53 protein-coding genes (2 of these 53 cut by a window edge) are annotated in these 57671 nt (G+C 49.9%); 29 read left to right on the plus strand and 24 right to left on the minus strand.

The genetic code is table 11. The features are described from left to right. The 5 genes from rbfA to ACY2RQ_RS14465 all read left to right on the plus strand — a co-directional run. Nucleotides 1-18, plus strand: the 3' portion of a protein-coding gene (gene rbfA, locus ACY2RQ_RS14445; protein ID WP_490113688.1) for a 30S ribosome-binding factor RbfA. The gene continues 369 nt to the left of window position 1, outside the view; 18 of the gene's 387 nt are visible here — the last part of the coding sequence; its start codon lies beyond the left edge, outside the window; the stop codon is at nt 16-18. Then, nucleotides 18-956 carry a tRNA pseudouridine(55) synthase TruB gene (gene truB, locus ACY2RQ_RS14450; protein ID WP_490113689.1) on the plus strand — a complete coding sequence of 313 codons (939 nt, stop codon included), beginning with the start codon at nt 18-20 and terminating at the stop codon, nt 954-956. Before rbfA ends, truB begins: the two co-directional genes overlap by 1 nt. 205 nt (nt 957-1161) lie before the next feature. Next, nucleotides 1162-1431 carry a 30S ribosomal protein S15 gene (rpsO, locus tag ACY2RQ_RS14455; RefSeq protein WP_490113690.1) on the plus strand — a complete coding sequence of 90 codons (270 nt, stop codon included), beginning with the start codon at nt 1162-1164 and terminating at the stop codon, nt 1429-1431. A gap of 502 nt (nt 1432-1933) precedes the next feature. After that, entirely contained in the window at nt 1934-4033 is a 2100-nt protein-coding gene (pnp, locus tag ACY2RQ_RS14460; protein WP_490113691.1) for a polyribonucleotide nucleotidyltransferase, read from the plus strand. Between the two features lie 104 nt (nt 4034-4137). Continuing rightward, nucleotides 4138-5226: an SGNH/GDSL hydrolase family protein gene (locus tag ACY2RQ_RS14465; protein WP_490113692.1), complete on the plus strand. Its 1089-nt coding sequence runs from the start codon at nt 4138-4140 to the stop codon at nt 5224-5226. 51 nt (nt 5227-5277) lie between these two features. On the opposite strand, the gene rpoD is transcribed toward ACY2RQ_RS14465, so the two are convergent. From rpoD to rpsU, 4 genes are all read right to left on the minus strand, one after another. Next, the gene (gene rpoD, locus ACY2RQ_RS14470) at nt 5278-7104 is read right to left on the minus strand and encodes an RNA polymerase sigma factor RpoD (RefSeq protein WP_490113693.1); all 1827 of its coding nucleotides are present in this window, start codon (nt 7102-7104) and stop codon (nt 5278-5280) included. 258 nt (nt 7105-7362) lie between these two features. After that, the gene (gene dnaG / locus ACY2RQ_RS14475; RefSeq protein WP_490113694.1) at nt 7363-9288 is read right to left on the minus strand and encodes a DNA primase; all 1926 of its coding nucleotides are present in this window, start codon (nt 9286-9288) and stop codon (nt 7363-7365) included. A gap of 182 nt (nt 9289-9470) precedes the next feature. Then, nucleotides 9471-9923: a GatB/YqeY domain-containing protein gene (locus tag ACY2RQ_RS14480; RefSeq protein WP_490113695.1), complete on the minus strand. Its 453-nt coding sequence runs from the start codon at nt 9921-9923 to the stop codon at nt 9471-9473. Nucleotides 9924-10024: 101 nt separating this feature from the next. Continuing rightward, entirely contained in the window at nt 10025-10240 is a 216-nt protein-coding gene (gene rpsU, locus ACY2RQ_RS14485; RefSeq protein ID WP_087105766.1) for a 30S ribosomal protein S21, read from the minus strand. 493 nt (nt 10241-10733) lie between these two features. Here rpsU and tsaD point away from each other — a divergent pair, with 493 nt between their 5' ends. From tsaD to ACY2RQ_RS14500, 3 genes are read left to right on the plus strand one after another with little or no spacing between them, the layout of a single operon-like run. Continuing rightward, nucleotides 10734-11756 carry a tRNA (adenosine(37)-N6)-threonylcarbamoyltransferase complex transferase subunit TsaD gene (gene tsaD, locus ACY2RQ_RS14490; protein ID WP_490113696.1) on the plus strand — a complete coding sequence of 341 codons (1023 nt, stop codon included), beginning with the start codon at nt 10734-10736 and terminating at the stop codon, nt 11754-11756. Between the two features lie 52 nt (nt 11757-11808). Next, the gene (gene folB, locus ACY2RQ_RS14495) at nt 11809-12180 is read left to right on the plus strand and encodes a dihydroneopterin aldolase (RefSeq protein WP_490113697.1); all 372 of its coding nucleotides are present in this window, start codon (nt 11809-11811) and stop codon (nt 12178-12180) included. Beyond that, a complete protein-coding gene (locus ACY2RQ_RS14500) occupies nt 12177-12662 on the plus strand; it encodes a 2-amino-4-hydroxy-6-hydroxymethyldihydropteridine diphosphokinase (RefSeq protein ID WP_490113698.1) in 486 nt (161 codons plus the stop codon). Before folB ends, ACY2RQ_RS14500 begins: the two co-directional genes overlap by 4 nt. A gap of 37 nt (nt 12663-12699) precedes the next feature. Here the strand turns inward: ACY2RQ_RS14500 and ACY2RQ_RS14505 are convergent, their stop codons facing one another. The 3 genes from ACY2RQ_RS14505 to ACY2RQ_RS14515 form a co-directional block, all read right to left on the minus strand. Next, nucleotides 12700-13815: a tRNA nucleotidyltransferase/poly(A) polymerase-related protein gene (locus ACY2RQ_RS14505; RefSeq protein WP_490113699.1), complete on the minus strand. Its 1116-nt coding sequence runs from the start codon at nt 13813-13815 to the stop codon at nt 12700-12702. A 112-nt stretch (nt 13816-13927) separates the two neighbouring features. Then, entirely contained in the window at nt 13928-15631 is a 1704-nt protein-coding gene (gene pilB, locus ACY2RQ_RS14510; protein ID WP_490113700.1) for a type IV-A pilus assembly ATPase PilB, read from the minus strand. A gap of 78 nt (nt 15632-15709) precedes the next feature. Next, nucleotides 15710-16147, minus strand: a complete 438-nt coding sequence (locus ACY2RQ_RS14515; RefSeq protein ID WP_490113701.1) for a hypothetical protein — start codon at nt 16145-16147, stop codon at nt 15710-15712. A 240-nt stretch (nt 16148-16387) separates the two neighbouring features. On the opposite strand from ACY2RQ_RS14515, the gene ACY2RQ_RS14520 reads away from it, so the two are divergent. From ACY2RQ_RS14520 to ACY2RQ_RS14530, 3 genes are all read left to right on the plus strand, one after another. Then, nucleotides 16388-16834, plus strand: a complete 447-nt coding sequence (locus tag ACY2RQ_RS14520; protein WP_490113702.1) for a pilin — start codon at nt 16388-16390, stop codon at nt 16832-16834. 287 nt (nt 16835-17121) lie between these two features. Beyond that, nucleotides 17122-18717 carry an O-antigen ligase family protein gene (locus tag ACY2RQ_RS14525; protein ID WP_490113703.1) on the plus strand — a complete coding sequence of 532 codons (1596 nt, stop codon included), beginning with the start codon at nt 17122-17124 and terminating at the stop codon, nt 18715-18717. Between the two features lie 50 nt (nt 18718-18767). Next, a complete protein-coding gene (locus ACY2RQ_RS14530) occupies nt 18768-19214 on the plus strand; it encodes a pilin (RefSeq protein WP_490113704.1) in 447 nt (148 codons plus the stop codon). Here ACY2RQ_RS14530 and ACY2RQ_RS14535 read toward each other — a convergent pair. The 5 genes from ACY2RQ_RS14535 to ACY2RQ_RS14555 form a co-directional block, all read right to left on the minus strand. Next, nucleotides 19211-20887: a helix-hairpin-helix domain-containing protein gene (locus ACY2RQ_RS14535; RefSeq protein ID WP_490113705.1), complete on the minus strand. Its 1677-nt coding sequence runs from the start codon at nt 20885-20887 to the stop codon at nt 19211-19213. The genes ACY2RQ_RS14530 and ACY2RQ_RS14535 overlap by 4 nt on opposite strands. A gap of 83 nt (nt 20888-20970) precedes the next feature. Next, nucleotides 20971-21990: a UDP-glucose 4-epimerase GalE gene (galE, locus tag ACY2RQ_RS14540; RefSeq protein WP_490113706.1), complete on the minus strand. Its 1020-nt coding sequence runs from the start codon at nt 21988-21990 to the stop codon at nt 20971-20973. A 42-nt stretch (nt 21991-22032) separates the two neighbouring features. After that, nucleotides 22033-22887: a carboxylating nicotinate-nucleotide diphosphorylase gene (nadC, locus tag ACY2RQ_RS14545; protein WP_490113707.1), complete on the minus strand. Its 855-nt coding sequence runs from the start codon at nt 22885-22887 to the stop codon at nt 22033-22035. A gap of 40 nt (nt 22888-22927) precedes the next feature. After that, nucleotides 22928-24961, minus strand: coding sequence for an ATP-binding protein (locus ACY2RQ_RS14550; RefSeq protein ID WP_490113708.1), 2034 nt, complete (start codon nt 24959-24961; stop codon nt 22928-22930). Nucleotides 24962-25090: 129 nt separating this feature from the next. Next, nucleotides 25091-26014 carry a ketopantoate reductase family protein gene (locus tag ACY2RQ_RS14555; protein WP_490113709.1) on the minus strand — a complete coding sequence of 308 codons (924 nt, stop codon included), beginning with the start codon at nt 26012-26014 and terminating at the stop codon, nt 25091-25093. Nucleotides 26015-26209: 195 nt separating this feature from the next. Between ACY2RQ_RS14555 and ACY2RQ_RS14560 the strand changes: the two genes are divergently transcribed. From ACY2RQ_RS14560 to ACY2RQ_RS14570, 3 genes are all read left to right on the plus strand, one after another. Then, nucleotides 26210-26419, plus strand: coding sequence for a dodecin (locus tag ACY2RQ_RS14560; RefSeq protein ID WP_490113710.1), 210 nt, complete (start codon nt 26210-26212; stop codon nt 26417-26419). Nucleotides 26420-26507: 88 nt separating this feature from the next. Beyond that, nucleotides 26508-26990: a YajQ family cyclic di-GMP-binding protein gene (locus tag ACY2RQ_RS14565; RefSeq protein ID WP_490113711.1), complete on the plus strand. Its 483-nt coding sequence runs from the start codon at nt 26508-26510 to the stop codon at nt 26988-26990. Nucleotides 26991-27119: 129 nt separating this feature from the next. Further along, nucleotides 27120-28667, plus strand: a complete 1548-nt coding sequence (locus tag ACY2RQ_RS14570) for an AmpG family muropeptide MFS transporter (RefSeq protein WP_490113712.1) — start codon at nt 27120-27122, stop codon at nt 28665-28667. Here the strand turns inward: ACY2RQ_RS14570 and ACY2RQ_RS14575 are convergent. Next, entirely contained in the window at nt 28646-28960 is a 315-nt protein-coding gene (locus ACY2RQ_RS14575) for an MGMT family protein (RefSeq protein WP_490113713.1), read from the minus strand. The two genes, ACY2RQ_RS14570 and ACY2RQ_RS14575, sit on opposite strands and share 22 nt — an antisense overlap. A 219-nt stretch (nt 28961-29179) precedes the next feature. Here ACY2RQ_RS14575 and ACY2RQ_RS14580 point away from each other — a divergent pair, with 219 nt between their 5' ends. Next, nucleotides 29180-30160: a DUF481 domain-containing protein gene (locus ACY2RQ_RS14580; RefSeq protein WP_490113766.1), complete on the plus strand. Its 981-nt coding sequence runs from the start codon at nt 29180-29182 to the stop codon at nt 30158-30160. Nucleotides 30161-30217: 57 nt separating this feature from the next. Here ACY2RQ_RS14580 and ACY2RQ_RS14585 read toward each other — a convergent pair whose 3' ends face one another. Next, nucleotides 30218-31138 carry a Dyp-type peroxidase gene (locus ACY2RQ_RS14585; protein WP_490113714.1) on the minus strand — a complete coding sequence of 307 codons (921 nt, stop codon included), beginning with the start codon at nt 31136-31138 and terminating at the stop codon, nt 30218-30220. A gap of 175 nt (nt 31139-31313) precedes the next feature. On the opposite strand from ACY2RQ_RS14585, the gene ACY2RQ_RS14590 reads away from it, so the two are divergent. Continuing rightward, entirely contained in the window at nt 31314-32456 is a 1143-nt protein-coding gene (locus ACY2RQ_RS14590) for an acyl-CoA dehydrogenase family protein (protein ID WP_490113715.1), read from the plus strand. 37 nt (nt 32457-32493) lie between these two features. On the opposite strand, the gene ACY2RQ_RS14595 is transcribed toward ACY2RQ_RS14590, so the two are convergent. Further along, entirely contained in the window at nt 32494-33510 is a 1017-nt protein-coding gene (locus ACY2RQ_RS14595) for an AraC family transcriptional regulator (RefSeq protein ID WP_490113716.1), read from the minus strand. A 342-nt stretch (nt 33511-33852) separates the two neighbouring features. Between ACY2RQ_RS14595 and ACY2RQ_RS14600 the strand changes: the two genes are divergently transcribed. Beyond that, nucleotides 33853-34170 (plus strand): hypothetical protein, encoded by a 318-nt coding sequence (locus ACY2RQ_RS14600; protein WP_490113717.1) that lies wholly within the window; start codon nt 33853-33855, stop codon nt 34168-34170. 88 nt (nt 34171-34258) lie between these two features. Here the strand turns inward: ACY2RQ_RS14600 and ACY2RQ_RS14605 are convergent, their stop codons facing one another. After that, complete coding sequence (locus tag ACY2RQ_RS14605) at nt 34259-35452, minus strand: class I SAM-dependent rRNA methyltransferase (RefSeq protein ID WP_490113718.1); 1194 nt, start codon at nt 35450-35452, stop codon at nt 34259-34261. Between the two features lie 212 nt (nt 35453-35664). Between ACY2RQ_RS14605 and ACY2RQ_RS14610 the strand changes: the two genes are divergently transcribed. Both ACY2RQ_RS14610 and ACY2RQ_RS14615 read left to right on the plus strand, forming a co-directional pair. Then, a complete protein-coding gene (locus tag ACY2RQ_RS14610) occupies nt 35665-36261 on the plus strand; it encodes a hypothetical protein (RefSeq protein ID WP_490113719.1) in 597 nt (198 codons plus the stop codon). Between the two features lie 61 nt (nt 36262-36322). Beyond that, complete coding sequence (locus ACY2RQ_RS14615) at nt 36323-36838, plus strand: glycine cleavage system transcriptional repressor (protein WP_490113720.1); 516 nt, start codon at nt 36323-36325, stop codon at nt 36836-36838. A gap of 6 nt (nt 36839-36844) precedes the next feature. On the opposite strand, the gene ACY2RQ_RS14620 is transcribed toward ACY2RQ_RS14615, so the two are convergent. Further along, nucleotides 36845-37174: a hypothetical protein gene (locus tag ACY2RQ_RS14620; protein WP_490113721.1), complete on the minus strand. Its 330-nt coding sequence runs from the start codon at nt 37172-37174 to the stop codon at nt 36845-36847. 246 nt (nt 37175-37420) lie between these two features. On the opposite strand from ACY2RQ_RS14620, the gene ACY2RQ_RS14625 reads away from it, so the two are divergent. Together ACY2RQ_RS14625 and ACY2RQ_RS14630 are read left to right on the plus strand one after the other, a co-directional pair. Then, nucleotides 37421-39148, plus strand: coding sequence for an AMP-binding protein (locus ACY2RQ_RS14625; protein WP_490113722.1), 1728 nt, complete (start codon nt 37421-37423; stop codon nt 39146-39148). Nucleotides 39149-39344: 196 nt separating this feature from the next. Beyond that, entirely contained in the window at nt 39345-39719 is a 375-nt protein-coding gene (locus tag ACY2RQ_RS14630; RefSeq protein ID WP_490113723.1) for a glutaredoxin family protein, read from the plus strand. Between the two features lie 63 nt (nt 39720-39782). Here ACY2RQ_RS14630 and hldE read toward each other — a convergent pair whose 3' ends face one another. Continuing rightward, nucleotides 39783-41222 (minus strand): bifunctional D-glycero-beta-D-manno-heptose-7-phosphate kinase/D-glycero-beta-D-manno-heptose 1-phosphate adenylyltransferase HldE, encoded by a 1440-nt coding sequence (gene hldE / locus ACY2RQ_RS14635; protein ID WP_490113724.1) that lies wholly within the window; start codon nt 41220-41222, stop codon nt 39783-39785. Then, nucleotides 41219-43093, minus strand: coding sequence for a lipid A export permease/ATP-binding protein MsbA (gene msbA, locus ACY2RQ_RS14640; RefSeq protein WP_490113725.1), 1875 nt, complete (start codon nt 43091-43093; stop codon nt 41219-41221). The genes hldE and msbA overlap by 4 nt, the downstream gene beginning before the upstream one ends. Before the next feature lie 514 nt (nt 43094-43607). On the opposite strand from msbA, the gene ACY2RQ_RS14645 reads away from it, so the two are divergent. The 4 genes from ACY2RQ_RS14645 (at nt 43608) to ACY2RQ_RS14660 (ending at nt 48310) form a co-directional block, all read left to right on the plus strand. Continuing rightward, nucleotides 43608-44261, plus strand: coding sequence for a BUD32 family EKC/KEOPS complex subunit (locus ACY2RQ_RS14645; protein ID WP_490113726.1), 654 nt, complete (start codon nt 43608-43610; stop codon nt 44259-44261). A gap of 31 nt (nt 44262-44292) precedes the next feature. After that, entirely contained in the window at nt 44293-46116 is a 1824-nt protein-coding gene (gene typA, locus ACY2RQ_RS14650; protein ID WP_490113727.1) for a translational GTPase TypA, read from the plus strand. A gap of 208 nt (nt 46117-46324) precedes the next feature. After that, nucleotides 46325-47056: an isochorismatase family protein gene (locus ACY2RQ_RS14655; protein WP_490113728.1), complete on the plus strand. Its 732-nt coding sequence runs from the start codon at nt 46325-46327 to the stop codon at nt 47054-47056. Nucleotides 47057-47278: 222 nt separating this feature from the next. Next, nucleotides 47279-48310, plus strand: a complete 1032-nt coding sequence (locus ACY2RQ_RS14660) for an NAD(P)-binding domain-containing protein (RefSeq protein WP_490113729.1) — start codon at nt 47279-47281, stop codon at nt 48308-48310. Between the two features lie 86 nt (nt 48311-48396). Here ACY2RQ_RS14660 and ACY2RQ_RS14665 read toward each other — a convergent pair whose 3' ends face one another. From ACY2RQ_RS14665 to ACY2RQ_RS14675, 3 genes are all read right to left on the minus strand, one after another. After that, nucleotides 48397-49275: a TauD/TfdA dioxygenase family protein gene (locus ACY2RQ_RS14665; protein ID WP_490113730.1), complete on the minus strand. Its 879-nt coding sequence runs from the start codon at nt 49273-49275 to the stop codon at nt 48397-48399. A gap of 200 nt (nt 49276-49475) precedes the next feature. Then, nucleotides 49476-50024 (minus strand): hypothetical protein, encoded by a 549-nt coding sequence (locus ACY2RQ_RS14670; RefSeq protein ID WP_490113731.1) that lies wholly within the window; start codon nt 50022-50024, stop codon nt 49476-49478. Between the two features lie 25 nt (nt 50025-50049). Further along, nucleotides 50050-51516, minus strand: a complete 1467-nt coding sequence (locus tag ACY2RQ_RS14675; RefSeq protein ID WP_490113732.1) for an AMP-binding protein — start codon at nt 51514-51516, stop codon at nt 50050-50052. Between the two features lie 223 nt (nt 51517-51739). On the opposite strand from ACY2RQ_RS14675, the gene ACY2RQ_RS14680 reads away from it, so the two are divergent. From ACY2RQ_RS14680 to ACY2RQ_RS14695, 4 genes are all read left to right on the plus strand, one after another. Continuing rightward, a complete protein-coding gene (locus tag ACY2RQ_RS14680) occupies nt 51740-52360 on the plus strand; it encodes a DUF6931 family protein (protein ID WP_490113733.1) in 621 nt (206 codons plus the stop codon). 118 nt (nt 52361-52478) lie between these two features. Next, nucleotides 52479-52775, plus strand: coding sequence for a PAAR domain-containing protein (locus tag ACY2RQ_RS14685; protein WP_490113734.1), 297 nt, complete (start codon nt 52479-52481; stop codon nt 52773-52775). A gap of 23 nt (nt 52776-52798) precedes the next feature. After that, nucleotides 52799-53305 carry a type VI secretion system lipoprotein TssJ gene (tssJ, locus tag ACY2RQ_RS14690; RefSeq protein ID WP_490113735.1) on the plus strand — a complete coding sequence of 169 codons (507 nt, stop codon included), beginning with the start codon at nt 52799-52801 and terminating at the stop codon, nt 53303-53305. Nucleotides 53306-53362: 57 nt separating this feature from the next. Further along, the gene (locus ACY2RQ_RS14695) at nt 53363-53671 is read left to right on the plus strand and encodes a hypothetical protein (RefSeq protein WP_490113736.1); all 309 of its coding nucleotides are present in this window, start codon (nt 53363-53365) and stop codon (nt 53669-53671) included. A gap of 116 nt (nt 53672-53787) precedes the next feature. Here the strand turns inward: ACY2RQ_RS14695 and ACY2RQ_RS14700 are convergent, their stop codons facing one another. Then, entirely contained in the window at nt 53788-57198 is a 3411-nt protein-coding gene (locus ACY2RQ_RS14700; RefSeq protein ID WP_490113737.1) for an ImcF-related family protein, read from the minus strand. Continuing rightward, nucleotides 57167-57671, minus strand: partial view of a DotU family type IV/VI secretion system protein gene (locus ACY2RQ_RS14705; protein ID WP_490113738.1) — the 3' portion only. Its footprint extends 353 nt past the window's final position; 505 of the gene's 858 nt are visible here — the last part of the coding sequence; its start codon lies off the right edge, out of view; the stop codon is at nt 57167-57169. The genes ACY2RQ_RS14700 and ACY2RQ_RS14705 overlap by 32 nt, the downstream gene beginning before the upstream one ends.

Below are 57671 nucleotides of genomic sequence, written 5' to 3' on the forward strand. Positions count from 1 at the left end.
CAGGAGGATAAAGAGTAATGTCCCGGCGCAGACGTTTCCGTGGCCGTGCGGTCAACGGTATTGTTGTCATCGACAAACCTCTCGGCGCTTCGTCCAACGAAGTGCTGCAGCAGGTTAAGCGCCTGTACGGTGCTGCCAAGGCTGGTCATACCGGCAGCCTTGATCCCCTGGCGACCGGTGTGCTGCCTGTGTGCCTGGGTGAGGCCACCAAGCTGTCCCAGTATCTCCTGGACTCAGATAAAAGCTATCGCACTGTGGCCAGGCTGGGTGTGCGTACCAACACCGGTGACACGGAAGGTGAAATTGTTTCCGAGCGTCCGGTTGCTCTGACTGAGGCTGACCTTGAGCCGGTTCTGTCCCGCTTCCGGGGGCCGATCGAGCAGGTGCCTTCCATGTACTCTGCCATCAAGCATAACGGCAAGCCGCTGTACCAGTATGCCCGCGAAGGCATTGAGGTGGAGCGCAAATCCCGCAAGGTGAGCATCTACCGTTTGACTCTGCTGGAGTTTCGGGGTGATGAGATGGTGCTGGAAGTGGACTGCAGCAAGGGCACCTATATCCGCACACTGGTGGAAGATATCGGTGAAATGCTGGGTTGTGGAGCCCATGTTGGTGAGCTGCGCCGCCTGAAGGCCGGCCCCTATGAAGAGGCTCAGTCCTACACCATCGAAAAGCTGGAAGAAGTCCGTGAGGGTGGCGGCCATGCGGCTCTGGACTCTCTTCTGCTGGAACAGGACTCTGCTGTCAGTCACTGGCCGGCGGTTATGCTGGGTGAGGCAAGCAGCTTCTACCTGACCCAGGGACAACCGGTTCAGGTATCCCGTGCACCGACTTCGGGTTTTGTGCGGATTTACCGCCAGGTCGAAGGTGCTCCCAATATCTTTGTGGGTATTGGTGAAATTCAGGATGATGGCCTGGTGGCACCGCGGCGCCTGGTGGCGAATGCGGCCTCCTGAGGCTGGGATCTGGTTATATCCCGATACAATTCCCGGATGATTAATCGGGAATATGGGGTTAGAATACCTGGCTGCTGTGGAATAAGGGCTTTTGGGGTGTTTACCCTGTGGTACTCTGTTTCATGGCAGCAGGTGAAATCAGGGTGGCTGTTAATATGCGCGGCCATTCCAGAGAATCATGCATATTATTGACTGGAGTTGAGAAATGTCTCTGACTGCCGAGCGTAAAGCTGAGATCGTTGCCAAGTATGGTCGTGGTGAGAACGATACTGGTTCTCCCGAAGTTCAGGTTGCTCTGCTGACCGTTAACATTGAAGGCCTGCAGTCCCACTTCAAGGATCACATCCATGACCACCACTCCCGTCGTGGCCTGATCCGTATGGTAAACCAGCGTCGTAGCCTGCTGGACTACCTGAAGAAGAAGGACGTAGAGCGCTATCGTGTTTTGATTGCCAGCCTGGGCCTGCGTCGCTAATACACTGGTTTATAAGAGACTGGTTTGGTTTCATTTTGCCGTATATTGCGGCGAAGTGGGCACTGTCCGGGAGGGTAACTTCCCGGCCTGTCTGTACCTCTTGGATGTGTATCTTTTAGGTGTATACCCAGTGGCCGCAGATTAATAACACCGCTTCCGGAAACTCAGGGGGTTGTAGCTCCCGGGGTTAGAAGGTAGCGGTGTTTTATTATGAATATATTTTATAGAATGGTGTGTTTTACAGGCGAAGACCTATGTTTAAAGCCTGTTGTTTGAAAGGTAAAGTGTGAACGAAAAGACAAGTCATGGGGGCCTCGCCTTTCATGGATTGAGCTTTTCATGAACTGACTGATCACGGACTGATAAGCCCGGGTGCAATCCCGAGGATAGTAATTGCTTGTGTTATTAATGTTGGTAAGCAGGCTGTGTTCTGGATTGCATCCCTGTAAAAGACAGTTGCGTTCATCGGTCAGGTTCGATTGATTGTTGAAAGGAAATAATCGTGAATCCTGTAACCAAAACGTTTGAAATCGGTGGCCAGCAGGTCACCCTCGAAACTGGCCGTATGGCTCGTCAGGCTGATGGTGCCGTTCTGGCAACCATGGGTGACCTGGCTGTTCTCGCGACTGTTGTAGGCGCTCACTCTGCCCGTGAAGGTCAGGACTTCTTCCCCTTGTCTGTGCACTATCAGGAAAAAACTTACGCGGCCGGTAAAATCCCCGGCGGTTTCCTGAAGCGTGAAGGTCGCCCGAGCGAGAAAGAAACCCTGACTTCCCGTCTGATTGACCGCCCTATTCGTCCCCTGTTCCCGAAAGGTTACATGAACGAAGTTCAGGTTATCATCACTGTTCTCTCTACCGATAAAAAGCATGACCCGGATATGCTGGGCATGCTGGCGACTTCTGCGGCGCTGGCTATCTCTGGTATTCCCTTTGCCGGTCCTATCGGTGCTGCCCGTGTAGGCTTCAACGAAGAGAAAGGCGGTTACCTGCTGAACCCCAGCTATGAAGAGCTGAAAGAATCTGAGCTGGACATGGTTGTTGCCGGTACTGACAGCGCTGTTCTGATGGTTGAGTCTGAAGCTAAAGAGCTGACTGAAGACGAAATGCTGGGCGCTGTTCTTTTTGCACATGATGGCTATCAGGCTGCCATTGCTGCGATCAAGGAATTTGCTGCTGAAACTGGCAAGCCTGTTCGTGAGTGGGCTGCTGAAGAAGTGAATGCTGAGCTGTTGGGTAATCTGCAGATGTCCTTCGGTGGCAAGATTGCAGATGCTTACAAGGCGCATGACAAAATTGCCCGTAACAATGCTCTGGCTGAGCTGCGTAACGAAGCTGTTGAGTTGATGGCCAAAGAAGATGGCCCTTCAGCAAAAGAAATCTCCAGCCTGTTTGGTAAGCTGGAAAAATCCCACGTGCGTGAATCCATTATCAATGGCAACCCGCGTATTGATGGACGTGACACCAAGACTGTTCGTCCTCTTCATATTGAAGTTGGCGTGCTGCCCAAGACCCACGGTTCCGCCCTGTTTACCCGTGGCGAAACCCAGGCGCTGGTGACCACGACTCTGGGTACTGCCCGTGACGCGCAGCTGATTGACAGCCTGGAAGGCGAAAGCCGTGATGCCTTTATGCTGCATTATAACTTCCCTCCCTTCTCTGTAGGTGAGTGTGGTCGTATGGGTGGTGTTGGCCGTCGTGAAATCGGTCATGGTCGTCTGGCTCGCCGCAGTGTGTCTGCCCTGCTTCCGAATGATGAAGAATTCCCGTACACGCTGCGTGTTGTTTCCGAGATTACAGAATCCAATGGTTCCAGCTCCATGGCTTCCGTATGCGGTACCTCCCTGGCACTGATGGATGCCGGTGTGCCCATTAAGGCGCCTGTTGCTGGTATCGCCATGGGTCTGATCAAGGAGGGCGATCGCTTTGCTGTTCTGACTGATATTCTGGGTGATGAAGATCACCTGGGTGATATGGACTTTAAAGTAGCCGGTACTTCCGAGGGTGTAACCGCCCTGCAGATGGATATCAAGATTCAGGGTATCACCGAAGAGATCATGGAAATTGCCCTGGGGCAGGCCATGAACGCACGGATGACCATCCTGGAACAGATGAACCAGGTTATTGCGATGCCTCGTACTGAGCTGAATGAAAACGCTCCGATGACCATGTCCCTGAAGATTCACACGGACAAGATCCGCGATGTTATCGGTAAGGGGGGGGCGACTATTCGATCCCTGTGTGAAGAGACTGGCTGTTCTATTGATATCAGCGACGATGGCGTTGTTAAAATTTACGGTGAGAACAAAGACGTCTGCCAGAATGCTTATGACAAGGTTTACGGCATCACTGCCGAAGCTGAGGTGGGCAAGATCTATGAGGGTACAGTTGCCCGTATTGTTGAGTTTGGTGCGTTCGTTAGCATTCTGCCCGGTCGTGATGGCCTGGTTCATATCTCCCAGATCGCTGAAGAGCGTGTAAGTGATGTGAATGACTATCTGAAGGAAGGTCAGAAGGTTAAGGTTGTTGTAATGGACGTAGATAATCGTGGTCGTATAAAGCTCAGTATTAAAGAGCTGGCGAATATGCAGGATCAAGCCTGATTCTGGTTAGAATAAAGGCGGCGCAAGCCGCCTTTCTTTTTCTCTGTTGCACTTTCTTTGACTCCTTCTAATTTTAGTTCTCCTCTCGTGTGAGTGGTGAACCTATGCGTTGTGTCTGCTTCCTTTGTGTTCTTTGTATATGGTCTTTGGGGGCTCTGGCACTGCCCTCCGGCATTGTTATATTTGGGGACAGTCTGACCGATCAGGGGAATAATTACTGGATTGCTGGCGATGGGCGCACTGGTGCAGGAAAGGGAGCTCCAATCACTAATCGACCGGCGGGTCCGACGGTTAAATCGAGTGGCAAGGTCTGGTTTGAATACCTGTCGGAAGGTTTGTTTGAGGAGTCCTCCGTACCGTCGAGTTCAGACTATGGACAGAGTGCCTGTATAAATGGTGCCTGGGCCAGTGCTGAAACCGGCTCAGATTATCTGGATGATCTTGCAGGTGTACCGTTTCCTGTGGCTGATGCCTGCAGTGCTCCAGGCGTTAATGGTGGATTCTCCTGTGTTCCCGGTGTGATAAAGCAGATTGAACTGTTTCTGGAAAGTCATAAGGAGCCGTTGGATCAAACACTCTTTATCCTGTTCGGAGGTGGTAATGATGTGATTGATAATATACGTCGGTTGCTGCAGTGGCCGGAGGAGGAACTTGATAAGCTTTATCAATGGATAAAGCAGGATAAACTGAGGGCGGGTTCTGTTCAGGCTGAACATGGAAAGGGGTTTCATCAGAAATTCTCAAAGCCTGTGAGCAATACGGTAAAAGCGGCTGAGTTATTGTTGGGGCGAGGGGTTTCGGGGGATAAAATTATTATCATAAACCTTCCTGATATTTCCTCGACGCCAATAGGGCATAAGATTACCGGTGGGCATGTCATGCTGATAAAGCTGCTTAAGTGGTTTTGTGCAGGGTATAACTATTACCTGAACTTGCGCTTGAAACTTGCGGGAATGTCGGAGGTGCGTATTCTGGATGCTGCTGCCTGGCAGGATGATGTGCTGGCCCATAAAGAGATAAATGGTATTCGCTATGGTGCAGAGCGGGACTGTGTCACTGATGGGGCGCAGGAAGCTTGTGAAGGGTATTTCTTCTTTAATAGTAAGCATATGACGACCGGGTTGGGTCATAAGCTTCTCGGGGAGTGGATGATAAAAGAAATAAAAGGGATGTCGTATTCTGAGGGACGGTAAGCAGACACAGGAAAGACGCCCAGAGGCGTCTTTCTATGCTGAAAAAGAGGCTTACTGCTCGTCCAGGAAGCTTCTCAGGTGATCGGAACGGGTCGGATGACGCAGCTTGCGCAGTGCCTTGGCTTCGATTTGACGAATACGTTCCCGGGTTACATCGAACTGCTTGCCGACTTCTTCCAGGGTGTGGTCGGTATTCATGTCGATACCGAAACGCATACGCAGAACCTTGGCTTCCCGTGCGGTCAGGCCGCCCAGTACGCTGCGGGTTGCTTCACGCAGGCCTTCCGAGGTCGCGGAATCCACTGGTGAGTGAATAGCGGTATCCTCGATAAAATCGCCCAGATGGGAATCTTCATCATCACCAATGGGGGTTTCCATGGAGATGGGTTCTTTGGCGATTTTCAGTACCTTGCGAATTTTGTCTTCCGGCATTTCCATCCGTTCTGCAAGTTCTTCCGGAGTAGGCTCACGGCCCATTTCCTGAAGCATCTGGCGGGAAATCCGGTTCAGTTTGTTGATCGTTTCGATCATATGTACCGGAATACGGATGGTGCGTGCCTGGTCAGCGATGGAGCGGGTGATCGCCTGACGAATCCACCAGGTGGCGTAGGTGGAGAACTTGTAGCCACGACGGTACTCAAACTTGTCCACAGCCTTCATCAAACCGATGTTGCCTTCCTGAATCAGATCCAGGAACTGCAGGCCGCGGTTGGTGTATTTTTTGGCAATGGAGATAACCAGACGCAGGTTGGCCTCAACCATTTCTTTCTTGGCGCGGCGGGCTCTGGCTTCACCAATGGACATCTGCCGGTTGATGTCCTTGATATCGGACAGTGGCAGGCCAATATCGGTCTCAACAGCTTTGAGCTTACGCTGGGCACGGAGAATCTCAATGCGCTGGGCTTCGAGTCCTGGTGCGTGGTTTGGGTTGCTGGCGCAGAGCTTGTTCAGCCATTCCAGATCGGTTTCACATCCGGGGAAGTTGGCAAGGAAAGTTTTGCGGGGCAGCTTGGCACCACGTACGCAGAGGTGCATAACTGCACGCTCGTTGGAGCGAATTTGATCCAGAGAGTTGCGCACCCGGAAGATCATCAGGTCGGTGATCCGGGGAATCAACTTTATAGCAACAAACAGCTCTGCGGAAGCTGCCAGGGCAGCTTTGGCTTCAGGGCTCTTGCGACCATATTCTTTAATGGCTTTCAGGGCAGCTTCGTGGGCTTCAAAGAGTTCGCCGAAACGAATGCGGGCTTCTTCTGGATCGGGGCCGGTGTTCTCTTCTTCTTCGTCATCGTCATCGTCGTCTTCCTCTACCTCTTCGGAGATATTGCCTTCGGCGGCAGGAGGAGCAACTTCGGGCTCTGGGTCAATGTAACCGCTGAACAGGTCGCTCAGGCGGCCTTCTTCTTCAACGATGCGGTAGTAGTCGCTCAGAACCAGTTCAAGGGTGCCCGGAAAGTGTGCCAGGGCGGTAAGAACTTCACGCTGGCCTTCTTCTATGCGCTTGGCGATCTGAATTTCGCCTTCACGGGTCAGCAATTCAACGGTACCCATTTCGCGCATGTACATGCGCACCGGATCGGTTGTACGTCCGGCTTCCTGCTCTACAGCAGCCAGTGCGGCAGCCGCTTCTTCCGCTGCGTCCTCGTCGGCGCTTTGGCTTTCTTCGTCACCCAGAAGAAGTGCGTCGCTGTCGGGAGCAGATTCAAAAACCTGGATACCCATATCGTTGATCATGCGAATAATGTCTTCGACCTGCTCCGGATCGGATATATCGTCCGGCAGGTGGTCGTTGACCTCCGCATAGGTCAGGTAGCCCTGTTCCTTACCTCGGCTGATGAGTTCTTTCAGTCGGGATTGTTGTTGAGAATTTGCGGACATATCAACCCTTTAACAGCGAGACCCTTTCACCACTTTCACAACGAAATGGAAATGTTCCCGACGCTTTTGACAGTAAGCAGACAATTATAGCGTACTGGCCTTGTCAGATGCTATATGCCGAGTAAGGCTGCGTGCCGATTTTTTAGCGGGCAGGCAACCTGTAGTGAGATTTTCTTGATTTCCTGTGTCCTTGCTTCAGACACTTATTGCCGAACGAGGCGTAGGAGAACTGTTTTTTTTGAGCGGTCTTCCTGAATTTCAAGGAAGTGTATCAGTTTTTGTATCACTTTCCTGTTCCCTTGTCTGTTGTTTTTGTTTTCTGGCCAGCCAGCCCTGACTGCCACGGGATGTGGCCTGTTGTAAACGATCTCGGTCGTTTAACTTGTCGGGTTTATCTGTTGTGTTGTCTCCCAAGTGCTTAAGACATTGTTCCAGAACATGCTCGGCATTGGCAACGGGCATATCGGTTTTTATCAGCTCTTTCAGGCGTTCCCCCAGTCGTGTGCCATACCAGCTGCCAAGAATGCCATAGGAGCTTTTGGTCGGGTTACGGTGCAGAGATTCCGCCAGATCCGCAAGAAAGCGGGCGTCCTGGTCTGCATCCTTGATATTCAGCTCGGATGGTTTGATCAGTCGGGCCAGTTCTGGCTGGGCCAGCAGCAGACGCAGAGCACGCTGAGCCGGGCGCAGTTTTACCTGGGGGACGGCGATAGGTAGCTGTTTTTTCTGGTTGCTGTATCTGTTCTTTTGAAAGCCACCCTGGAAATTGTCCTGCCATTGAGAGGGCGACTGACCCTGTCGCTGATATTGCTGTTGATGTTGATAAGTGTTGTACGTCTGATAGGCGACGGGCTGCTCCTGGGGTTGAGCGGGTGCTGAGCTGGACTCGATAATGGAAGACACTTCATCGGTATTCAGGTCGCTGAGGTCGCCAAGCTTTTTCAGCATTAGCCGTTTGAAGGAGGATTCGGCCAGTCTGTTGATATAAGGCGTGACTTTATGCACCAGCCGGGCTTTGCCATCCAGGGTGCTGGTGTCTATTTCCTGCTCAAAATGTTTGAAGAAATAGTCGGCAAAGGGCAGCGTCTGTTGTTTGTCTTTTAACCGGTTGCGAAAGGCTTCTGCCCCTTCTGTGCGAACAAGGGAATCCGGGTCTTCGCCCTGAGGTAGAAAAAGAAAGCGCATCTGTCGACCGTCGTCCATTACTGTCAGGGCATTTTCGAGGGCTCGCCAGGCGGCCTGACGACCTGCGTTGTCTCCGTCAAAGCAGAAGGTAACCTGGCTGGTGTGGCGAAACAGCTGATTCAGATGTTCAGGTGTGGTTGCCGTACCCAGGGTGGCGACAGCATTGGTTATTCCCTGTTGGGCAAGGGCAATAACGTCCATATAGCCTTCAACAACCAGAACCTGCTCAAGACTGCGGTTGGCCTGGCGGGCTTCGTAAAGGCCGTAAAGCTCCCGGCTTTTATGGAAAATCGGGGTTTCCGGGGAGTTGAGATATTTGGGTTTGTCATCCCCCAGTACTCTGCCGCCAAATGCGATAACCCGACCCCGCTGATCCCGGATGGGGAAAATAATTCGGTTGCGGAAGCGGTCGTAGGTGGATTTACGTTCTTCGTTTTCTACAACAAGGCCTGCATCCTGAAGCAGTCTCTGGCGTTCGGGGGTGCTGCCCAGAGCCTCAATCAGATTATCCCAGCCGGGAGGCGCATAACCCAGTTTGAAGCTGGTGATGGTGCTTTCGTTAAGGCCCCGCCGGTGGAGGTAGTCAGCTGCGTCGGGAGCGTTCGGGTGATTCTTAAGTTGTTCTGTGTACCAGTCAGTGGCTTTGGTCAGCAGTTTGTAGAGCGTATCGTAACGCTCCCTTTTCTGCATGGTGCCTTTTTCCCGGGGGACTTCCATGCCTGCCCGCCGGGCCAGCATTTCCACGGCTTCGGGAAAGTCGACATGGTCGTGGTCCATGACAAAGCCAACGGCATTGCCGCTGGCTCCGCAGCCAAAGCAGTAATAGAACTGTTTATCCTGGTTGGCAGTGAAAGAGGGAGACTTTTCCTTATGGAATGGACATAGGGCCTGGTGGTTACGGCCGGCTTTTTTCAGGGTGATACGTTCTCCGACCACATCGATAATATCGGTGCGTGCCAGCAGGTCATCAATAAAACTCTGGGGAATCAGTCCGGCCATCTTTTATGGGTGCTGTAATAACTTGCTGTAATAACCTGCTGTAATAACAACGGTGCGACAGGCTGTCGGAGTGCTGGAGCTGTATTTTCCAGGGGCGCAGCGCATTTCTTTGTGAAGGTATCACAGAAGAAAGGGAAGTGTCTTTGTTTTTGAGGATTGGGCTGTTGGGGTAGTGTCGGGAATCAGCTCAGGCGTGATTTTAGCAATTTGCTGACAGCACCCATATCAGCGCGACCCTGAACCTGGGGCTTAACCAAAGCCATAACCTTGCCCATATCTTTCATGGAGCTGGCACCGGATTCGCTCACCGCTGAGTCAATCAGTTGGGTGATTTCGTCTTCGGTCAGGGGTTGGGGGAGAAACCCTTGCAGAACGCTGATCTCGAATTCTTCCTTTGCAGCAAGTTCAGGACGTTCTGCCTGGGTATATTGGGATGCAGATTCTCTGCGCTGCTTGATCATCCTGTCAAACAGTGCCAAACCCCTTGCATCATCTACCTCTGTGCGCTCATCCACCTCGACCCGCTTGAATTCGGCCATAGCCATACGAATAACAGACAAGCGTTCCTTGTCCTTTTTGCGCATGGCCTCTTTCATGGCCTCTTTGAGGCTGGTCTTCAGGCTGTCGGCTGGCATGGCCATCCCTGATGTTTGCTGAGGTTTTCAATGGGGTCACCAGCTAGACTGGTGACCCGGGTTATAGGCAGTGAGAGAATGTTATGTTCCCGGGCGCTGAATTAATACAGACGCTCGCGACGACGCTGCTCGCGCTGTAATTTCTTCAGGTGGCGCTTGACTGCTGCTGCTGCCTGACGCTTGCGAACTGTAGTCGGCTTCTCATAGTGTTCACGACGGCGAACTTCAGAGAGAATACCGGCTTTTTCACAGCTGCGCTTAAAGCGACGCAGGGCAATATCAAAGGGTTCGTTTTCTTTAACTTTGACAGCAGGCATGCGGGCCTCACCTTCCTTATATATCAGTAGTTTAAAAGTAGTCGAAGATCGACTCGCAAAGTACCCGACAGGATAGAAGGGTATCCGCAAAGGCGCGAATTTTAGAGGTCTGGGGCGGGTGGGTCAATAGCCTGCTGTCAAGCCAGGTTGCCAATTCCCCTTAAAGGGTTTCCCCCATTGGTAATATTACGCTCGAAAAATAAGTCCTTTGGCCTGTTTATATCGCTGCTGCGAGTTGTTTTGCCATATTGGTGAAAAATCCCCCGACACTTTGGCAGAAACCCGTGGGCCGAGGTAACCCGTCGGTTATATTTTCTTCTGGTGTATTTGTTTCCTTTGGCTGTCGCCTCGGGGGGAGGACTGTGTGTTGCTGCTTTTTTGAGGTCTGGCCCTGTTACCATGGGCTGACAATAAATCCCTCGGTATACACCGACCCTGCGGCGCTATATTATTTCTGCCCGAGATTTTCGTCTATTGAACAGAGATCCAGACCATGAAGGTTCTTGGCATAGAAACCTCCTGTGATGAAACCGGTATTGCCTTATATGACAGCGAAGAGGGCCTTCTGGCAGACGCGCTCTACAGCCAGATAGATATGCACAATGATTATGGTGGCGTGGTGCCGGAGCTGGCGTCCCGCGATCATGTTCGCCGGGTTCTGCCACTGGTTAATGAGGTAATGGACCGCGCCGGTTGCACCAGAGAGGATGTTGATGCTATCGCCTACACCCGTGGGCCTGGTCTTATTGGTGCCTTGATGGTTGGTTCGGCCATTGCCAAATCCATCGCCTGGGCCTGGAATATTCCGGTTATGGGGGTTCACCATATGGAAGGTCACCTTCTGGCTCCCATGCTGGAAGATAATCCTCCCTCTTTTCCCTTTGTGGCTCTGCTGGTGTCTGGTGGCCATACTCAGCTGGTGGCAGTTGACGGGCTTGGGAAATACACATTACTGGGTGAATCCTTGGATGATGCTGCAGGGGAAGCTTTTGACAAGGCGGCCATGATGCTGGGTATGGATTATCCCGGTGGCCCACGTATTGCTGCTCTGGCGGAACAAGGGGAAAGCGGGCGCTTTAAATTCCCCCGGCCCATGACTGATCGACCGGGTCTTGATTTCAGCTTCAGTGGCCTGAAAACCTATACCCTGAACACTGTTGCTGCCCACGGTGGCAAAGAGTGTGATGACCAGACCCGGGCGGATATTGCCCTGGCCTTTGAAACGGCAGTGGTGGAAACCCTGTCTATTAAATGCCGAAGAGCCCTGCAGCAGACAGGTATGAAACAGTTAGTTATTGCCGGCGGGGTAAGCGCCAATCGTCGTTTACGGGAAAGGCTGGATGTCATGGTCAGTAAAGAGGGTGCTTCGTTATACTATGCCCGTCCTGCATTCTGTACAGATAATGGGGCCATGATTGCGTATGCTGGCTGCCAGCGTCTGCTGGCCGGGCAGACGGATATGCCGGGCATTCGTCCTTTGCCCCGGTGGCCATTGTCTGAATTGCAGGCTGTCTGAGCCTCGGTGAAAGCTGCGGGCTGACTGGAAGTTGCTCTTTGAGAGGTTAGAAATGGATAAGGTTCTGATTAAAGATCTGTACGTGGAAACAGTGATAGGTTTTTACCACTGGGAACATGAAGAACCGCAGCCTCTGGTGATTGACCTGGAGCTTGGAACAGATTTCACCGATGCGTTCAGCAGTGATGATCTGAAAGATGCACTGGACTACGCCTCAATCAGCAAGCGGGTAAAAAGCTTCTGCCAGCAGAGCCGCGTCCATTTGCTGGAGCGACTGGCAGGAGCGGTGATTACGGTTGTTCTTTCCGAGTTTCCGGTCACAGATGTGAAGCTGAGAATACGTAAGCCCCATGCTCTGCGTGATGGGGTTGCAGGAGTAGAGAGTTATCGCACCCGTGAGCAGATGGGGATTCCCCGTCCATGACCTATCGATATTTTTTGGGCCTGGGCAGTAACGATAAGGCTGAACAACGCTTTCCTGTCATGATTGAGGCATTGCTCCAGCATTTTGGGGATATCTGTCTGAGTCCGGTATGTCGTACAGAAGCTGTGGGCGTAGACAGTTCTGATTATTTGAATGCAGTTGCCAGTGTCGAGAGTGAACTGGCCCCCCCGGTTTTTCGCCAGCAATGCAAAGCTATTGAGATCAGCCTGGGGAGGGTACGACCTTCCAGTAATTGCGCGGCTGATATAGATATTCTGGCCAGTTGGGAGCAGCCAGAACCCACCAGGGCAAAGGATTTTATTCAGGAACCCTATTTTCAGTCCCAGGCTGATCAGGTGCTGGAATCCCTTGGGTTGCAAAGGGACAGTGGCCCGTTTAGAACTGAAGATATTCTGGTTCCGATTCGCCTTGAGGATGGCCGTGAGGTTGGAGAAAGCACCATTGTGTTAAAATCGGCCTGATGCTCGGCTACGTGGGTATTTGTTTTCACTGTTTGTCTCAGTTCTTCTGCAAAGCGTTCAACCGGGCGCTTTGAATGGCTTCTGCCAGCTCTTTTCCTTTTAATTCCTGATTCACAATATCCCGAATATTAATTTTGTTGCACTGTCCCAGATCGGATGTTAACTGACTGGAAAGTTGCGATGCATATCCCGATGCCTGGCTGATAATATCGCAGGCAGTGATAATGCTGTGGAACCGTTCAGGGCGACGGAATCCATCAGCTTGCTGAAGAATTTTTAAGCGAGTCTGCGGCAAAACGGGTTGTTGTTCCAGCCATGTGGGTAGAAGCTTGCTGCTAAGTTCTGCAATATCCCGGAACTGAACCGGTGCCTTCATACGTTTGCACAGTTTTTTGACCTGCTCATGATTGCCAGGAGATAAACTGCATACAGCGCTGGCAAAGCGCACGGTTAAATCGGTTTGTTGACTGGCGAGAGTCAGGGCTTTTGCGGAAATGATATTTTCAGAGGAGAAGTGTTCAGCAATTTCGGGCATGATGACATCCAGTGCCCCGGCTATGGACAGTTCCCGAAAATAAGTTACCGGAGACGTGCTTTCCAGAGCCCGAACAGTTTCCTGCCAGACCCTTTCCGCAATCAGCCATGCGGCTTCTCCTTCCTGAACCATGTCAGCCATTAACTTTTGGGTTGACTCTGCAACAGTAAAACCCTGTTCAGAAAAGCGAGCGGCGAAGCGGGCGACTCTTAATATGCGTAAAGGGTCTTCCCGGAAAGCAGGGGAAACATGGCGTAGAAGGCGCTTTTCTATATCCTGCTGGCCATGAAACGGATCTATCAGTTGTCCCCGCTCATCCTTGGCAATGGCATTAATGGTGAGGTCACGGCGCAGAAGATCATCTTCAACGGTTATATCTGGGGAGGTATGAAAGGTAAAGCCAGCATAGCCATGACCGGATTTTCTTTCGGTACGGGCCAGGGCGTACTCTTCCCGGGTTTTGGGGTGCAGAAATACCGGAAAGTCCTGACCGACAGGGCGATAGCCTTTTTTGAGCATATCTTCAGGGGTGGCACCGGTGACAACCCAGTCCCGGTCTTTCACCGGTAAATTCAGCAGTTCATCCCGTACGGCACCACCAACAAGGTAGACTTTCATAAACAGGCTCAAAGGTATTAAAGACAGATAGGGTTAAGTCTATCAGGAGAGAAAATATCTTAGGAAATGGTAATGGAGTGCACCTCTGTTGGAAGTGCACTCTATGGCGTATTTAATCGAGAGTTACCCGGTTCACTTCCTCAAGGCTGGTGACACCTTGTAGAGCTTTTAAAAGACCGGACTGGCGCAGATTTTTAAAGCCCTCTTTGGCGGCCTGGTCAGCAATCTGAATAGAATTCCCTTCTTCCATAATAATCCGCTGCAGACCGGGGGTAATTTCCACAACTTCATAAATACCTACCCGGCCTTTATAACCTTTGTTGCACTTATCGCAGCCTTTGGGTTCATGGCCGTAAATCACAGCGCTTTCGGCCTGCTCTTCTGTAAACCCCTGTTCAAGGAGCGCTTCAATTGGAATATTGAGCTTCTTTTTACAGTTGGAACAAAGCCGGCGGGCCAGACGCTGGGCGATAATCAGGTTAACTGAAGTGGCAAGGTTGAAGGAGGCCACACCCATATTCAGCATACGGGTCAGGGTTTCTGCGGCACTGTTGGTATGCAGGGTAGACATCACCATATGGCCGGTCTGTGCGGCCTTGATGGCGATATTTGCGGTTTCCAGATCTCGGATCTCACCCACCATGATGATATCCGGGTCCTGACGGAGGAATGCCCGCAGAGCCTGGGAAAAATCCATGCCCTGTTTGGGGTTTACGTTCACCTGATTGATACCTTCAAGGTTGATTTCCACAGGGTCTTCCGCTGTGGAAATATTTCTCTCAATGGTGTTCAGGATATTAAGACCGGTATAAAGGGAAACGGTTTTACCGGAACCGGTTGGCCCGGTGACCAGGATCATGCCCTGGGGTTGCTCCAGGGCTTTCAGGTACATCTGCTTCTGATGATCTTCATAGCCAAGGGCATCAATACCCATCTTGGCGCTGGAGGGATCAAGAATACGAAGTACAATTTTTTCACCCCAGAGAGTTGGCAGGGTGTTAACCCGGAAGTCGATAGCCTTGGTTTTGGACAGCTTCATTTTAATCCGGCCATCCTGGGGCTTACGTCTTTCGGAGATGTCCATAGACGACATGATCTTCAAACGGGATGATATTTTGGGAGCCAGGCCAATAGGGGGCTGGGCGGCAACCTGCATCACACCATCAATCCGAAAGCGAACCCTGTAGGATTTTTCATAGGGCTCGAAGTGCAGATCCGAAGCCCCCAGCTTGATGGCCGAGAGAAGCATTTTGTTGACAAACTTAACAACGGGGGCATCATCAGCGTCGCTGGAGACTTCGTCATCGCCATCCTCATCAACAGGCTCTACATCAAGACCATCCAGTTCTTCGTCGTCAAGATCCCCAAGGTTCTGATCTGCGGCATCCAGAAGTTTATCGATAGCTTTGGTTAGCTTGTTTTCTTCAACCAGAATGGTCTCGATATTGAGTCCACTGTTAAAGCGAACCTCATCTATGGATTTTTCATTGGTTGGATCTGAAACACCTACAAACAGGCGGTTTCCCCGCTTGAACAGAGGGAAGCAGCGGTGCTGGCGAATCAGTTTTTCTTTAATGGCTGTTTTGGGGACATGTTCAAAATCGAGGGTATCAATATCAAACAGTGGAATGCCAAACAGTTCAGAGTTGGTTTTGGCAATGGCGTAACTGTCAACCAGCGCGTTTTCAACAATATAAGTAATAAACGGTGTTTTTTCGCTTTTTGCTGTTTTTACAGCATCTTCCGCGGCCTGTTGGTCTAACAGGCCATCGGCAACCAGTTTTCTTGCCAGCCCGGGCAGGGGGATCTCAGCCATGTTGTTGTGTTTTCCGGGTTGATTTTTGAGAAATCATACATTCAAGGAACTGTAATGGCTATGCGGGAATGCTTTAGGTCATTGGACCTCTTCAAGTAGCATACTGTGCTGCTTCAGTTTGGGATTGATCACCCCTTCTACCCGGAGAAGCTGCATGACCTGACCGTTCTGATAGTTACCCTGGTAGTAAAGGTCTATGGGAAGATGCCCTGAAGAGAAAAAACGCTTTAGGTCGATTGTCCAGTTAATCAGTGTATGTGTCTGGTAAGGACCGAGCTGGTCAGAGGCCAGTTCCCGGTAATAGCCTGAGTAATCTTGTAGAACAGTCATTTGAGGGGTCATCAGGGTGAATGGTACCTGCTGATTTTCAGTGACAGACCGCATTGCCAGAACTGCAAGGCTTTCATGGGAGTCTTTGATCTTCCCAAGGCCGTACAAGGCTGTCAGGGTTGAGATAAGGCTATAAAGACCGAAGCGGGTGATAGAAATTGTCAGTTTGTTTCTTATCAGGCGCATTATTTTGTGTCGGTAATGGGCATTACTTAAATCTCGTTCTTGATAGTGAATAGCTGAAATAACTAATCAGAATTAAATATTTATTTTTTACTTCGTTATGGGTGACCTTCTCTTTATTTAACTAGTTAAAGAAATATCGAAAACAGGCGAAAGACGTTTTAGAAATGAACCGGCTTTCTGGCCTGGCCTTTGCCGGTTATTAAGGTGAGTCTGGCAACATCGTATTTCAGGGAGAGAACGATGAGAGTAACTCAAGGAAGAAAGCAACAGGGTTTCACCCTGATCGAACTGATGATTGTTGTAGCAATCATTGGAATCCTGGCAGCGGTGGCAATTCCTGCCTATCAGGATTACACCAAGCGGGCCCATGTTTCGGAAGGGTTGAATCTGGCGGCGGGGGTTAAGGCTGCGGTAGCTGAATATTACTCATCCGAAGGTGTATTTCCTTCCACTAATTCATTAGCTGGAGTGGCTGCTTCTATCAGTGGGAACTCTGTAACAAGTGTTAACATAGGTGCGGGTGGAGTTATCACTATTACCTATAATGAAAAAGTTGAAACTGGAGATACGTTGATTTTAGAGCCTTCGGCAAGTGATGGAGCTATTCAGTGGTGGTGTAAAGATTCCCAAACAACAACAGATGGAACACTTGATCAAAAATATAGGCCTGCAAACTGTCGTGGTTGATAATTATGCCTGGTTTTTTTTTGTTAAACAGGGATTGTATTAATCCCTGTTTTTTATTTTTCTTACAAAGCGTCACCCTTCTTTTTTGGAAAACCTTTCCCCCATTAATCCAACTTTCAGCAGCTGTTCTGCTGCTTGCCGCAACAGGAAGATGCATTAAGACCTTCAGAGAATACGATGGTATTGGTATTGCCTGCGGTTGTGTTTTACTTTTCATTTATGGGCATATTCTTTATTCCGTTGAATCCAGCGCGGTGAGTAATGGTTTATTGCTGGCTTCCGGACCCTTGCTTTATCTTTTATTAAAAGGCAGCCGCCTGGTAAGAGGAGGCTGGCAGGCTACACAAACGCTTACTGTTTCTTTAATTGTTGTGTCCGCTCTATGGGCTGTTGTGCAGTATCTGGATGATTTTGAACGGGTAGCTGGTTCCGTTATTGATGCCAATGTATTTACGGCTGTGGCTTATATCGGCAGCTTTTTATTGCTTAGTCGCCCTGCTGCAGGTGTGTTTATCTGGATTGTGCAGTTCCTTTTGCTGTTTGCTTTGTTCGCAACATTTTCCCGTAGCGGTATTGGTGCCTGGTGGCTGGGGTTGATGGGTTTTGGGTTTATTGCCTGGCGACTGAAAGGTTTTTCTCGGCGGCGGTTGGTAATTTATGGATTTGTTTCTTTAGTCGCTTATCTGGCAGTAAAAGGTGTTCCTTTGCTGGCGGGATATGAGCCTGTTACCCGGGATTTTCATGACCTGAAAAACCTCAACCAGCGCTGGCCTATGTGGTTATCCACCTGGGAGTTAATTAAACAGTCCCCCTGGCTGGGCAGTGGTTTTGGTTCTTTTCAATTGCTTTATCCATCAGTAAGAAGTGAATTTTCCAGCGCAGGGTTAGTGGCCCATAATGATTATCTTCAGCTTCTTCAGGAAGGTGGGCTGGCTATTTTTATTCCTTTTTTTGCCTGGCTGGGGTTACATCTTTACTGGTTGTTCCGAGTGTTGTTAAAACATGGAAAAGGTGAGCGGCGTCGTATTGAGCTGGCTTCACTGTTGATTATTAACCTGGCGCTGTTCGCCCATGCCATCCTGAACTTTATTTTTTACAGCTTTTACCTGAACTGTGTTGCCTGGTTGCTGTTTGCCCGCATCTGCTGGCTGGCAGCTCGATGCCGGTTAATAAAGATGCCCCGCAGAGTTCACTATGGCCGCAGCCTGTCGGCCCTGTTCGGTGTCATTTTACTGCTTGTGTGTGGACGCCTGATCGTAATAGAAAGCGCAAATGCCATTTACAGCAGTTATGAAAATAAACCCGCTGTTTTCACTATGGTGGCCAATAATGATGATGTTTTGCAATGGTTTTTGAGGGTTGATCCGGCCAGTGCTCCGGCTTCTGAGGTTTATATCCGTAAATTACTCTATATGCTGCCTCTGCTGCCGGAAGCCCAGAGAAAAGTTGCTTTTGATGCAGCCTGGGAGCAGGTGTCTCTGGTTCAAAGAGAGCGCCCCCTGTTGCCTGTATTCCATACTTTGGCCGGGGATCTGCTTGCGAAAGGATATCGGTTGAAAATAGGCGGTGTGCCAGATGCTGCCAGGTATCACTGGCAATATGCCTTGCAGGTGAACCCAGGTTATATAACGGCATATTTACGTCTTGCCAAAGATATGGAGGAGAAAGAGGGGGCAGATGTGGCCCTGGCCTATCTGATGGGAAAACAACTGAGGTGGCTGAATATTACTTCCTGGCCAAGGGCAGAACCCTACTGGCAGGAAGTTGTCCGGCTGGCCGATAAAACCGGTGCTGATTATGGTGATAAAATCCGGTTATTGATAAAAAACAGCCGAAACAAGGTTGAAAACCTTTCTCCTCTGCGTCGTTACTATAAAGGTTAACCGGGCAAGGTCGATGATTCCGCCATAGGAATGTTTCAGGAGAGCGTCTGATGGTTGGCCGGGGTTATACCTTGATTGAGGTGATGATTGTTGTTGGGTTGATTGGTATTCTTGCCGCTATGGCTATCCCCGTTTATAAGAGCTATACAACACGGGCAAAGGTTACTGAAATCCTTGCTATTGCTACGGAAGTTAAAACTTCAGTCTCTAACTGTATTCAATCCCGTGGAAATCTCACAGATTGCAGCTCTGCAAATGCTGATGTCGATGAGGCGGCCGTTGCGGGAAGAAGCAATTATATAACCCAAATCAGGGTTGAACAGGGCGTTATTGGTATTCGCCCTGACTGGGGTGAGCTTGGTGATTCCTCCGTTGATGGCTTTATACTTTTCCGGCCGGCTTTGGCGGGGAGTACCACCTGGACCTGCCAGTATATGGATGTTCTGCCATCAATTATTGAGTATCTGCCAGCAAGCTGCAGAAACCTCTCGCCTTAACCTGGCTCTTCTGTTGCAGGAGCCAGCTCTTTAATGACCTGTCTGACCTCTTGCAGTTGCAGATATTGATATATGGCTTGAGCTTCTCTTTCTGAGACGTTTAACCAGTTCCTGATCTGGTTCATATCAGCTTTTAAAATATTTCTCCAGCTACCAGCTTTTTCTGCAAGCCGTTCTGAACGTTTGCGCCCTACCTCCGGTATTCCCAAAGCCCGCACTCCTTTTTGCAGGGGTAATGCTGACCTGTTGAATCCCTGTATTGTTCTCTCTGTACTATATGAAACAGGGAGATGGAATATATCTGCCAGCTGTTGTATATGACCCTTTGCAATTAATCCCTCAAACTCTGGCTGGCTAAAATCAGACAGGTTCAGTCCGGAAAAACCTGTGAGCCATTTTAACCGGGATATAAACTGTTCCCGGCATAAAGGCGATATGGTCAGGCAGGTGAAGCCATTGTATCGGTCGGGATCGGGAAGCTTTGGAATTGTTCGAGAGTCTGGCTTAAAAACCACTTTGTTCAGCACAGGTATTGCAGACCCTTTCAGACTAAGGCTGATACTGTCTCCGATAGCGATATCCAGTGTTGTAAAGTATGCAATGGGGCCTGCGCTTACACTGCTGACATTAATGCCCTGCAGTTGAACAGGATTAATATCCAGTAGAATTGTTATCTGGCCAGTACGGCCAATTGTCCAGCGAATATTGGACACTTGGGTTACTATTGTTTTCGGTGGAAACTTCCAGGCCAGTGCCCAGTAAGGTGTTCCGTCAAGATGACCCATGCGTTTTCGTATGGCGCTGTTGTTGATTTTAAGAACGATGCCATCCAGGGAATGATGGCCTTGATTGTGCGTTTTTTCGTATCTGGTTCTTAACTGGCTGATCTCATCAAGGCTTTTGACTGTATGGGAATAACGGTCGGTATTGCTGAAACCCCACTGTTGTAGTTTCTGCAGGTCTGCTGTCAGGGAGCCAAGGGGGCTGTTGGCCCAGTACCATGGAAAGAACTGTAACTGTGCCAGTTCATGAATGGGTGGCTCTTTGCGATTGAGCAGTCCCGCGACATAGTGTCTTGGCGATGTGCTCTGTTCTGTATAGGGATTCCCGGGTAAAGCGTAAATCTCTCCGTGAATAACGATTTCCTGAAGTACACCGGGAAGAGTTTCAGGGATGGATGGAATGGCCGGTATAAACGGCAAAAGATTTTGGCCGGTTCCTGTTCTCCATTGCCCCCGGGTAAGAGCCTGCACAATTTTGCCTTTGCGATAAACCAGTTCCAGCGCGATACCGTCGATCTTGGGTTGAACAATAACTGTACTTCCAAGCCTTCTGGCATTGTTTAGAAATTCACTGACATCATTTTCATTTCTGGCCTTTTTCAAACTGCCCATTGGAAAACGATGGTGGTTATCCAGTGGTGGTGTTTCTACCGGATTTTTTACCCCAAGGCAGCGGTTTAATTCCCGCTGGCGAAGTACCAGGGCATCATACTCTTCATCTAAAATGGCTGGTGTACCTGCCTCGTAGAGGCGGTTGTATTTCTGGATACTTTCAAGCAGGGACTGGTGCTCCTGTTGAAGCTGCTCCCGGGGGGCGTCAGGGCATTTGGACCATACGGGGAAACTGAATAGAAAGAGGGTCAGTAAGATCAGATGAAAGGCTGTTCGCATAACGGGTATTTCCTGTCATAGGTCTGTGAAGACTTATCGGCAGGAAATATCCATCCGGCAGAGCTTTGCTTGGAAGAGAACGGTTAGCTCTGGTAGCCCCTGGGGTTTGCAGATTGCCAGCGCCAAGTGTCTGTCATCATATCTTCAAGTCCTTTCTCTGCCTGCCAGCCAAGCTCTTTCCGGGCCTTGGCAGGGTCAGCCCAGCAGGAGGCAATATCGCCAGGACGGCGATCAACAAGCTTATAGGGAACCTTCTGACCGGAAGCGGCTTCAAAGGCCGCGATCATCTGCAGAACGCTCTGCCCGTTACCGACTCCCAGGTTCCAGGCATCCAGGCCACAGTTCTCAGTGAGCTTATTGATGGCGCAGACATGCCCCTTGGCCAGATCTATCACATGGATATAGTCACGAACGCCAGTGCCATCAGGAGTATCATAATTACTGCCATAGACGGAAAGTTGCTCCCGAATGCCAATCGCGACCTGACTGATGTAGGGCATAAGATTGTTGGGAATATCATTGGGATCTTCGCCAATCAGGCCGGATGTATGGGCACCCACCGGGTTGAAATAGCGCAGCAGGGCGATATTCCAGCGGTTATCTGAGGTATACAGATCCCCAAGAATTTCCTCAATCATCAGTTTGGAGCGGCCATAGGGATTGGTGGCTGAAAGAGGAAAGTCTTCCCGAATAGGCAGGCTGGCAGGGTCACCATAAACCGTGGCAGAGGAACTGAAGACGATATTAAATACCCCATGAGCAGCCATTTCCTGACAGAGGATGACTGTGCCACTGACATTATTATCGTAATAATCAAGGGGAATGGAACAGGATTCCCCCACAGCCTTCAGGCCGGCAAAATGAATAACCGCTTCAAACTGATATTGAGAGAACAGTTTTCTCAGGGTTTCTCTGTCCCGAATATCTCCTTCAATAAAGATCGTACTGTGTCCGGTAATTTTTTCGACCCTGCGCAGGGCTTCGGGTGAGCTGTTGCTCAGGTTATCCAGTACCACAACATCGAAACCGCTTTCCAGCAGCTCCACGCAGGTATGACTGCCGATATACCCGGCACCACCGGTGACCAGAATGGTTCTTTTCATAATGCAGGTTCCCTGAAATTCTATCCGTGTTCAGACAAAAGTTCACATGCGAACAATGCGCATGGACAGGTCAATGGCCCGACAGTCTTTTGTCAGAGCTCCTATGGAGATGAAGTCTACGCCGGTTTCGGCGATAGGTCTCAGTGTTTCTGAAGTGATGCCCCCGGAAGCTTCCAGTTTGGCCTTGCCATTATTGATGGCAACAGCCTGTCTCATATCATCCAGGGTAAAATTGTCGATCATTATGATATCGGCACCACAGCCCAGGGCATATTGGAGTTCATCCAGGGACTCAACCTCCACTTCCACGGGCTTGTCAGGAGCCAGTTTACGGGCTTCCTGAACGGCTTCAGGAATACCGCCGCAGGCCGCGATATGGTTCTCTTTGATAAGAAAGGCATCGTACAGGCCAATACGATGGTTGTGGCAGCCGCCGGTTCTAACGGCATATTTCTGTGCCTGTCGAAGACCCGGAATGGTTTTTCGGGTGTCCAGAAGTTGTACACCTGTACCTTCTACCATTTGGGCATACCTGTTACAGAGGGTTGCGGTACCGGACAGCAGTTGCAGAAAGTTCAGTGCCGCCCGTTCACCGGTGAGCAGGCTTCTTGCCGGGCCTGTAAGGGTATAAATAGTTGTGTCTGCAAAGACTCTGGCACCTTCTTCCACATGCCAGTTCACAGTGATATTCGGGTCAACCCGTCGGAAAACTTCATCAACCCAGGGGCGACCACAGACCACGAAGTCCTCACGGGTAATGACCCGGGCCTCGCCGATACGGTCTGAGGGAATCAGCTGGGCGGTTATGTCCCCTGAGCCTATATCTTCCGTCAGCGCCTGTCGGACATTTTCTACGACGATGTGTTCAAGTTCAGGCTGCTGCCAGGTAGCCGTCATGGTGAGGTCTCTGTGCGAATTTGACGAAGGCGGAATTATATCAGGGCGGAGTCTGTTCGGGAGCACCGGAAGTCAGGGAAATAATAGAATCTTCCGAGAGCTTCAGGATGATGGTAAATAGAGTGCCGACTCCGGGTGTAGATGTCACTGTAATCGCGCCATGGTGATTATTGGTGATAATAAAGTAGGAGACCGAGAGGCCAAGGCCAGTGCCGGATCCAATATCTTTGGTCGTGTAGAAGGGTTCAAATATACGGCGGCGAATATCTTCCGGCATACCTGTACCATTGTCTTCTACGGTAATAATTGCTTTATCGTCTTCTTTATGAGCGCGAATGGTAATCTGTCCCTGCCACTGTTCTTCTTTCCTGTTATTAATCGCCTGGGCACCATTCTTGAGAAGGTTCAGCAAGACCTGCTGGATTTCATTGGCAATACACGGAACAGGTGGCAGGTCCGGATCAATATCCTGGTGAATGGCAATACGTTTAAAATCAAAACCCTGCTTGAGGTTGAAGTCTGAAGCGGCGATTTCCAGGGTCTGGGATATAAGGTCACCCATGGGTGTTGGCGTAAGAATACGGCTTTCCCGACGGCTGAACTGCAGCATATTGGATACAATATGGGAGGCTCGAACCCCGGCGCTGTGGATATTATCGAGAAATTTATTGATATCCCGTTTGGCCAGATAGGCGTCGATGGTTTCAAGATCCAGGCCTAAATCTCTGGCTGTGGTGATATTGGCGGGAATATCATGGGATACTCGTCGTTTAATATTCTGGATGCTCTGCAGAATCGCTCCCAGAGGATTATTAATCTCGTGGGCCATGCCCGCTGCCAGGCCACCAACAGACATCATCTTCTCAGTTTGAACCATCATCTCCTCAAGCTGGAGGCGGCGGCTGATATCATCCAGACGGATAACCGCTCCGTGCTGGTCAACATCGGTCAGCGGATAGATCATCATATCCATATACTTTTCACCACCGGGAAGAGTCAGTAACAGTTTCTCCAGCTGGACAGCCGATTCGCTGTCCAGAGCTTCCTGAACCTGGTCAAGGCTTGAGACAAGAAACGGCATCACTTCCCCCAGATAGACGCCCATGGCCTGATCATGGTCAATACCAGTGAGAACAGTGGCTTCCCGGTTCCACTGGGCGACGGTCAGCTCTTCATCAACCGCAACCAGGGCCGAGGGCATGGAATCCACAATACTGTTGAGGTGGTGCTGCAGGCGGGTCAGCTGGCGCTCGGTTTCTTTACGGCTGCGGATTTCCTGTTCCAGCTGCTTGTTACTCATGTGGGTTTCGATGGCCAGTGCCTGAGCTTTCAGGCTGGCCTGCTCGGCCTTGTCCCGGGCGGATGTCAGCAGCTGGTCCCGGGCCTCAATACGGCTGAGCATGGTGTTGAAGGTCTGGGCGAGAATACCTATCTCATCGTGGTAGAACTTCTGGGCTCGAGCCCCGTAGTTCTCTTCAATGGATACGGTATTGGCGATACGGATAAGGTGCAGAACAGGTAGAGTAATAAAGCGGCGAATCATTCCGGCGGCCAGGCTGCTGAACAGCAGGATAAATACCAGAATAATAATTACAGAAATGGTCATGCCGGCATAAAAGTCAATAGGAAGGGACGGGTCTGCCTGGATAAAAATAGTGATGGTTTTCCCTGGTTCGGCAGTTATCTTTTTCAGGTAATCCGTTTCCCGAATAATTTTCTCCGGTGCCTGTGGTGGTAGAGGGGTATCCCCATGGTGAGCGAATCCTGTGTACAGAGCACCATCGGGGTTATATATGCCAATAGCGCTGATCTGCGAGTAGTCACTTGCGACATGCAGGATGTTTTCGGCTTCTTCCCTGTTGCTCATCAGGGTGTTCAGCACTGTAGGTTCTGAAAGAATTCGTGAGACAGCCTGAACATTCGCAGGTACAAAGTTATTTCGGGAAACCAGGTAAGCGGAAATAATCAGAACGGAACTGGAAACAATGGCTACCCCAAGCACGACACTGAGCATAACCATAATCAGTTTCCTGCTGATAGGCAGGCGGGATAAATAATCCTGGAATCCGTTCATGGGGTTCTCTTTGCCGCACTCTCTTTGCCGCATTTTGCCGCACTCTCCGAAGAGTCAGCGTGGTTGAAGTGCTGAACTGATGCAAGGGAACACCCAGATTACAACGGCTGTGCTTTGGGGAAAAGCCGGTCAGGTAATTCCTTTGTCGTGTAGTTGCTGCATCAGGTGCCTGTGGCCTTCAGCGGGAATACCATGATGCTGAGCCCGTTGCAGCAGATAGCCATTAATCCATGGCAGCTCCGTAGGGCGGTTCTGGCGTACATCCTGAAGAGTGGAGGAAAAATTTTCGCTGGTTACGGCAAGAACGTGTTTAACCGTTTCCAGTAAACGAGTTGTTTGACAGTACCCGTCTGCGGTGAGTATTTCCTCGGTCTCTCCGCACAGTTGTTCCAGAAATTCCTGGTATTGCGATTGCAGCAGTTTTCCGTTTGGACAGTTATAAAGGGCTGTCAGGCCGTTAATGGCAGAATTCACCGCCAGTTTTTCCTGCAGTTTCTGAGTAATCGTATCTGTATAGCTGACTGTTATGCCCTGCAGAGTTAGCAGTTCGGTTACTGGGGAGTTATGGAATGCCTCCTGGGCTGCCAGATTCATAGGGCCAAGCCATGTGTGCCCGTGGCCTGCCCGGTGAACCTTAAAATGATCTTCCATCCAGGCACCATCGGTTGTTGAACCGGCGAAAACCCGGTGTTGGAAGAAGTGTTCAGTAATTTGCTGCTGGCTGCCCATGCCATTCTGGAGCAGCACAATAGTGCATTGTGGAGCGAGTTTGTTTTTGATCGCTTTGAGTGCATTCAGGGCATCACGGGCTTTGGTTGTGACAATAATGTTTTCAATTGTACCGGCAGATCTTGTGCAGCTTATATTTACAGGAATCTCTTTTGTCAGGTCGTTCTCTGTATAGGTGATGGTGTTTCTTTGGGGGCCGGTCAACCGATTCGGGCGCAGCACTATTGTGCAGAGAATATTATTCAGTGTGAGCTGGCTGGCCCACAGGCAACCTATTGCTCCGGCTCCAAGAATATGCCAGTGGGGAAAAACTGCAGGTAACACTGTCACTCCGGGTTTTGCCAGTGGGGAACACAGGTTACCCGTTGAAGCCGGCAGTTCCAATAATGTCAATGAAAGTGGTGTGCTGAAAAGCTGACTTGAGGCGCTTGAGTTGGAAGGGTGAATTTTCTCCGTCTACCCTGAGAACCATGCGCGGATGTTAAGTTTAGAAAGTACCTGCGTAGTGGAGGTTGGCTTGTGAGTTCTCATGTGTACAAAAAAATTGAACTGGTTGGCAGTTCAACTGTTAGTAGTGATGACGCTGTCCAGAATGCGATAACCAGAGCCTCAGAAACGGTTAATCATCTGGAGTGGTTTGAGGTGGTGGAGCAACGAGGACACATTATTGATGGCAAAGTGGGCCACTATCAAGTGACTGTGAGTGTCGGATTTCGCCTGCATGATTGATTTATGAAAGGCTGTGCCGGTTAATGATATCCGTTAGAATCGTTGGTATTCATAAATGGATAAAATGGAACTTTCCGGAGACTGAACCATGCCTTCATTTGATATAGTATCCGAAGTTGATATGCACGAACTGACCAACGCTGTTGATCAGGCTCAGCGGGAAATCAGTACCCGCTATGACTTCCGTGGTGTTGACGCAAACTTTGAGCATAAGGATGAAGCCATTCTGATGACCGCAGATGCGGATTTCCAGCTGCGCCAGCTGGTGGAAATGCTCCAGGGCAAGATGGTTAAGCGGGGTATTGATATTAAGTGCATGGAGGTCAAAGACCATTATGCCTCCGGTAAACAGGTGAAACAGGAAGCTGTTGTCCGGCAGGGGCTGGATAAAGAGATCAGCAAAAAAATTGTGAAAAAAATCAAGGACAGCAAGCTGAAAGTTCAGGCGGCCATCCAGGGTGAAAAAGTCCGGGTAACCGGCAAGAAGCGCGATGACCTGCAGGCCACAATGGCTCTGTTAAGGGAAGCAGAACTGGATATGCCCCTGCAGTTTGACAACTTTCGGGACTGAATCCGGGACTAAAGAGTTCCGGGACTAATAAAATGTAATGTATTGGAGGCTTCAGTCTCCAATATTATTATTTTTAAAGTGATACTTTAAAATTTCACAGGGAACCTGCCCGTGACGGAACAGCAGCGAATGGAATCAGTCACTCCTCACCGTTCATGGCGTGAAGCTGTTGCCGCCTGTTTTCAGGGGCGGGTTCTCAGTATGTTGTTTCTGGGCTTTTCCGCTGGTTTGCCCATCCTGCTGATTTTCAGCAGTCTTTCCCTGTGGTTGCGTGATGCGGGGGTTGCCCGTTCCACAGTCACTTTCTTCAGCTGGGCTGCCCTCGGTTATTCCTTCAAGTTTGTCTGGGCACCGTTGGTGGATCGCCTTCCCCTGCCGGTGTTTACAGTCTGGCTCGGGCGGCGACGGTCCTGGTTGTTACTGTCCCAGCTGGCGGTCATGGGTGCCCTGGTATTTATGGCGGTTCATGATCCTGTAGACAGCCTGACTCTAGTGGCAGTTGGTGCGGTGATGCTGGGTTTTTCGTCTGCGACCCAGGATATTGTGATTGATGCTTACCGGATTGAGGCGGCAGAAGAGGATCTGCAGGCTCTTATGTCTTCGGCTTATATTGCCGGTTACCGGATCGGTATGCTTACAGCCGGAGCCGGGGCTCTGTACCTGGCCAGCTGGTTTGGTTCAGGGGATGGAGCAGGTTACAGCTTTGTCGCCTGGTCACAAACCTATATGTGTATGGCTGGCATTATGCTGGTGGGCATTGTGACAACCCTTTGTATCAGCGAACCGGAATCCCGGGCATCTCAGCACTCCTATGGAACGGTGGATTATCTGCGTTTCCTTGGCCTGTTTGTTGTCGCGACAGCTGTTTTCGTTTTGGTCTTTGTTTACGGCAGTGGTTATGTAGGAGTGTTTTCCCAGGCCATGTCTGGAGTTGTGGGTAAGCTTGCTGCTTCCTTTGTTGCGGAAACCAGCCGGTTATTGGTTAGTCTGGTTGTGGCTCTGCTTGCTGCCCGCTCCATGGTAAAACTGCATATTGTTGCACCGGGTATGGTGGATGAAACCTATGTGGCTCCTTTCCGTGATTTCTTCACCCGTTATGGCAGGGTTGCTTTGTTTATTCTGGTGCTGGTGGGCACTTATCGTATATCCGATATTGTTATGGGGGCGGTTGCCAATGTTTTCTATGACGATATGGGATATACCAAGGAGCAGATAGCCACCATTACCAAAACCTTTGGCTTGCTGATGACTATCGCCGGTGGTTTCCTGGGAGGGCTGCTGGCTATCCGCTATGGGGTGATAAAAAGTCTCTGGCTGGGAGCTTTCCTGGCGGCGGCCAGTAATGCTTTATTTGCGCTGCTGGCGGTTTCCACACCCCAGACCTGGATGCTTGCCGGTGTTATTGCCGCTGATAACCTCAGTGGAGGTCTGGCATCAGCGGCGTTTGTCGCTTATCTCTCAGGTCTTACCAATAGAGCTTTTACCGCTATGCAATATGCGCTGTTCAGCTCACTGATGACGTTGCTGCCAAAGCTGTTGGCAGGGTATTCCGGCTCAATGGTTGATGCGGTGGGTTACCCTGGCTTCTTTATTGGTTCTGCTCTAATCGGCTTCCCTGTCCTGTTGCTGGTAACCTATGTGGGGCGGAAGATGCCTCATTCTCCATCCCAGCAATAGGCTTTCAGATTGATTTTATGGCCGATAAACACGACACCTTCCTGCTCAAGTCGCTCTTTCTGTGTGGCATAACGTGCTGAGGCGTGAGGAAAAGAAATTTCTCCCTTGCTGTTAATAACCCTGTGCCAGGGCAAATGGCTGCCTGGTGGTAACTGGGAGAGTACATTACCAACAATCCGCGCACCTCCTGGCATACCTGTCATATCGGCGATCTGGCCATAGGTAGCTACTTTCCCGGAAGGGATTTCACTGACAACGAGCCATATTTTCTGGTTTCTACTAAGTTCGCTCACTAACAGCGATTCCTGTCATATCCTGTCAGCGTGAAGGATAACACTGCTTTAAGAGGTCGTCCCATGCTCGGAAAGTACATACCCGGATAACAGGCTGATACTGCAGGAATGCTTATATTTGTTGGTGAGATCATTTACTTTTTCGTTTTTCTCAGAATACATCATTAAATGTCAGGACACTCTTTCCCGCGCCGGTTCAGGTTGTTGTGTTGTTTGGCGATGCTGATGTGTTGTTCCAGGGTATGGTGTGACACTGTCTGGCTGACAAATGGTGACCTGCTCCGGGGAACTATCAGGGCGTTGGAAAATGGAAAAGTCCACCTGGATACAGAGTGGGCCGGGTTGATTAAAGTTGACTTGAAGTATGTCCAATCTCTGAAAACGGAAAAACTGCTTTGGGTCAGAATGAAAGGTCAGAATAGTTTTCGGCTGGTCAGGCTTTATACCCGGGAAAGTAAAACCTGGCTGCAGGATGAACAGGGCAACAGTATACCTCTGGGGAGCCAGAATAATCTTGTTTCCCTCACACTTAATCGTCCTGGTGAAGACCAGTGGCTGGTGGGGGGGAATATTAATGGCCATATTTCCCTGAAGCGGGGAAAAAACCGCAAGAGTGAATATAAAACCTTTGGTATCGTAGAACTGAGGGACAGAGTTAATAGAAATACCTTCAAGTGGGACAGCAAACTTTCAAAAAATGATGGAAAGCTGGACGACAAAGAACTGAAACTGTCTTACGACTATAATCGTTTTCTTGACCACTTCTGGTATGTTCTGGGTAATGTCCAGTGGTTCTATGATATTGATGAGAGTCCTTATAAACGCTGGTCGGCTGGCCCGGGTCTTGGTTATCAGTTCTGGGACAGGGGCACGGGCAGCCTGAAAAGCGATGTAGGTTTGAGCCATCTCTGGGAGTATTACCGTTTAAAGGAGGAGAGTAAGCGATGGGCTCTGCGCTGGGGTTTAAATGGAACTCAACGTATAACAGAAAATTTTTTCGCGTTACTGGATTCGACGGTTTTCTATCGGCAGGGCAAGGATAATCAGGTTCTCTGGGATCTGGATTTTAGCCTGCGATATCAGGTCAGTGACAGCTTCTGGTTCAATATGCGCTACAGCCTTGATTACAATTCCCAGCCTCCGGATAACAGGGTGCGGAGTAAAAGAAGTCTCAGTTTTGGCCTTGGCTGTGGTTTTTAAACAGAGAACGGACGATATTGGATCGCCCGCTCAATTGTAAAAAGTTTGTGGAAAATACTATTTCTGACTTTCCAGGAAATCCCGGCTGGGAGCAAAGAAGGCATTGCCGGTAACCGCTTGGGTGTAATTCATCAGGTGGTCGTAATGGCCATTGGCATCCGCATTAATCATCTGCTCCAGCATCAGATTGAAGTTCCGTGCGGTATGGGCATAGGCAATAAAGAACAGACCGTGCTCCTGGCTGTTTCCATAGGGCATGCTGTGGCGGAGGATTTCCAGACTTTTGCCGTCTTCCTTAAGGTTGACCCGCTTGATATGTGCGGTTGGAGCCTTTTCTTCTTTGGAAAATTCAATGTTCTCTTCTTTAGTCCGGCCAATTATCTGTTCCTGATGATGTACCGGACAGTTGTCCCATAATGGCAGGTTATGGACATAGCGCTGGGAGTGGATATAGCTGCCGCCAGCCAGGGGCTGATCTTCAGGAATAAGGGCAACGGAGGCGCGGTTATCTCCTTCAGGATTTTCCGTACCGTCAACAAAGCCGGTCATATCCCGTGAATCCAGGTAACGGAAGCCTGCGACTTCTTCTTCCACCATAACACTGTCGTTCAATAAATCCATAACCTGACGGCTCAGTTCAAAGTTCAGGTCTTTCCTGTCTGAGCGAATATGGATCAGCAGATCACCGGGAGTGCTCGGAGCCTGACGGTCACCATTTTTCAGAGCTTTAAAGTGGGAGAGTTCTTCCGGATAGGTCTGGCCGGGAAACAGCATTTTCCAGGCTCTGTTGCCAAAGGCCAGGGTGGCTGACAGCCTGCTGTCAGGGTATTTATTGTTGATGCTGTCTACAACTTCTGGAAAGTCCGCGGCAACATGCTTAACTGTTTCCAGGCTTTCAGGGTCATTCTGCAACAGCAGGATCAAAAATGTCGCGTCGGTATTGGCGTTAGGTAAAACGCCGGATTGCGGAGTGGCCATGGGTATTCCCAGTGTGGTTATTGTGTGTTGATGTAGATAAAAAAACTACTGCTTGTTGTACATGGAAATAATGAGGAAATTTTCTCAATCTTGATGATATAAGGCTATAAATATTTGACCAAGCAAGCGCTTGGTTGTAGTTTTCCTTTACAACAACAAAAAGCAGGTTCTCTTTATGCTGAACGATCATTATTTCAACGACAATCATCGCTTGTTTCGGGATTCAATTCGCCGCTTTGTAGATAAGGAAATCAAGCCATTTATTGATGAATGGGAGGAGGCTGAAGAATTCCCCCGTGAACTGTACACCAAAGCCGGAGACGCCGGTTTTCTTGGTCTGGGTTACCCAGAGGAGCTGGGGGGAAGTGGCACCGACGTTTTCATGAATGTAGTGTTCACTGAGGAAATGATGCGTTCCGGGTCAGGAGGTCTGGTCGCTGGTCTGTTATCCCATCAAATTGGTTTGCCACCTATTGCCCGCCTGGGTTCTGATGCCTTGAAAGAGAAGGTGATTCCACCTGTTCTGCGGGGTGAAAAAATTGCGGCACTGGCTATTACAGAACCGGGGGGGGGATCTGATGTGGCCGGGTTGAAAACCCGTGCAGTACGAGAAGGTGATTATTATCGCCTGAATGGTTCCAAGACCTTTATTACCAGTGGTGTCAGGGCGGATTTTTATACTGTCGCTGTCAGAACCGGTGGTGAAAGTTATGGTGGTGTCAGCCTGATTATGGTTGAGAAAGGAACACCGGGTTTTGCAGTTGGTAAAAAGTTGAAAAAGATGGGCTGGCGCTGTTCCGATACCGCTGAGCTGTTCTTTGAAGACTGCATGGTGCCGGCAGAAAATCTGATTGGTGTAGAAAATCAGGGTTTCGCAGCCATAATGGGGAACTTCCAGAGTGAACGATTAATGCTGGCGATTATGGCCAACATGACCTCCCGCCTCGCCCTTGAAGAATCCCTCAAGTATGTACGGGAGCGGGAAGCTTTTGGTCGCTCCATCAAGGACTTCCAGGTTACCCGTCATAAGCTGGCGGATATGGCGAGTCAACTGCTGGCCAGTGAAGCACTCACTTATCAGGTCGCCAAAGCCATGGATGAAGGGAAAAATGTTATTCAGGAAGTGTCCATGGCCAAGAATGTTGCCACGGATTGCAGTGATAAGCTGACCTACCAGGGTGTGCAGTTGTTCGGTGGTATGGGCTTTATTCAGGAGTGCCTGGTGGAGCGTCTGTATCGGGATAACCGCATTCTCTCTCTGGGCGGCGGTACCCGTGAAATTATGAATGAAATTATTTCCAAGCAGATGGGCTTATAACCAGAAAGGCTATATGAAGGAGTTAACAAGGCTGGCCTCACCAGCCTCCTCCCAGGGAGAAATCCAGCTCCAGGTTTTTCTGTCCGTCCTCTTCTTTTGGTGGCGTGTCTTGCCGGCGGTAGTCCGTTGGTGAGATGCCCGCTTCCTTTTGAAATGTCCGGCTGAAATGGCTGTGACTGTTGAACCCCAGCCGCCAGGCAATGTCTGATACCGGAACATGCTTCTGGGTTGGGTCTTTCAGCAGAACTTTGGCCCGTTCTAACCGGCGTACCAGCACCTCCGTACGGAAGGTGGTCTGGTGGCGTTTCAGCAGTTTGAACAGATACGCCCGGGAAATACAGGCCGCTTTTGCTACGGATTCTGTGCTGATATCCGGATTTTCCAGTTGCTGGTCTATGGCTGAAAGAATAGCGTCCAGCCTTTGTTGCTCCTGGCTCATCTGCTCGGTTTGAATCGCTGCATGGTTGAGGGTCAGGGCAAGCAGACTGATCAATTGTTCGCCCAGTGCATGGGAAATCTTATCGCAGGTAATCTCTCCGAGACCGCTAATCATGGCCAGTGTCTGATTGCGGAGAATCGTGCCCAACCCGGACTGGCAGTCGATAGTCACGGGGGTTTTCTCCGGCAAAAGCTTATAGATATGTTTCAATCGTTCTTCCGGAATCATAATCTGCAGGCAACTGGCGGGTGAGAGATAAACGGTTTCTACCGGGTGGCTGATATTTATCAGCAGCGTCTGGTTGCGGTTCAGGGTTGTACTGACAGAATCCTGACGCACGGAAATTTCGCCGCTCATGGCCATAATCAGTACATATTCCCGGCGGGGTTTGCCCGAAATGACGGGCGGGCGATCTCTCAGACAGTGTTCTGTGGCATGGAGCAGGCTGATACGCATATCGCCTAAATGAGCGAGGCGCAGTCTTCCATGAAACTGTTTTGGATCTTTATCGGGAAGATATTCAGGAGAAAACGGCTGCAGGTGGCTGAGGATTTGCCTCCAGATGTCCAGAGCGTTCCGGTTGGGATGGCTTTCCGTGTCCATGGTTTTAAACATCAGTGTCTCCAGATTCCCAGGGGAAGACTGCAGTCATTGACTACACAGGCAGGCTTGTGCCGCTCTGTGTATCGGTGACATACTTTCTGGCCACTGAACTCCCGTGGCCACATCCTGTCAGAATACGACTGATGGGCGAACGAATATCGATATTTCCGTTCATTCTCCTATTTGACCAGTGAGTAGACTGAGGGTCAAGTCACTGTCCACTTACAGGCAAGCACCGACGGAAACTTGTCGGTATAAATAGTTACACAGACATACAGTGCATCAACCAAAAATCAGTGCATGTGTCTGTCCACTCATAATATTTATAAAATCTGGTTCGGGAGGTCACACTTCATGGTTGCGGGTAAATCATCTGTGATAGATGCAATGGAAGAGCGTGTTGAAGATATTCTGACCATGTATGCCGCTGGTGTCATGTCACGGATGGATGATGACTACGTAAAGAGTCTCAGGTGGGCCCAGCGGGCTGAGCAGGCTGCGTTTCAGCTGGGTCGTGAGTCAAGGCGTTTAAACAGGCATTACAGTTTCGGTGTACCAAAGCTTGATCGTGCTTATATCAAAGGACGGGCTCAGGTTTCCATGTGCAAAGTTTATGATATGAGTGGTACAGAACTTGAAGTTCAAAGTGACGGGCTGCCACAAACGGCCTAACTTTGAAATTATGGTGGTAGACACAGTTCGTAAAAATGATAAAAGACCCTGCAACAGCAGGGTCTCTTGATTTGTGCAGGCTGGTTTCTCAAACACGCAGTATCCTGCCAAACAGCGCTTTTATATATGCGGTTTCCGGAATAGCCGGATGAATCGGGTGATCGGCGCCCTGGTGACACTCTCCGAACAGTTGAATCTCCCTGTCGATATGGCGGGCGGATGCTCGCAGGATATCAACAAGAGAATCCCGCTGCAGGTGCATGGAGCATGAGCCGCTGATCAGAATGCCATCGTTGTTTAACAAGCGCATGGCCATTTCATTGACCCGGCGATAAGCCTGTTCACCATTGCGGATATCTTTCTTGCGTTTAATAAACGCCGGTGGGTCCATAACCACAATATCGAAACGTTCCTGGGCGGTGTGCAGCTCTTTCAGGGCGGAGAAAGCGTCTCCTTCAAAGGTGGCGACCTTGTCGCCTACGCCGTTCAGTTCGGCGTTCTTGTGCACATATTCGAGTGCCAGGGCAGAGCTGTCGACACAGAACACTTCACTGGCACCATGGTTGGCAGCCTGTACACCCCACCCGCCGATGTAACTGAATACATCCAGCACCCGCTGCCCTTTGGCCATAGTATTCAGGTAAGCCCGGGCCGGACGGTGATCATAGAACCAACCGGTTTTCTGGCCTTCCACTACAGGAGCCAGGAACTGGGTACCGTTCTCTATCAGGGGGAGTTCGTCCGGGACTTCGCCGTAAGCCGTTTCAATATATTCCGGCAGGCTTTCCAGGGAACGAACACCGCCCTGGTTGCGGAACAGAATACCGGCGGGCTTCAGTACCTTCACCAGAGCCTCAATAATCTCATCCCGCATAACCTCCATGCCAACAGTGCCTATCTGCACCACCAGGTAGTCATGGAAACGGTCAACGACCAAGCCTGGCAGGTTGTCACTGTCCCCGTACACAAGGCGGTAGCAGGGTTCGCTGAACAGCCGTTCCCGCAGGCTGAGGGCGATTTTCAGGCGATGCACCAGCAGGGATGAAGACAGGGGATGCTTGGTGTTCCGGCTGATCAGTCGGCCGCATATCAGGGTATTCGGGTTGATATAGGCGATACCCAGTTCTTTCCCGGAAGATGCCTTGATAACAGCCTGCTGGCCGGGCTGGAAGTCGGAAAGGGGCGTCTGGGCGGTATCAACCTCATTGCTGTAGATCCACAGATGGCCCGCTTTCAGGCGCCTGTCGGTATTTTTTTTCAGACGCAGGGTCGATAGAGTCATGATTTATGGTTCCATCTGGATAATTGTCCCAGAGCTGCCTATGGAGCTGATTTCGCCCCGAAAACTGTGACGGGCCGCCAGGTGACAGGGAATGTAGGGGAATGGGGCGGGTATTATAATGAACCTTTGGTAAATGTCCCGGCATTTTCCTGACACCCGGAAAAAGGGCAGGCCGCTATTCTGAAAAGAAAGGAATCTGTGGGAATCTCATCATGAACAGGAATTTATATAAACAGGGTTTGTCTTCGATGGCCGGAGCTTTGCTGGTTGCAGGGGCCGTGCATGGTGAGGTGAAGCCCCTTGAGGGGGCCCAGATGGAAGATATCTACATTGGCAGTACCGTGACTGTGGCTCCGGCGCTTGACAGTTATACTCAGGAAACTGATGCTGCCGTTATTGGGGGTATTCAGCGTCAGACCACAAGTACTGCACAGTCCCACGAATTGAATGAGAACCTGAATGCGCAGTTTTATACTCCGGAAAAGCCTCAGCCAACTTTTCAGGAGCGCCTGATAAAAGGTATGCAGGAACAGGGATATGTGGCTGGCAGCAATAATGCCATTGCCAATCTGCCGGCTAATTTCTCCGGAACAGGTCAGAATGGTTCCTACACGATTGATGTTGTTCCTCCATCAATTAATGCGACTTCTCCAGACAGCGTCAGGTTGCAAAGCGCACCCACAAGTCTGAGGTTTGTTTTACCCAACACGGAAAACTTCCCGTCTGAAATTCAAGGCACGCCTGGTGGACCGGCTTACCTGGAAGTAAACAACAGTAGCATCATCATTGAGCTGAACGGTCTGAAATAAAGTCCCTTTCCTATCGCTGTTCCGTCCATACTATTGAGCAAATGTTGCCAGGTGCTGACGGATGACCCGCCATCTTGTTATTACAGTCACTGGTCCTGACCTTCCCGGTATGGAGCAGGAACTGACCCAGGTGATTGCCCGTTTCCAGGGGCGCTGGGTGGGCAGCCGTACAGCTCATATGGCTGGGCGGTTTGCCAGTATTCTCTTTATCTCTATAGCCGCTGAAAAGACGGAAGCTCTGTCAGATACGCTTAACGGGTTTGCCAGTGAGGGTGTGGAAGTTCGTATTGATCAGGTGGAAACGGTCACCACCCCGGCGAAGGAACGACACCTGCTGTTAAACCTGATTGCGGATGATGCCCCGGAGCTGGTTGCCGATGTTTCCCGGCTGCTGGCGGCCCAGCATATAAGAATCAGCGAGCTGCATACGGATACACTTCCAGCGCCGTGCAGCGGCGATCCCCTCCAATCTATTCAGGCTCATCTGCGTGCGCCGTCCGGAGTCAATGTGGAGCAGGTTCGGGCCAAAATAGAAGCCCTGTCATCGGAATTGATGCTGGATATCAGCCTTGAATAACATGAACTAGTTGACCAGGGCAGGCGCGTGCTTCAGGTCATACAGTTCATTGACCAGCCCTGACAGCAGGTTGCGGGATTCCTCCAGTTCGCTGTCGAGATCTTCTACAACGGAAAGAATATCCAAGTGTCTGGTGATATAGCTGATAGTTTCTGAACGGGCTTTTATTCCCTGAAAACTGGCTGACTGACGGAGACGATTAAAATCTTCAACCAGCTGTTGAATGTTAATGCGGTGGGATACCTGCCGGAAACGATCCTGACAGGCGACTAAGCGGTAATCTATGTCCAACTTCGTTAATGCCGATATTGACGAGACAAGTGCAGATTGCCCCATGAACCCGCATCTGTAAAGGCCGGGCGAAAATTATTTTTACTTGCTTATTTTATCTGCACCTTGATCTTGCTTATATCTATTCCCGGATGGTGTGATAAAGAATAGATATCCGCGTGTGGGATGCATAGCGCAACATCGTAAGCGTTAATGTTTTCAGCTAGTTGTAAACGGAGATTGCTACTGCGAGCCTGGCAAGGTAATAATTGTCTGATAAAAATAACAACTGATTAATAAAGAGGTGCGGCTATGGAACCTGAGTTCTGGGATGGTAAAAGACCTGATGGCGTACCGGCTCATGCGCCACAGCTGGATTTCAACTCTCTTATTGAGCTTATTGAAGATGCTTTTACCCGCTTTGCAGACCGGCCGGCTTTCACTGGTATTGGTCATACCCTCACCTATCAAGAGATAGATAAGTACAGTGCCTGTTTTGCTACATGGCTGCAGAACCATACCGGACTTAAGTCCGGAGACAGGGTCGCCATCCAGCTACCTAATCTTCTGCAATATCCTATAGCGGTATTTGGCGTTCTTCGGGCCGGTATGGTGATTGTGAACGTAAATCCCCTGTATACCGCCCGGGAAGTGAATCACCAGCTCAATGACTCAGGAGCGAGGGCGCTGCTGTTTCTGGAAAATTTTGGCCACACCATTGAGAAAGTGATCGCGGATACTCCGGTGGAACAGCTGATTTGTACGTCTTTCGCAGATATGCTGCCAGCGCCAAAGCGGTGGCTGGTTAATAGTGTTGTGCGTCACGTTAAGAAAATGGTGCCGCCTTTTAATCTTCCCAAAGCCGTGCCTTTTCGAAAGGTTCTTGCAGAAGGAGCCAGAGCTTCAGAATTCCGCCGACCGGTACGGAGCGCTAATGATATCGCCATGCTGCAGTACACGGGAGGAACAACGGGCGTAGCCAAGGGCGCAATGCTGACCCATGGCAATCTGTTGGGGAACGTTGCCCAGGTTGACGCAACTTTCGGGCAGGTAAGGGAGAATGGAGAACCCTGGCTTAAGCCTGGCGAGGAAATCTCCATCGCGCCGCTGCCGCTTTACCACATCTACGCTTTTATCGTGAACCTGATGTATTACCCCCACACCGGACAGCACAGTATTCTGATTGCCAACCCCAGGGATATTGACCAGTTTGTCAAAACAATAATGCCCTGGAAGTTTACGGTTTTCTCGGGCCTGAACACTCTGTTTGTTGCCCTTATGGGGCATCCCAGATTCAGCCATATGGATTTCTCTTCCCTGAAAGTGACATTGTCCGGCGGAACAGCCTTGCAGGAAGATGTTGCCAAACGCTGGGAGGACGTCACAGGCTGTCGTGTATCGGAAGGTTATGGCCTTACGGAATGTTCCCCGGTAGTAAGTGTTAACCCCCTTGGGGAAGCCTCTCGCCCTGGTACGGCTGGTATGCCTGTGCCATCAACGGAGGTGAAAATTATTGATGCTGAGGGTAATGAACTGCCACAGGGGGAACCCGGAGAACTGTGCATAAAAGGCCCCCAGGTTATGAAAGGGTACTGGCGGCGGGCCGAGGCCACAGAGGAGGTTCTGGATGAGCAGGGCTGGCTGAAAACCGGCGATATTGCCGTTGTAGAAGACGATGGTTTTATCCGCATTGTCGACCGTATCAAGGATATGATTCTGGTCTCTGGCTTTAATGTGTATCCCAATGAAATAGAGAGTGTTGTCTCTGGCCATCCGGGAGTTATCAACTGTGCCTGTATCGGGGTGCCGGATATAAAAACCGGTGAAACCCCAAGGCTCTATGTAATACCGGCCAATACTTCGCTGACGGAAGAAGAACTGTTGCAATGGTGCCGTGAACATCTGACGAATTACAAGATTCCCAAGCAGATTGTGTTCAGAAGTGAACTGCCGGTGACACCTGTGGGCAAGGTATTAAGAAAAGAGCTTAAGGAAGAATACAGAAAGTCTCACGAGAGCTCATCTCGGGAGAGTCAGTAGCAGGTATGCTGACTCGAAATCACTTCTCTTATGTAATGTGTGTACTGCCCGGCCCGGCCATTGTGTTTGTCCGGGCAAACCATCCCTACAAAAACCATCCCTACAAAAACCATCCCTACAAAAAACACCCCTACAAAAAACACCCCTACAAAAACAGTCTGAAAAGAGTGTTGTCGAACAAGAGCAGGAAAAAAAGATGTTGCTGAAAATTGTCCGTAATGGCCTTGGTTATATGATTGCTGGAGTGGACCTGATAACACGTGGTCGTCGTTTAAAGCGGGCTTCTGAAGCCCAGATCTGGGCCGATAAGGCCACGTCCAATATGTCCCTCTACCAGTTCTTTGGCTGCCCGTTCTGCATAAAAACCCGCAGAGCCATACATCGCCTGAACTTGAATATTGAATATCGGGATGCCAGTGGTAATGAGACGTTCAGAAATGAATTAATGGCCAATGGTGGAAAGGTGCAGGTACCATGTTTGAGAATTTCCCAGCCGGAAGGAGATGATATCTGGATGTATGAATCCGGCGCGATTATTGAGTATCTTGAGAAGGAATTCGGGGCTGCCTGATTTTTGTCGTGATTTTTGTTGAAGGTTCAACTTTTAGCTGAATCTTCGACAAAGCTGAATCTATCAGGAGGCAGTTTCGTGTTGCTTCTGAATTTTATGGACAATAGCTGTTGTTGAGCAGTCATCCAGGAATTCCAGGACGGCCACTTCACCGCCATAGCCATGTACGATAGGCGCTCCTACCACCTGTTCCACAGAGTAGTCTCCCCCTTTTACCAGCACATCCGGGTGCAGGAGCTCCAGCAGTGCTTCGGGAGTGTCCTCATGGAAGGGAACAACCCAGTCCACAGCCTCCAGACCAGCAAGGACAGCCATACGGCGTTCCACCGGATTAATGGGGCGACCTTCACCTTTCAGGCGGGTGACTGAAGCATCGTCGTTTATCGCAAGAATCAATCTGTCACCCTGCCTGCGGGCCTGCTCCAGATAACCCACATGACCGGCATGAAGAATATCAAAGCAGCCATTGGTAAAGACGATTTTCTCACCCTGGGCTTTGGCTTCTTCAATGACTGTGGCCAGTTGCTCCCTGGTCATTACACCCCGTTCAACACCCTGAATCGAGCTGGCTGCACGACGAAGTTCAGGCATGCTGACCGTGGCTGTACCAAGTTTGCCGACAACAATCCCGGCAGCGATATTAGCGAGGGCGGTGGCTTCGGGCAGTGACATGCCACTGGCAAGGGCCGCGGCCAAAGTACCGATAACGGTATCGCCAGCGCCGGTCACATCAAAAACCTCCCTGGCCTGGGCCGGGAAGTGCAGTTCATCCTCATCGTCACGGAGCAGGGTCATGCCATGTTCGCTGCGGGTAATCAGCAGGGCATCCAGCTCCAGATTTTTGCGGAGTTGCTGACCTTTTTCGACCAGAGTCTTTTCATCGGGGCAGGGGCCAACAATAGCTTCAAACTCGCTCAGGTTCGGCGTGATAACAGTAGCACCGCGATATTTTTCAAAATCAGAGCCTTTTGGGTCAGCGAGAACCGGAATCCCGAAATCCCGTGCCATTTTTACCAGGGCCTGAATATCGTTCAGGGTGCCTTTGCCATAATCGGACAGCACCAGGGCATCAGCGCTGAGAAGCAGCGTTGGCAGTTCTTCAGCAATATTCTGTTCAAACTCGGGTACGAAAGGTTCTTCAAAATCCAGACGCATCAGCTGCTGGTGCTGGCTGATAATGCGGAGTTTGGTAATTGTTGGCACGTCTTTATGGCGAATAAAATTGCAGCTGACACCGGCGCTGTTCAGGGAAGTCTTCAGGCTGTCCGCAGCTTCATCGTTTCCGGTAGCTCCCAACAGCCAGACAGGAGCTCCAAGGGAGGTAATGTTCAGGGCTACGTTACCGGCACCGCCGGGACGGTCTTCCATGGATGTGACCCGTACAACCGGAACCGGCGCTTCCGGGGATATGCGACGGGTCGGGCCGTGCCAGTAACGGTCAAGCATCACGTCGCCGGCAACCACCACCCGGGCCTGGTCAAAACGGGGAAGGGTCAGTTTCATACGCTGGTCTCTGTTCCTGCACCCACAGCGGCATCCGGGGGAGTGATATTGGTGATATCCATGGCGTCTTCCTGTTCCTGAAACTGCATCTGGTGCAGGCGAAAATAAGCGCCTTCCTGCGCCAGCAGTTCGCTGTGGGTACCGGATTCGATAATCTGTCCCCTGTCCATCACCAGAATACGGTCAGCATTCTCAATAGTGGATAAACGGTGGGCAATAACCAGGGTTGTGCGGTTCTTCATAATATTATTCAGAGCCGCCTGAATATGACGTTCCGACTCTGTATCCAGGGCGGAGGTGGCTTCGTCCAGAATCAGCAAAGGAGCATCCTTGAGAATCGCCCGGGCAATGGCCAGACGCTGGCGCTGGCCGCCGGACAGCAGGACACCATTCTCGCCCACCAGAGTATGGAGGCCATCGGGCATATTCTCGATAAACTCCATGGCGTGGGCCGCTCTGGCCGCCAGGCGGATATCCTCCTCTTCCATATCCCGCAGATCACCATAGGCAATATTATTGGCTACGGTGTCGTTAAACAGGGATACCTGCTGGGTGACCAGAGCGATCTGCTTGCGCAGATTCCGTAGCTGGTAATCCTGGATGGGAACACCGTCAAGCAGAATATCGCCCTGATTATGGTTGTAAAAACGGGGCAGAAGGCTCGCCAGGGTGGTTTTACCACTGCCGGAACGACCCACCAGAGCAATGGTTTCACCGGGTTTTGCGGTAAAACTGATGTTCTTCAGGGCCGGGCGGTCGGCATTGGGATAGGTGAAACAGAGGTCTTTGACTTCTAACGCTCCGGAAACTCGTTCTACCTGCAGGCTACCCTCATCTTTCTCAGGCTCCTCATCGACCAGCTCAAAAACCGAGTAGGCGGCGACAATACCTTTCTGGATATTGGGAATAACCTCGCTCAGTTGGCGCAGGGGTTTGGGCAGCAGGCCCGCAGCGGTAAGGAAACCCACAAGCTCACCGGGAGTATTGGCTGTGGCTCCGGAGCTTTGCAGGTAGAGCACTGCATACATCAGGGCTGCCATGGCGCAGAGAATAATCAGCTGCAGGGTCGGCGTCATAATGGCCCCCACCTTAACCATTTTCAGGCCTTTTCTGGTGTTATCCATACTGGCATGGAGAAAACGGTCTTTTTCATAGTTTTCTCCGCCAAAACTGCGCACGACTTGATGGCTGGTAATAGATTCAGAGGCGATATGTGTGACATCACCCATAGTATTTTGAATCTTTTTACTCAGCTTTTTAAAGCGTTTACTGGTAAAGGCCACGACCCCCGCTATGACGGGCATAATGGCAATAAACAGCAGTGTCAGCTGCCAGTTGGTGTAAAGCAGATAGCTCAGAACGGCGATAACTGTCAGCCCTTCCCGTACCAGAACCTTGATAGCGTCGGTAGCTGCTGTGGTGACACCACCCACGTTGTAGGTAATTCTTGAAATCAGGTGGCCGGAGTTATTATTGTCAAAGAACTTATTGGGCAGCACCAGCATACTCTTAAACAGGTGGGTACGCAGGTCATGGACAACTCCCAGAGAGACCCGGGCAATAAAGTAGTTGCCCATAAATGAGCCAATACCCCGGAATACAGCAATAAATACCATAATCAGGGGGACAAGGGTTACCAGAGCTGAGGGAGAAACCATACCAAAGCCCCAGACCTCAACGGACTCATGGGTGTCGCCAATCAGGGCTGTAGTGAAGTAATCAACCAGCTTGGGAAACATGGGCTGGCTGAGGGCAAAGCAGAGATAACCCAGGATACTCAGGGCAAAGAATTGCCCGTAAGGGCGGACATAGCCCAGAAGGCGCAGGTAAACGGCCAGCCCGTTTTCATCGGGGTGGGTTTGGTCTGTCATACATTGGACCCGCTGGAATATTGGATGGTCTTGAACGATGGTGCAAGTTGAGTGAAGCCTGTAATAATAACATACAGTCCCGAGAATTCGCAGAAATTGGTCTTTTATTGAAGGATACAGCCTGTAGTACACAGGCACTGCAGGCATTATGAGCTGGTCAGGCAGAGTCTATAGCTCTTCTGGTTGCTCTCTCTTTTCGTGGGGATTGGTCGCAGACGGCCTGCTGCACCCCGGCTGCGGCCTCCACTATCAATCAGTAGTTGATACCATGACAGGGTTATTGTTTACAGGCTTACTCAAAGGCCCGGTTTTGACAGTTGAAGCTGGATTCAAGCACCTGTTGCAGCCAGAAGCCAGAAGCCAGAAAGCAGACCCTCCCTTTCGTTTTCCAGACGCTTTTATCGGTTCTTGTTTGTCATCGCAACAAAAATATTACGTCTGTCTTTCCCTGAAGAAGGGGCACAGGTAGAATGCCCGCCTTTGCCACCGACATAGACATTATCTGAAGACGGGCATGCGGACTCTCACGGCAACAGATTACAACAGACTGCGGGATGGCGGGTATGTCATAGAGGCCGATGGTTTTGGTGACAAGGTCATCAGGCTGAAGGATGGCAATTTCCTGAAGCTTTTCCGCCGTAAAAGATGGCTGACGTCCGATGTTATCCGTCCTTACTCTGCACGCTTTGCCCAGAATGCCCAGGCTTTGATTAAGCGGGGTATTCCTACGGTTGAAATCCTGTCGGTTTACAAAATTCCATCGGTAGAACGCACTGCCGTTCATTACCGGCCCCTTACTGGCGATACCCTGAGGGAATGGCTGAAAGGGCGGGAATCCCTGGAGCGGCAGCAGCTGGCCCGGGAGCTGGGGCGTTTTATCGCCTGGCTGCATCGGTCCGGCGTTTATTTTCGGTCACTTCATCTGGGCAATATATTAAAAATGCCCGATGGACGACTGGGATTGATAGATATCTCTGATATGCGCTGTTACAGGTACGCCCTGGGTGACAGCAGCCGTTTACGGAATTTCCGTCATATGGCCAGATATCGGGATGATATAGCGCTGTTGGGAGATTCAACAGCTATTCTGGCAGAAAGCTATAACAATATGGCCGGTACCCGAAAGGGATTCCGGCAGAAACTGGAAAATATCCTGGCTGGTAAATAAACCGGTTCAGAGTAAAAGAGGCACCTTCCCTGTGAGCGAGGCTGTTATTGAAAAGCTGCGGAACGTAGCGATTATCGCGCACGTTGACCACGGCAAAACAACACTGGTCGATAAGCTGCTTCAGCAGTCCGGTACTCTTGGCCGCAAGGATCAGGGTACGGAGCGTATCATGGACTCCAATGACCAGGAGAAAGAGCGCGGCATTACCATTCTGGCCAAAAATACGGCCATTAACTGGAATGATTACCACATTAATATTGTGGACACTCCCGGACACGCGGATTTCGGTGGTGAGGTTGAGCGGGTTCTCTCGATGGTGGATTCTGTACTGCTGCTGGTAGACGCGGTTGACGGCCCCATGCCTCAAACCCGTTTTGTAACTTCCAAGGCTTTTGAGCAGGGTCTGCGTCCTATTGTTGTTATCAACAAGGTTGACCGTCCCGGTGCACGCCCAGACTGGGTTATGGACCAGGTTTTTGACTTGTTTGACAACCTTGGCGCCACAGATGAACAGCTGGACTTCCCGGTTATCTACGCTTCCGCCCTGAATGGCGTGGCTGGTATGGAGCCCGACGAGCTGGCGGAAGATATGACGCCGCTGTTCGAAATGATCACCAAAAATGTACCGGCTCCTGATGTTGACGTTGATGGCCCCTTCCAGATGCAGATTTCTGCCCTGGACTACAACAGCTATGTTGGTGTTATCGGTGTTGGCCGGGTTAAGCGTGGCCATATTAAGCCAGGTACCCCTGTTCGCCTGATCGACATGCATGGTGAAGAGCGTAATGCAAAAATCCAGAAGGTCATGGGCCATCTGGGCCTGGAACGGGTTGAAACGGAAGATGCCCGTGCCGGTGACATTATCTGTATTACCGGTATTGAAGGCCTGAACATTTCCGACACACTCTGTGATCCGTCCAGTGTTGAAGCCCTGCCTGCCCTGACGGTTGATGAACCGACGGTATCCATGACCTTCCAGGTGAACGACTCTCCATTCTGTGGCCAGGATGGCAAGTTCGTAACGTCCCGGAATATTAAAGACCGCCTGGATCGTGAGCTTATCCACAACGTAGCACTGCGTGTTGAGCAGGGTGACGATGCGGACAAGTTCAAAGTGGCTGGTCGTGGCGAACTGCACCTGTCTGTTCTGATTGAAACCATGCGTCGTGAAGGTTTCGAACTGGCTGTATCCCGCCCTGAAGTTGTTATCCGTGACAACAACGGCGTGAAGGAAGAGCCTTACGAGCAGGTTGTGGTTGATGTGGAAGAAGAGCATCAGGGTTCCATCATGGAAGAGCTGGGTCTGCGTAAGGCCGAGCTGAAAGATATGGTTCCCGATGGTAAAGGACGTGTTCGCCTGGACTTTATCATGCCGTCCCGTGGCCTGATTGGCTTCCGCTCCCTGTTCCTGACCCTGACTTCCGGTTCCGGTATCCTGACCTCTATCTTTGACCACTATGGTCCTGTGAAAGAAGGTGAAGTCGGCAGCCGTAACAACGGTGTTCTGGTTTCCATGGTGAAAGGCAAGGTGCTGGGTTACTCCCTGTTCAACCTGCAGAGCCGTGGTCGTATGTTCATCGACCCGAACGTGGACGTTTATGAAGGCCAGATTATCGGTCTGCATATCCGTGACAACGACCTCATGGTGAACCCGACCAAGGGTAAGCAGCTCACCAACGTTCGTGCCGCTGGTACCGACGAAAACATCATCCTGACTCCGCCTATCCGTCATACCCTGGAACAGGCCCTGGAATTTATTGATGATGATGAACTGGTTGAGATCACCCCCAACCATATTCGCCTGCGTAAGAAGTACCTCACCGAGGTAGAGCGTAAGCGTAATAAGAAGAAGTAATTCTTCCTGTTAAGAAAAAGCCCCGCAGCCTTTGTGCTTCGGGGCTTTTTAGCATCTGACTCGCGCTGGCGAGCAAAAAATCTCGTGCCTAAGAATTTGCTTACGAATTCTGATCAATTACTTGAGGCACCGTTTGAGAGAAAGCGCATTTCCATGTCGATTGTCAGCTATCTTGCAGTCTTGCAGGTCTGAGCTGGAGGACAGCATCATGGAAAAAAGAGTGATACTTCTCCTTACCCTGTTACTTTTACTTTCACCTGTATTAAAGAGTGGGTATTTAGACACAGTTTATTATATTGAACAGCTGCTGGGGCAAAGTAAAAGGGTTGCCATACTGGTCATTGATATGCAGCAAGCATTCAGGGAAGACTACGCTTTACGAGGTAACAGCAAAATTATCACAGAGCAAAGAAAATTACTGGAGCATTTTGCCAATAATCCAGATGTAGTTTTCATTGATGTGAGATATAACGATGCAATAAGCATGATGCATGATGAGACACTGGGTATTCCAAAATTATCTGCCGCACTGCACAGAAAAGAGTTATACAAACAATTCCTTAAAGACTTTGATGATGCCTTCAGTGAAAAGGCTGACACTGCAGGATACAAAGGTTTAGAGGAAACAATAGAAGGCAAACTTGGTGATTACATAAGAACGATGAAAATTAAAGATATAGTCCTTTTTGGTTGTTTTGATGGTCTGTGTGTAAAATCAACCGCAGAGGGTGCATTGAAAGAAGAATTCATTGTTCATGTTGATTTTGACCTGAACATTATCTTTGGTGTTCAACACAGGATAAAAAACATAACACCCCGACAAGTCCAGGACGAATCCGCCGAAGCCTGGCAGAAGCTCAAAGAAGGAAATCCCAACCTGCATTTTATTGAAAAAAAGCCTGAAGGTTCTGCCACTCCCTGCAGCATGGCAAAAAAATAGACGTTTTTGAATAATTTGGCGGATTTGCAGGTCGATTTGTACCTTATCATTGATGTACATCTGTACAAAATTGTTCATGTTTTTGCTGTGGGGGCCATTGTATCCAGAGCATACTGTACCCAGAGCATATAGAGAGGCGGTTATTTCGGGAAACTGATCTGAAAATCTTTATTAATCTTATTAGCTCTAATATAAAGTGAATAATCAGCTTTCGGAGTAGTTATGCAGCCTTTTTCATGGTGTGTAGTGGGAGCTGGACCTGCGGGCATTGCGGTTATCGGTAATCTACTGGATGCGGGGGTTCCTCAGTCTGACATTGTTTGGATAGATCCAGATTTTGAAGTTGGTGACTTAGGGGCCAAGTGGTATCGAGTTCGTGGAAACTCAAAGGTGAAAGGTTTTATGAGCTTTTTTGCATCCTGTTCCAGCTTTCAGTTTCAACAAGCTCCTGGGTTTGCGATCCATGACTTTGACCCTGAACGTAGTTGCAGACTTTCCTATGTCGCTGAGCCTTTACAGTGGATAACCAGGCATCTGTTACAAAGAATTGTCAGCTTTAAAGCATCAGTAAGATCGCTTGATCGTTCTCAACGCGCTTGGCAAATTCATGTTTCTGGAGATGTGATTACGTCAAAAAAAATCGTGTTGGCAACAGGTTCGACTCCTAAATATTTGGACACAGGGATGCCCGTTACGCCTCTGGAAATTGCGTTAAATGATGAAAAACTTCAAGAAGTTGATTTAGAAGATGAAACTGTGGCGGTATTTGGTTCGTCTCATTCTGCCGTAGTTGCTTTAGAAAATTTATTAACGACTAAGGTAAATAAAGTCATTAACTTTTACCGAAACCCTCTTAAATATGCTGTGTATATGGATGACTATGTATTGTTTGACAACACAGGGTTAAAAGGTCATGCGGCGCAATGGGCAAGAGATAACCTGGATGGTGTAATGCCAGAGAACCTTGAAAGAGTTTGTTGTGACAGTGAATTGATGAATGAGAAACTAAATGTATGCAGCCGAGCTATCTATGCTATTGGTTTCGCTGCTAATACTGATATACAAGTTGAGAACATAAAACAACCGTTAGCTTACAACCAGTATAATGGCATTATCGCTCCGGGTTTATTTGGAGTGGGAATTGCCTTTCCTAACTTGGTGACTGATCCATTCGGTTATCAGGAGATGAATGTTGGTATAGCTAAGTTTATGGAATACATTCAGCAAGTTATGCCGATTTGGCTGAAGTATTAAAGTGCTGTATCGCCGTCATGCCTGCGAAAGCAGGCATTCAGTGACTTTAGCCTGGTGAACGCCTGCCTTTTATGGGGGGCTGTTGGTTATCTCGCGGGCCGTGTACCCCCCACCACAGACACCCGCTCGCCATAACGGCTATGTGGGTAGTAATCCCAAATGGCGTGGTGCTGGGTACAGCGGTTGTCCCAGAAGACAAGTGTGTTGGGCTCCCAATGTACCCGGCACCAGAGGTGAGGCGTGGATTCGATGTGACGATACAGCATGTCGAGCAAGGCTGCGCTCTCCGCACGGTTCAACCCGACGATGTGCGAGGTGAAGCCGCTGTTGACGTAGAGTAACTTGCGACCGGTCTCGGGATGACGGATCACCACTGGGTGTTCGTTGCGTGGGTAACCTCCCTTCGGGGGCACGGACTTGTAGGAACCAATGTAGGGGTTGGCACCATCGTGGACTGCGGTCTGGCCGTCTAAAAAACCGCGCATCGGTTCGGACAGCAGCTCATAGGCCAGATACATATCGGCAAAAAGTGTGTCGCCGCCTCCTGAGACCGCCGGGGTCTCGGTGACGTACAGCATGGAGCCGAGCGGCGGTATCTCATCGCAGGTCACGTCGGTGTGCCAGCCATCGCCCGCTGTGTACGGGGAGTCGGCGGTGGTCTTGACCGTTAGAACCTCCGGGTCTCCATCGAAGGTGTGCTGCATCGGATGGGTGTGCAACGAACCGAAGTGACGTGCAAATGCCTTATGCTGTTCGCGGTCAAGGTGCTGGTTGCGGAACACCAGAACCTTCCAGTTCAACCAGGCGTCATTGATATCCTGAGCCTGCTCGTTGGACAACGGCTCCGCCAAATTTATGCCAAGCACTTCCGCCCCGATGTGTGGCGTCAGCGAATTCATCTTAAAGGTACGATACTCGGTCCGCAGGTCGCCGACCGGAGGACGGTTGCCACGCGTATTGAACATGATGAAGTGCCTTGTTTAAGAAGGGTTTGGCGGAGTTTTAGCGCAAGTCATCGTGTTGAGCAAGGGCAGGTCAAAACATGATGTCTAGTGCGGTTAAGCTGTAATAACCATAAGAACTAAGAGGCTGTTTATTTAAGAAAACGGGTTGGAGAGGTTCGTATCCTTCTTGGTTTACTATTGAGAAGATTATGAACAGTCTTTTAAAGCACGGTTTTCAGGCGGGTAACTTCACGGCTGCGTACGTAGACATGTCGTGTATATCCGACAACCTGATTAATATAACCGCCCGGTACCCCTTCAGGCCCGCTGACGTCATGTGCCCAGGTCACACTGTTGGCAAGATCCAGAATTTCCCAGCTGACGGGCAACCCTATACCAATGCAGTCATTTTTATTACCGGCGGCTTTTCCTTTGCCCACAGACAGCATCACATGGGCAAGGCGCCATGATGTTTCTTCATAGACAAAAAAACCGAGAATATGCCCAGCAGGAAGTTCGAGCATATCCTGTTGACTTCCCACTGTGTGGTCATAAATGCCAATAATCTTGTGGCTGTGGTAGCCATCCATCCCTGAAAGCAGGTATTTAAGACGTGCTTCGTTAATCACTCCGGCTAACTTGGCACACCTAACCACCGCAGTCCAGCACATCTCCGCTGAGAGTGTATAAAAGTTGGCATCTATATCCTTAGCAGCTTTTTGGGCCAGTTTACCTGCCGCGTCACAGGAGCCTTTTTTGGGGGATCCCACTTTCCTTTCTCCTTTCCGCTATGGCTTAGTCAGGTTTTACCGTTGCGGGCAACTGTGGGGGTATGGTTGGGGTGGCCAGTTCCATTGGCTCAGAATGTTGTTGCTCAGCCATTGAGTGAAGATATTGAAGGTACCGTTGGCTGAGCATCAGGCTTGTCCCGTGCAGAAAGCCTTCTGCCTGGGTGTGGATAAAACCATTTCTAAGTGGATTGTCATGAGGCTGTTGACCGAGGTAATTAGGAATTTGTCTATCCGTTTTAATAGCGAAACGGCCAGTTATACCGGAAGGGATTGTTTGATCTTCTTCTCCGACAGTTTTGATGATTATTTTATTGCCAGGTACAGTGTTTGTCTTTCCCATAAATTCCTGTGGTTCGTTAAATTCAGCCGGCGTGCGCCAAAGCAGAAAGCCCAGGGGGAATTCACTGGTCAGACTATAGAGGGGAATATTTTCACTATGGCATTTTAGTCTTTGTTGTTTACTTGGAGGCAACTGACTCAATGTGCCTGAGGTAATCACTTTTATGGGGGGCAGGCTTGTCTGAGTCTGACAGATTGTGTCTGTAACGGTCTGCAGATCCTGTACAGAGATGTGCAGGGTTGTATCGGCCTGTCTCAGGGACTGGCCTTGGTTCTGTTTCAGGATTGATAGAATCTCCTCAGAAAGATTATGTGTATCCCCGGAGAGGGGCAGTCTGATGGGTAAACCAATATGGACAGCCTGGAAAATCAGGTGCCAGCCCAGAGGATCGTGAAGGGGAATGAGGGGGACATAAACACTTGGGTTATCTTCATTCAGAAGGGCCGGATCTTTCAATTGAAAACGCAGCAGCTCAAGATTTCTCTTCAGCATTTTCAATGTGTATGGAACACCGGTAATCTTTCCTTCCCTGCTTTTTGTCAGGTACATTCTGATCAGGGTGTCTTCATCATTTCTGGCATCAGGAAAATCTTTGATTTTAGCTGTGCGTATAGCCTTCATGGAGAACCATCCATCCTGAATAACCTTTATTCCCTTTGTCTGCAGGCTTGATACCAGTTGCGGCGCTGAATCCGGGGTTCCGGTTAAAATAACATTTGTAACCCCCTTCAGACTTTCTGCCAGTTCTTCTGATGAGTGATGAAAGTGTTGGGGATTCAGAAAAACAACACGAACAGCTTTCCCTGATAACTTTTTGATATATTCAAGTTGCTGGTGAATATCATCAGTGGGAGTGTCCGGGGAAAGAGGAACCAGTGGGTGCTCTGCCATACGTGCTGTTATGTGTACCAGCAGAGACATCAGGGAACTGTCGTCCAGCATAACGATATATTCACCGGGCCTGATGCCCTGGCTTAAAAGCAGCGTGTAGAGCTTTTGACAATTCTGATAAAATTCTGCGTAAGAAAGAGATTTACTGCCTTGGCTGATGGTGGAAATTTGTTCAGACCGGGCCTTCACCATAAGCATCTTTTCTGTTTCGGTTATATCCCCATAGGTAGAAAAAGCCATAAAAAGGCCCGTCAGAAGTAGCAGAAAACTGCAACTGAACGCCGTGTGGTAAGTTTTTTCCCAGATTGGTACGGTCGATAGCATGGGGCAAAACCTGTATTAATCAGGCCGTGACAGATTAGACCAATCCGGCCTTTCCTCAACAGATATTCTTAAACCGGCTTGAAGCCTTGTCACTCTTGTCTAACTTTCTCTGTCACTAAAGCTGACCGGATGTCTTCATATGGGGAAATTAAAAACGGACAATATTCTGGATATTGCCGAAGAGTGCCAGTTGAGTGATGAGGCCAGGGCGCTTCTTGAGGGAGATGAATGGGGCGGGAAGCCAAAGGGGGATTCTGCATTGTTTATCCACACGCTGCGTGAGAACCAGTTGTTTCGGGATTGCATTGATGTATTTGCCCACCTGTTTGTCAATCCGGATGCGATAGATTGGGGCTGGGAGTGCCTGAAGGCCCTGCAGGATCAGCTGAGCGAGGCGGAAGCAGTGCTTCTGGGCAAAATCAGAACCTGGCTGGATCAACCAACGGATGAGAACAGGAGGATACATGAGAACAGCCTGGATACCCATGGCGTCGACTCCCCGGTCTCCTGGCTGTCCCAGGCGGTGTTCTGGAGCGGTGGCAGCCTGACCCCCCCCGGAGCTGCTGTTGTAGAAGCTCAGCCATTTATGCTTGGGCATGCCCTAAGCGGCTCACTGCTGCTGGCTGTTTATGCTGATGAGGCCGCATACCAGGATAAACGCTTTGCGTTGTTTATTGAAAAAGCCCTGCTCCGGATGGAACCTTTCTCGTCTTCACAACCGCTGGCCGAAGCTGATTCCTCCTGGGGACGACTGGACTAGGCGGTTACACTCATGACGACTGTACTCACTAATAGTGAACAGCGTCCTGTTCCGGCGTGCATTGCCCGGGCAGTAGGCTACTCTGATTCCCAGCTAAATCAGCCAGGATATTGTTGTTATGCCTATGCCCGCTGCCAGAGCCGGAGATATGCACGTATGCCCTATGGTTACTCCAGGCCCGGTACCTATTCCCCATGTTGGTGGTCCTCTGCTGCCGCTGCCTTCAACCGTTCTTATAGGAAAACTTCCCAGTGCCGGTATGGGGCAGCCTGGTGTGTGTGTTGGGCCACCGGATACCGCGCCTATGGGCAGCATGACTGTTTTTATTAACAAACTCCCGGCTATAAGGCTGGGAGATATGGGAGCACACGGTGGAGCTATTGTGATGGGGTGGCCCACGGTCATGGTTGGGTAAGTTATCAAGAATAACCGGAATTCATGATGTTCAGAGCTCTGGCCCTGAGAATAATACTGGTTCGAACAATGGGGGCAGCCGGATATTTGCTGCTTTTTTCTTTTCTGGTGGGTTGCAACAGCACGCCAAAATCAGCCGTGGTGTGTCTCGTTGTTAAAGCCAGTTCTGCGGTGAATCCAACTCGGGATTCAATAAGTAATCCTGTTTTTGTTCGTGTTTACCAGCTGTCTGATTACCTGCGCTTCCAGCAGGCCAGGTTTTTGGATCTCTACAAAAATAATACGGCTCAGGCTCTGGGTGACCAGTTGGTTCTGGAAGAAAAACCATTTCCCATCCTCCCGGGAGAGACAAAAAAAATGAGTTTTGTGATTCAGCCCCAAAGTCATTTTCTGGGAATTCTGGCTCAGTTCAACAGGTATGAAGATTCTGTAAATCGGGTGTGGATTCCTGTCAAAGTCAAACCGGGAATGACCCAGGATCTTAACCTCCATCTGACCGGGTTAATAATTGCTGTGGATAAATGGCCATAGCTGTCTTTGTTTCTTATGGCGAACAGCCCAATGCTGTATAACTGAAAGGAAAGAGAAATGTCCGAAGATATTGCCTTCCGTATTCAACTGGGACTTATACTGCCCAAAATCAAAGAGAACATTGGTGATGACCTGTGTGCCATTGTTAAGGAGCTGGCAAGTATCCTGCAATCCGGGAACATGGATGAGGAGACTGATGTTTCCAATGATCTTGCTGCAATTAAGGAGATATTTATGAAGGATATGGATATCTATCTTGATAAAGAAGTTATGCCTGTGATCAATGCCTTTCTGGCTCCAGTCTCAGAGGGTGGAGAAGAGAATGCGGAAGGTGGAGAAGGGGAGGAATCCCCTCCGGCAGAATAAGAGTAGACAGCATTTCATCTCCAGGGGAGGTGCTCAATGTGTGACACACAAGCCCCTGGAACATAGCTGTTTTCGTTTTCAGTTACGATTGATTATAAAAATGCATAAAGAACAGTTTATATTGCAGTACTTTGGTTCTGCTGCGGGTCCGGTGGCTCCGGTTGTAGCTCCGGTGGTTGTGGGTTTGGCTGTGCATGGTTGAGCAGAGCCGGGCCAAAACGCAATGAATGCAGCAATGCCGGTTCCGGCAGACGGGAAGCTGTAAACGGCGGTTGGTTCCTCAGTTCCAGAGCTACCTTGTGCTCTCCAAGGATTAACTCTCCCGACAGTGTTGGCCGGGCATACTGCTTGTCCAATCGGGTGTTATTGAGTATGTCCAGCCAGCCCCACTCTCCCTCGCTGGTTGTATGAGCCATAATTTTTTCCCCCTGATAGAAAAAATAACTGATGACATTTCCATCGCGGAACGACAGGTCAACATCCTGCCAGAGGCCCGGCCCATGGTTGTAGGAAATGTTGTTCTGGTGGTCCTGAATCTGGAAGTGGGTCGATGTGGAGGTTAATCCACGCACTCGCAGACTGTAATGAGTTTTCAGGGAGCCATCCGGCTTAAAGAAGGCTTCCCGAATACTGGCAGCCTGCCTGAGCTGTTTTAACGCATTATTGTTAAAAAGAAGGGCAGAGTTTTTTAATAGCCGCTTCTCTACTCCTTCGGAGAGAAAAGGGGAAAGGTGTGTCGAAACAAATTTGTCCAAGGTACCTCCGGGCTGGAAAAAATTTATAAACGTATTCACCGAAGCAGTTTCACTGCCAATAAAAGGCTGTGTTGTAAACGGGTAACGCCCTGAGAAATGCCGTTGAAACGGTTCAATAATTTCATGCTGCCATAAAATCTGAATATAACGCCTGGCGGTATTGATCTGCAGTTGAAGAATTTGCTCTTCAAGTTCCCCAAGCCAGCGATAGATGGTATCTGGTTGTTTGCCGGCGAATAAATCAAGGCTGTTTAATGGGTGGGTACCTGCGCCAATTTCCTTGAACTGGTTAAAAGCTTCCGCCACCGGGTTGTCTGCCATTAGTTGCTGGCTGAGCTTTTGGTGAAGACGCTCAAGAATAGTCTGTAATTCCCTGGAAAAAACCGGGCCGGCATCACCAGACATTATGCGGTGATAAGGAGAGAAAGCACTGGTGATAAGCGAGCCGGTCACACTGTGAATGCCTGTGCCCTGTTCGTCTTCATTTTTTTTGTCATCTGCGCTGGTCTGGAGCTGGGTATTTGCGGTGAGGGCTTCCAGTACCCTGGTCATTGGGGAAGTGTTCCAGTGGGAAAGATACATCACGGCTTCTATCTGTTGTTTCAGGGTTGTCAGCTGTTTTATATGAATGCTGTCCAGGAAACTCTGCCAATAATCAATGTATTCCATGGCATAATGCTGGCGTAATTCATTGATGGTCTTCATAACTCGAATACGGCTGGTGTCCGGTACTTCTCCCTGTAGACGGTCAATATCTCCAAGGCTGCTTTTTAAAATCTGGGAATTGCAACTTAGAGGGTTGCGGCGCCAGCCGTCCGCAGTAAAAAAGACAGGTATGCAGGACTTTTTACCTGTTTTGGAATAATTGCGGGCAAAGACTTCGTTAAAGTCTCCCCCGGAAAGTTCCTTGAATGGAATTTGCCGTGCCAAACTCGGCTCGGCTTTCAAGCGGTGATACACCAGCCTTTCATCGGACAGTCCCTGGAGTTTATTTTTGGATTTGGCCAGAAGCCGCTGGTTTGGCATAACAGACGGATAATTCTGGATTTGAAACATCTCCTTCATTTGGTGCGACAGCAGCATCTGGGTATCGGGGGGCAGTTGAAAACGATAAGTCAGCCTTTCCAGCAAAATAGGGATGATTTCACTTTCCCGGAGTCCGTTAGGGTCAAACAGCATCTGGTATAAACGCAGGTTTTCAAATGCGCTTTGAGGGTCATGTTCTGCCAGTGTTTCAGTCAGGGATTGAGCCATCGAAACTTCCAGAAAGGGCATCAGACGACTGCGCAGCTGTGAATAATATAAATTCTGGAAACTGGCTTTCACCTGGCGGGTGACCCATTGGGAAACGGGCAGCCAGTCGGAGATGTCGTCTTTCTTTACCACGTGTTGACGCAGTGTTTCCAGCTGTTCCAGTACCACAGGAAGGGAGGCTTTATCCACCGGAGATAGGGCAACTTCCGCTACGATATAATCGTTCACTGCATCGACAGTCTCACGATTATGGGTGTTTACCGCGCCTACGCTCCAGTAAGTCCAGAATCCGGCCGCTGCAATTACCAGAATGCTGCAGGTGATAAGCCCCTGGTAGCTTGTTTTCCGGAACAGATTGGCTCGCCAGTTTATACCTGCTGTTTTCGCCATAGGAGTCAGGATGTCGGCTGTTACCCTGAAATTAAACCCCAGCTCTGGCTGTATGTTGTTATTGTTGTCGACTCTGGTTTCGAGGCCGAAATCCCTGGCACAGAAAGCGGCCAGAAAATCCTCGCGGTTTTTATCTGAGAGGCTGCCGACAAGAAAGTATCCCCCCGGGAATATCCAGTCATGCTCATTAAAGAGGTGTATATGCCGCAGCAAAGCCTTTAACTGATGCCCTAGAAGGGCAAACTCAAAGGCAAATCCCATGGTTGAACTGCCGACATCCACTTCATAGCTGGTGCCGATATTGTTACCACAGGTGGAGGTCACCCGCTGGCTCTGATTTTTCCAGGACTGTTCAAACCACTCAACAGGTTCTGTTTTGCTGTCTATACGCCAGTCACCCCAGGGGTGGCTGAGTTCATCCCGGTGGAAGCAGTCACTCAGGGATGAGAAGCCAACCATAGTATCCATACCTGATACGAATAACATAAGAGGCAACTTCTGTCGGCTCTGTTCACAGATTTCCTCAAGGTGAGCCACCATCTCCTTTTCGTAAGGAGCATGGTGCAATAAATGGTGAGGAGATGTATTTAATAGAAGCCCATTCAGTGGCTGTTGTTTTCGTATTTTGCCAAGATGACCCATGGCCAGTTCAATCACTGTTGAGCGGGTGGTTATATCTTCACATTTCGAGCCGACGGTCATGATGAAACAGTGTTCACATACCCAGAACTGCAGGTAGTTGTTTGTTTCCGGGTTGCGTGATGGAAACAGTTCTAGCCTGATGGCTTTCATGGTTTCTGTCGTATTTTCTTCCATACTGAACAGGTAAAACCAGGGGAGCGCTTCAATACTTTGCTTTATTCTGGTGTTTGAGCGATGACGGAGCTGCCAGAAATAATCCCGAATCATCATTGTCTGTTCGGAAGGTCTCTGGATGCGGAAATAAGAAATACCAAGATAAACAGAGATGATGATAAGAAGGCATACCAGACCTGCCAGAATAAAATACCGTCCCCAGAAAAAATTCAGATAATGGCCTATCAGGCCGGATATCAGAATAATGATACCGGCACAGGATAATCCGAACAGGATTAGGTTAACCTTGTTTCTTCTTGAAATAGAAGGCATCGCGAATGGCTTCCTGAGAAGGCAGAATCAGAGATGTGTCCATGTTCAGGAGCTGTTTTTCTCCATGGGACAGAACTTTTAATACAGGAGTCTGGCTGGTCTTTGACCAGATCACCGTTACGCCAAACATAATGAAAACCATCACCACTGATAGAAACACGGGTTTTATTAACGATGCCCGGGCAATGAATGTTTCTTCCGCTTTAATAACAGGGGGAACCAGCTCGGATTTTTGCAGCTTTTGTGCGTCGGCAAGTAACTGGTAGAGCTTCACCTGAAGCTCCATTAATTGTTCCTGATGTATGCGCCGGTATCGGCCCATAAAGCCGCATTTTATGCACCAGTAGGCAATTTGCAGCTCCGGCAGGTAATGTTCCGGGCGCAGCATCCAGCTTTCCAGCAGTTCAAAGCAGTGTACCCCTGCGTCCCTGCGATGAAACATCTGGCTGCACAGGGATTTTCTCCCAATTCTG

This window comes from Parendozoicomonas sp. 209JJ7-1 (genome assembly GCF_058147085.1).

Coding starts and splice junctions, on each gene's coding strand:
- truB (WP_490113689.1), top strand. CDS start 18: ATGTCCCGGCGCAGACGTTTCCGTGGCCGTGCGGTCAACGGTATTGTT.
- rpsO (WP_490113690.1), top strand. CDS start 1,162: ATGTCTCTGACTGCCGAGCGTAAAGCTGAGATCGTTGCCAAGTATGGT.
- ACY2RQ_RS14465 (WP_490113692.1), top strand. CDS start 4,138: ATGCGTTGTGTCTGCTTCCTTTGTGTTCTTTGTATATGGTCTTTGGGG.
- rpoD (WP_490113693.1), bottom strand. CDS start 7,104: ATGTCCGCAAATTCTCAACAACAATCCCGACTGAAAGAACTCATCAGC.
- dnaG (WP_490113694.1), bottom strand. CDS start 9,288: ATGGCCGGACTGATTCCCCAGAGTTTTATTGATGACCTGCTGGCACGC.
- ACY2RQ_RS14480 (WP_490113695.1), bottom strand. CDS start 9,923: ATGCCAGCCGACAGCCTGAAGACCAGCCTCAAAGAGGCCATGAAAGAG.
- rpsU (WP_087105766.1), bottom strand. CDS start 10,240: ATGCCTGCTGTCAAAGTTAAAGAAAACGAACCCTTTGATATTGCCCTG.
- tsaD (WP_490113696.1), top strand. CDS start 10,734: ATGAAGGTTCTTGGCATAGAAACCTCCTGTGATGAAACCGGTATTGCC.
- folB (WP_490113697.1), top strand. CDS start 11,809: ATGGATAAGGTTCTGATTAAAGATCTGTACGTGGAAACAGTGATAGGT.
- ACY2RQ_RS14500 (WP_490113698.1), top strand. CDS start 12,177: ATGACCTATCGATATTTTTTGGGCCTGGGCAGTAACGATAAGGCTGAA.
- ACY2RQ_RS14505 (WP_490113699.1), bottom strand. CDS start 13,815: ATGAAAGTCTACCTTGTTGGTGGTGCCGTACGGGATGAACTGCTGAAT.
- pilB (WP_490113700.1), bottom strand. CDS start 15,631: ATGGCTGAGATCCCCCTGCCCGGGCTGGCAAGAAAACTGGTTGCCGAT.
- ACY2RQ_RS14515 (WP_490113701.1), bottom strand. CDS start 16,147: ATGCGCCTGATAAGAAACAAACTGACAATTTCTATCACCCGCTTCGGT.
- ACY2RQ_RS14520 (WP_490113702.1), top strand. CDS start 16,388: ATGAGAGTAACTCAAGGAAGAAAGCAACAGGGTTTCACCCTGATCGAA.
- ACY2RQ_RS14530 (WP_490113704.1), top strand. CDS start 18,768: ATGGTTGGCCGGGGTTATACCTTGATTGAGGTGATGATTGTTGTTGGG.
- ACY2RQ_RS14535 (WP_490113705.1), bottom strand. CDS start 20,887: ATGCGAACAGCCTTTCATCTGATCTTACTGACCCTCTTTCTATTCAGT.
- galE (WP_490113706.1), bottom strand. CDS start 21,990: ATGAAAAGAACCATTCTGGTCACCGGTGGTGCCGGGTATATCGGCAGT.
- nadC (WP_490113707.1), bottom strand. CDS start 22,887: ATGACGGCTACCTGGCAGCAGCCTGAACTTGAACACATCGTCGTAGAA.
- ACY2RQ_RS14550 (WP_490113708.1), bottom strand. CDS start 24,961: ATGAACGGATTCCAGGATTATTTATCCCGCCTGCCTATCAGCAGGAAA.
- ACY2RQ_RS14565 (WP_490113711.1), top strand. CDS start 26,508: ATGCCTTCATTTGATATAGTATCCGAAGTTGATATGCACGAACTGACC.
- ACY2RQ_RS14570 (WP_490113712.1), top strand. CDS start 27,120: ATGGAATCAGTCACTCCTCACCGTTCATGGCGTGAAGCTGTTGCCGCC.
- ACY2RQ_RS14580 (WP_490113766.1), top strand. CDS start 29,180: ATGCTGATGTGTTGTTCCAGGGTATGGTGTGACACTGTCTGGCTGACA.
- ACY2RQ_RS14585 (WP_490113714.1), bottom strand. CDS start 31,138: ATGGCCACTCCGCAATCCGGCGTTTTACCTAACGCCAATACCGACGCG.
- ACY2RQ_RS14590 (WP_490113715.1), top strand. CDS start 31,314: ATGCTGAACGATCATTATTTCAACGACAATCATCGCTTGTTTCGGGAT.
- ACY2RQ_RS14595 (WP_490113716.1), bottom strand. CDS start 33,510: ATGTTTAAAACCATGGACACGGAAAGCCATCCCAACCGGAACGCTCTG.
- ACY2RQ_RS14600 (WP_490113717.1), top strand. CDS start 33,853: ATGGTTGCGGGTAAATCATCTGTGATAGATGCAATGGAAGAGCGTGTT.
- ACY2RQ_RS14605 (WP_490113718.1), bottom strand. CDS start 35,452: ATGACTCTATCGACCCTGCGTCTGAAAAAAAATACCGACAGGCGCCTG.
- ACY2RQ_RS14610 (WP_490113719.1), top strand. CDS start 35,665: ATGAACAGGAATTTATATAAACAGGGTTTGTCTTCGATGGCCGGAGCT.
- ACY2RQ_RS14615 (WP_490113720.1), top strand. CDS start 36,323: ATGACCCGCCATCTTGTTATTACAGTCACTGGTCCTGACCTTCCCGGT.
- ACY2RQ_RS14620 (WP_490113721.1), bottom strand. CDS start 37,174: ATGGGGCAATCTGCACTTGTCTCGTCAATATCGGCATTAACGAAGTTG.
- ACY2RQ_RS14625 (WP_490113722.1), top strand. CDS start 37,421: ATGGAACCTGAGTTCTGGGATGGTAAAAGACCTGATGGCGTACCGGCT.
- ACY2RQ_RS14630 (WP_490113723.1), top strand. CDS start 39,345: ATGTTGCTGAAAATTGTCCGTAATGGCCTTGGTTATATGATTGCTGGA.
- hldE (WP_490113724.1), bottom strand. CDS start 41,222: ATGAAACTGACCCTTCCCCGTTTTGACCAGGCCCGGGTGGTGGTTGCC.
- msbA (WP_490113725.1), bottom strand. CDS start 43,093: ATGACAGACCAAACCCACCCCGATGAAAACGGGCTGGCCGTTTACCTG.
- ACY2RQ_RS14645 (WP_490113726.1), top strand. CDS start 43,608: ATGCGGACTCTCACGGCAACAGATTACAACAGACTGCGGGATGGCGGG.
- ACY2RQ_RS14655 (WP_490113728.1), top strand. CDS start 46,325: ATGGAAAAAAGAGTGATACTTCTCCTTACCCTGTTACTTTTACTTTCA.
- ACY2RQ_RS14660 (WP_490113729.1), top strand. CDS start 47,279: ATGCAGCCTTTTTCATGGTGTGTAGTGGGAGCTGGACCTGCGGGCATT.
- ACY2RQ_RS14665 (WP_490113730.1), bottom strand. CDS start 49,275: ATGTTCAATACGCGTGGCAACCGTCCTCCGGTCGGCGACCTGCGGACC.
- ACY2RQ_RS14675 (WP_490113732.1), bottom strand. CDS start 51,516: ATGGCTTTTTCTACCTATGGGGATATAACCGAAACAGAAAAGATGCTT.
- ACY2RQ_RS14680 (WP_490113733.1), top strand. CDS start 51,740: ATGGGGAAATTAAAAACGGACAATATTCTGGATATTGCCGAAGAGTGC.
- ACY2RQ_RS14685 (WP_490113734.1), top strand. CDS start 52,479: ATGCCTATGCCCGCTGCCAGAGCCGGAGATATGCACGTATGCCCTATG.
- tssJ (WP_490113735.1), top strand. CDS start 52,799: ATGATGTTCAGAGCTCTGGCCCTGAGAATAATACTGGTTCGAACAATG.
- ACY2RQ_RS14695 (WP_490113736.1), top strand. CDS start 53,363: ATGTCCGAAGATATTGCCTTCCGTATTCAACTGGGACTTATACTGCCC.
- ACY2RQ_RS14700 (WP_490113737.1), bottom strand. CDS start 57,198: ATGCCTTCTATTTCAAGAAGAAACAAGGTTAACCTAATCCTGTTCGGA.